The organism is Pseudomonas sp. PP3, assembly GCF_905336995.1.
In the GTDB taxonomy this organism is placed as follows: domain Bacteria; phylum Pseudomonadota; class Gammaproteobacteria; order Pseudomonadales; family Pseudomonadaceae; genus Aquipseudomonas; species Aquipseudomonas reinekei.
In genome coordinates this window covers 967501-1024944 of sequence record NZ_HG995459.1, presented here as the reverse complement: position 1 = coordinate 1024944, position 57444 = coordinate 967501, and the positions used below count along the sequence as shown (strand labels likewise).

General features: G+C 59.4%; 50 protein-coding genes, 2 tRNA genes, 2 rRNA genes and 1 pseudogene (2 of these 55 cut by a window edge). 33 read left to right on the top strand and 22 right to left on the bottom strand.

The annotated features are described in order from the left end of the window. Together upp and KHO07_RS04725 are read left to right on the top strand one after the other, a co-directional pair. Positions 1-604: the 3' portion of a uracil phosphoribosyltransferase gene (gene upp / locus KHO07_RS04730; RefSeq protein ID WP_150733896.1), read on the top strand. 35 nt of this gene lie to the left of the window's left edge; only the last 604 of its 639 coding nucleotides appear in the window; the start codon falls outside the window, past its left edge; its stop codon occupies positions 602-604. Positions 605-606: 2 nt separating this feature from the next. Then, positions 607-1881 carry a uracil-xanthine permease family protein gene (locus KHO07_RS04725; protein WP_034149573.1) on the top strand — a complete coding sequence of 425 codons (1275 nt, stop codon included), beginning with the start codon at positions 607-609 and terminating at the stop codon, positions 1879-1881. A gap of 135 nt (positions 1882-2016) precedes the next feature. Here the strand turns inward: KHO07_RS04725 and hemH are convergent, their stop codons facing one another. Further along, positions 2017-3042 (bottom strand): ferrochelatase, encoded by a 1026-nt coding sequence (gene hemH / locus KHO07_RS04720; RefSeq protein ID WP_212626581.1) that lies wholly within the window; start codon positions 3040-3042, stop codon positions 2017-2019. A 13-nt stretch (positions 3043-3055) separates the two neighbouring features. After that, entirely contained in the window at positions 3056-3958 is a 903-nt protein-coding gene (locus KHO07_RS04715) for a TIGR01777 family oxidoreductase (protein ID WP_150733898.1), read from the bottom strand. 197 nt (positions 3959-4155) lie between these two features. Between KHO07_RS04715 and KHO07_RS04710 the strand changes: the two genes are divergently transcribed. The 12 genes from KHO07_RS04710 (at position 4156) to KHO07_RS04655 (ending at position 14231) form a co-directional block, all read left to right on the top strand. Then, entirely contained in the window at positions 4156-5142 is a 987-nt protein-coding gene (locus tag KHO07_RS04710; RefSeq protein WP_150733899.1) for an NAD(P)/FAD-dependent oxidoreductase, read from the top strand. Then, entirely contained in the window at positions 5139-5354 is a 216-nt protein-coding gene (locus KHO07_RS04705) for a TIGR02450 family Trp-rich protein (protein ID WP_212626580.1), read from the top strand. Before KHO07_RS04710 ends, KHO07_RS04705 begins: the two co-directional genes overlap by 4 nt. A gap of 134 nt (positions 5355-5488) precedes the next feature. Beyond that, a complete protein-coding gene (locus KHO07_RS04700) occupies positions 5489-6448 on the top strand; it encodes a DUF523 and DUF1722 domain-containing protein (RefSeq protein ID WP_212626579.1) in 960 nt (319 codons plus the stop codon). Next, complete coding sequence (locus tag KHO07_RS04695; RefSeq protein ID WP_212626578.1) at positions 6448-7389, top strand: MerR family transcriptional regulator; 942 nt, start codon at positions 6448-6450, stop codon at positions 7387-7389. The genes KHO07_RS04700 and KHO07_RS04695 overlap by 1 nt, the downstream gene beginning before the upstream one ends. 34 nt (positions 7390-7423) lie before the next feature. Beyond that, positions 7424-8869, top strand: a complete 1446-nt coding sequence (gene phrB / locus KHO07_RS04690) for a deoxyribodipyrimidine photo-lyase (RefSeq protein WP_212626577.1) — start codon at positions 7424-7426, stop codon at positions 8867-8869. Continuing rightward, positions 8862-9284 (top strand): nuclear transport factor 2 family protein, encoded by a 423-nt coding sequence (locus tag KHO07_RS04685; RefSeq protein ID WP_150733904.1) that lies wholly within the window; start codon positions 8862-8864, stop codon positions 9282-9284. The genes phrB and KHO07_RS04685 overlap by 8 nt, the downstream gene beginning before the upstream one ends. Further along, complete coding sequence (locus KHO07_RS04680; protein ID WP_212626576.1) at positions 9281-10063, top strand: SDR family NAD(P)-dependent oxidoreductase; 783 nt, start codon at positions 9281-9283, stop codon at positions 10061-10063. Before KHO07_RS04685 ends, KHO07_RS04680 begins: the two co-directional genes overlap by 4 nt. Beyond that, positions 10060-11307: an FAD-dependent oxidoreductase gene (locus tag KHO07_RS04675; protein WP_212626575.1), complete on the top strand. Its 1248-nt coding sequence runs from the start codon at positions 10060-10062 to the stop codon at positions 11305-11307. The genes KHO07_RS04680 and KHO07_RS04675 overlap by 4 nt, the downstream gene beginning before the upstream one ends. After that, positions 11304-12119, top strand: a complete 816-nt coding sequence (locus KHO07_RS04670; RefSeq protein WP_150733907.1) for a DUF1365 domain-containing protein — start codon at positions 11304-11306, stop codon at positions 12117-12119. Before KHO07_RS04675 ends, KHO07_RS04670 begins: the two co-directional genes overlap by 4 nt. Beyond that, positions 12106-13377 carry a cyclopropane-fatty-acyl-phospholipid synthase family protein gene (locus KHO07_RS04665; RefSeq protein ID WP_212626574.1) on the top strand — a complete coding sequence of 424 codons (1272 nt, stop codon included), beginning with the start codon at positions 12106-12108 and terminating at the stop codon, positions 13375-13377. The genes KHO07_RS04670 and KHO07_RS04665 overlap by 14 nt, the downstream gene beginning before the upstream one ends. Then, positions 13370-13873: a DUF2878 domain-containing protein gene (locus KHO07_RS04660; protein ID WP_212626573.1), complete on the top strand. Its 504-nt coding sequence runs from the start codon at positions 13370-13372 to the stop codon at positions 13871-13873. The genes KHO07_RS04665 and KHO07_RS04660 overlap by 8 nt, the downstream gene beginning before the upstream one ends. Positions 13874-13925: 52 nt before the next feature. Continuing rightward, on the top strand, positions 13926-14231 hold the full coding sequence (locus KHO07_RS04655; protein ID WP_212626572.1) for a YkgJ family cysteine cluster protein: 306 nt from the start codon (positions 13926-13928) through the stop codon (positions 14229-14231). An 83-nt stretch (positions 14232-14314) separates the two neighbouring features. On the opposite strand, the gene KHO07_RS04650 is transcribed toward KHO07_RS04655, so the two are convergent. The 6 genes from KHO07_RS04650 to hemA form a co-directional block, all read right to left on the bottom strand. Continuing rightward, positions 14315-14833, bottom strand: a complete 519-nt coding sequence (locus KHO07_RS04650) for an acyloxyacyl hydrolase (protein WP_150733910.1) — start codon at positions 14831-14833, stop codon at positions 14315-14317. 119 nt (positions 14834-14952) lie between these two features. Further along, on the bottom strand, positions 14953-15744 hold the full coding sequence (murI, locus tag KHO07_RS04645; protein WP_150733911.1) for a glutamate racemase: 792 nt from the start codon (positions 15742-15744) through the stop codon (positions 14953-14955). After that, entirely contained in the window at positions 15737-16492 is a 756-nt protein-coding gene (locus tag KHO07_RS04640; protein ID WP_150733912.1) for a molybdopterin-synthase adenylyltransferase MoeB, read from the bottom strand. The genes murI and KHO07_RS04640 overlap by 8 nt, the downstream gene beginning before the upstream one ends. Next, entirely contained in the window at positions 16486-17316 is an 831-nt protein-coding gene (gene prmC, locus KHO07_RS04635) for a peptide chain release factor N(5)-glutamine methyltransferase (protein ID WP_212626571.1), read from the bottom strand. The genes KHO07_RS04640 and prmC overlap by 7 nt, the downstream gene beginning before the upstream one ends. Further along, positions 17317-18399, bottom strand: a complete 1083-nt coding sequence (gene prfA / locus KHO07_RS04630) for a peptide chain release factor 1 (RefSeq protein ID WP_047533169.1) — start codon at positions 18397-18399, stop codon at positions 17317-17319. Continuing rightward, positions 18396-19685, bottom strand: a complete 1290-nt coding sequence (gene hemA, locus KHO07_RS04625; RefSeq protein ID WP_075945695.1) for a glutamyl-tRNA reductase — start codon at positions 19683-19685, stop codon at positions 18396-18398. The genes prfA and hemA overlap by 4 nt, the downstream gene beginning before the upstream one ends. 346 nt (positions 19686-20031) lie before the next feature. Here hemA and KHO07_RS04620 point away from each other — a divergent pair, with 346 nt between their 5' ends. The 9 genes and pseudogenes from KHO07_RS04620 (at position 20032) to KHO07_RS04580 (ending at position 28308) form a co-directional block, all read left to right on the top strand. After that, the gene (locus KHO07_RS04620) at positions 20032-21756 is read left to right on the top strand and encodes a tetratricopeptide repeat protein (RefSeq protein ID WP_212626570.1); all 1725 of its coding nucleotides are present in this window, start codon (positions 20032-20034) and stop codon (positions 21754-21756) included. A gap of 4 nt (positions 21757-21760) precedes the next feature. After that, positions 21761-22378, top strand: a complete 618-nt coding sequence (lolB, locus tag KHO07_RS04615) for a lipoprotein insertase outer membrane protein LolB (protein ID WP_150733915.1) — start codon at positions 21761-21763, stop codon at positions 22376-22378. Between the two features lies 1 nt (position 22379). After that, complete coding sequence (gene ispE, locus KHO07_RS04610) at positions 22380-23231, top strand: 4-(cytidine 5'-diphospho)-2-C-methyl-D-erythritol kinase (RefSeq protein ID WP_150733916.1); 852 nt, start codon at positions 22380-22382, stop codon at positions 23229-23231. 36 nt (positions 23232-23267) lie between these two features. Continuing rightward, positions 23268-23342 (top strand) — tRNA-Gln (locus KHO07_RS04605). 45 nt (positions 23343-23387) lie between these two features. Then, a complete protein-coding gene (locus KHO07_RS04600) occupies positions 23388-24329 on the top strand; it encodes a ribose-phosphate pyrophosphokinase (protein ID WP_003171603.1) in 942 nt (313 codons plus the stop codon). A gap of 142 nt (positions 24330-24471) precedes the next feature. Beyond that, positions 24472-25074, top strand: coding sequence for a 50S ribosomal protein L25/general stress protein Ctc (locus KHO07_RS04595; protein WP_075945699.1), 603 nt, complete (start codon positions 24472-24474; stop codon positions 25072-25074). Between the two features lie 169 nt (positions 25075-25243). Continuing rightward, the gene (gene pth, locus KHO07_RS04590; RefSeq protein WP_008037207.1) at positions 25244-25828 is read left to right on the top strand and encodes an aminoacyl-tRNA hydrolase; all 585 of its coding nucleotides are present in this window, start codon (positions 25244-25246) and stop codon (positions 25826-25828) included. Between the two features lie 23 nt (positions 25829-25851). Continuing rightward, a complete protein-coding gene (gene ychF / locus KHO07_RS04585; protein ID WP_150733917.1) occupies positions 25852-26952 on the top strand; it encodes a redox-regulated ATPase YchF in 1101 nt (366 codons plus the stop codon). Between the two features lie 105 nt (positions 26953-27057). Next, positions 27058-28308, top strand: a pseudogene (locus KHO07_RS04580) (IS3 family transposase). A gap of 106 nt (positions 28309-28414) precedes the next feature. Here the strand turns inward: KHO07_RS04580 and KHO07_RS04575 are convergent. Next, on the bottom strand, positions 28415-29632 hold the full coding sequence (locus KHO07_RS04575) for an MFS transporter (RefSeq protein WP_212626569.1): 1218 nt from the start codon (positions 29630-29632) through the stop codon (positions 28415-28417). A gap of 334 nt (positions 29633-29966) precedes the next feature. Here KHO07_RS04575 and KHO07_RS04570 point away from each other — a divergent pair, with 334 nt between their 5' ends. Continuing rightward, positions 29967-32024: a methyl-accepting chemotaxis protein gene (locus KHO07_RS04570; protein WP_150733919.1), complete on the top strand. Its 2058-nt coding sequence runs from the start codon at positions 29967-29969 to the stop codon at positions 32022-32024. A gap of 116 nt (positions 32025-32140) precedes the next feature. Then, positions 32141-32217 (top strand) — tRNA-Met (locus KHO07_RS04565). Positions 32218-32284: 67 nt separating this feature from the next. Here KHO07_RS04565 and KHO07_RS04560 read toward each other — a convergent pair. Beyond that, positions 32285-33388, bottom strand: coding sequence for a DUF2817 domain-containing protein (locus KHO07_RS04560; RefSeq protein ID WP_212626568.1), 1104 nt, complete (start codon positions 33386-33388; stop codon positions 32285-32287). Positions 33389-33554: 166 nt separating this feature from the next. Between KHO07_RS04560 and ggt the strand changes: the two genes are divergently transcribed. After that, the gene (gene ggt, locus KHO07_RS04555; RefSeq protein WP_212626567.1) at positions 33555-35387 is read left to right on the top strand and encodes a gamma-glutamyltransferase; all 1833 of its coding nucleotides are present in this window, start codon (positions 33555-33557) and stop codon (positions 35385-35387) included. Between the two features lie 105 nt (positions 35388-35492). On the opposite strand, the gene ddlA is transcribed toward ggt, so the two are convergent. The 4 genes from ddlA to KHO07_RS04535 all read right to left on the bottom strand — a co-directional run bounded on the left by ddlA (position 35493) and on the right by KHO07_RS04535 (position 40144). Continuing rightward, the gene (gene ddlA, locus KHO07_RS04550) at positions 35493-36587 is read right to left on the bottom strand and encodes a D-alanine--D-alanine ligase (RefSeq protein ID WP_212626566.1); all 1095 of its coding nucleotides are present in this window, start codon (positions 36585-36587) and stop codon (positions 35493-35495) included. 120 nt (positions 36588-36707) lie between these two features. Then, positions 36708-37307: a flavin reductase family protein gene (locus KHO07_RS04545; RefSeq protein ID WP_212626565.1), complete on the bottom strand. Its 600-nt coding sequence runs from the start codon at positions 37305-37307 to the stop codon at positions 36708-36710. Between the two features lie 76 nt (positions 37308-37383). Beyond that, positions 37384-38700 (bottom strand): PAS domain-containing methyl-accepting chemotaxis protein, encoded by a 1317-nt coding sequence (locus KHO07_RS04540; protein WP_212626564.1) that lies wholly within the window; start codon positions 38698-38700, stop codon positions 37384-37386. A 130-nt stretch (positions 38701-38830) separates the two neighbouring features. Further along, positions 38831-40144, bottom strand: a complete 1314-nt coding sequence (locus KHO07_RS04535; RefSeq protein WP_212626563.1) for an MFS transporter — start codon at positions 40142-40144, stop codon at positions 38831-38833. Positions 40145-40342: 198 nt separating this feature from the next. Here KHO07_RS04535 and KHO07_RS04530 point away from each other — a divergent pair, with 198 nt between their 5' ends. The 3 genes from KHO07_RS04530 (at position 40343) to KHO07_RS04520 (ending at position 43665) form a co-directional block, all read left to right on the top strand. After that, positions 40343-41761 (top strand): TIGR00366 family protein, encoded by a 1419-nt coding sequence (locus tag KHO07_RS04530; protein WP_075945709.1) that lies wholly within the window; start codon positions 40343-40345, stop codon positions 41759-41761. Positions 41762-42022: 261 nt separating this feature from the next. Continuing rightward, a complete protein-coding gene (locus KHO07_RS04525; RefSeq protein ID WP_150733926.1) occupies positions 42023-42343 on the top strand; it encodes a hypothetical protein in 321 nt (106 codons plus the stop codon). Between the two features lie 149 nt (positions 42344-42492). After that, positions 42493-43665 carry a hypothetical protein gene (locus tag KHO07_RS04520; protein ID WP_212626562.1) on the top strand — a complete coding sequence of 391 codons (1173 nt, stop codon included), beginning with the start codon at positions 42493-42495 and terminating at the stop codon, positions 43663-43665. 77 nt (positions 43666-43742) lie between these two features. Here KHO07_RS04520 and can read toward each other — a convergent pair whose 3' ends face one another. Next, positions 43743-44387 (bottom strand): carbonate dehydratase, encoded by a 645-nt coding sequence (gene can / locus KHO07_RS04515; protein ID WP_150733928.1) that lies wholly within the window; start codon positions 44385-44387, stop codon positions 43743-43745. A gap of 169 nt (positions 44388-44556) precedes the next feature. Here can and KHO07_RS04510 point away from each other — a divergent pair, with 169 nt between their 5' ends. Continuing rightward, entirely contained in the window at positions 44557-44961 is a 405-nt protein-coding gene (locus tag KHO07_RS04510) for a serine kinase/phosphatase (protein WP_212626561.1), read from the top strand. A 43-nt stretch (positions 44962-45004) separates the two neighbouring features. On the opposite strand, the gene rimI is transcribed toward KHO07_RS04510, so the two are convergent. Together rimI and KHO07_RS04500 are read right to left on the bottom strand one after the other, a co-directional pair. Beyond that, positions 45005-45457 (bottom strand): ribosomal protein S18-alanine N-acetyltransferase, encoded by a 453-nt coding sequence (rimI, locus tag KHO07_RS04505; RefSeq protein ID WP_150733930.1) that lies wholly within the window; start codon positions 45455-45457, stop codon positions 45005-45007. Then, the gene (locus KHO07_RS04500) at positions 45450-46205 is read right to left on the bottom strand and encodes an energy transducer TonB (RefSeq protein ID WP_212627586.1); all 756 of its coding nucleotides are present in this window, start codon (positions 46203-46205) and stop codon (positions 45450-45452) included. Before KHO07_RS04500 ends, rimI begins: the two co-directional genes overlap by 8 nt. A gap of 220 nt (positions 46206-46425) precedes the next feature. Here KHO07_RS04500 and mksB point away from each other — a divergent pair, with 220 nt between their 5' ends. From mksB to mksF, 3 genes are read left to right on the top strand one after another with little or no spacing between them, the layout of a single operon-like run. Next, a complete protein-coding gene (gene mksB, locus KHO07_RS04495) occupies positions 46426-47706 on the top strand; it encodes an Mks condensin complex protein MksB (protein WP_212626560.1) in 1281 nt (426 codons plus the stop codon). Continuing rightward, entirely contained in the window at positions 47696-48397 is a 702-nt protein-coding gene (gene mksE / locus KHO07_RS04490) for an Mks condensin complex protein MksE (RefSeq protein ID WP_034149629.1), read from the top strand. The genes mksB and mksE overlap by 11 nt, the downstream gene beginning before the upstream one ends. Then, positions 48394-51234: an Mks condensin complex protein MksF gene (gene mksF, locus KHO07_RS04485; RefSeq protein WP_150733932.1), complete on the top strand. Its 2841-nt coding sequence runs from the start codon at positions 48394-48396 to the stop codon at positions 51232-51234. The genes mksE and mksF overlap by 4 nt, the downstream gene beginning before the upstream one ends. A 71-nt stretch (positions 51235-51305) precedes the next feature. Here mksF and KHO07_RS04480 read toward each other — a convergent pair whose 3' ends face one another. The 5 genes from KHO07_RS04480 to KHO07_RS04460 all read right to left on the bottom strand — a co-directional run. Continuing rightward, a complete protein-coding gene (locus KHO07_RS04480) occupies positions 51306-53609 on the bottom strand; it encodes an MlaD family protein (protein WP_212626559.1) in 2304 nt (767 codons plus the stop codon). Further along, positions 53602-54225 (bottom strand): paraquat-inducible protein A, encoded by a 624-nt coding sequence (locus tag KHO07_RS04475; protein WP_150736382.1) that lies wholly within the window; start codon positions 54223-54225, stop codon positions 53602-53604. The genes KHO07_RS04480 and KHO07_RS04475 overlap by 8 nt, the downstream gene beginning before the upstream one ends. Continuing rightward, complete coding sequence (locus tag KHO07_RS04470; protein WP_150736383.1) at positions 54212-54871, bottom strand: paraquat-inducible protein A; 660 nt, start codon at positions 54869-54871, stop codon at positions 54212-54214. Before KHO07_RS04470 ends, KHO07_RS04475 begins: the two co-directional genes overlap by 14 nt. A gap of 147 nt (positions 54872-55018) precedes the next feature. Next, a 5S ribosomal RNA gene (rrf, locus tag KHO07_RS04465) occupies positions 55019-55134 on the bottom strand. 154 nt (positions 55135-55288) lie between these two features. Next, positions 55289-57444: ribosomal RNA gene (locus KHO07_RS04460) — 23S ribosomal RNA — on the bottom strand (it continues 736 nt past the right edge of the window).

Below are 57444 nucleotides of genomic sequence, written 5' to 3'. Positions count from 1 at the left end.
TCATAAACTTGGCCTGATGCGCCGCGCAGACATCAGCACCAAGAATTTCCGTGAGCTCGCTCAGGAAGTCGGTGCCCTGCTGACCTATGAAGCCACCAAAGACCTGCCGCTGGAAACCTACGATATCGAAGGTTGGTGCGGCACTGTGTCGGTCGAGAAAATCGCCGGCAAGAAAATTACGGTAGTCCCGATCCTGCGCGCCGGCATCGGCATGCTCGAAGGCGTGCTGAGCCTGATCCCGGGCGCCAAAGTCAGCGCCGTGGGCGTGGCCCGCAACGAAGAAACCCTGCAAGCCCACACCTACCTGGAAAAACTAGTCCCGGAAATCAACGAACGCCTGGCGATGATCATCGACCCGATGCTCGCCACCGGCAGCTCCATGGTTGCCACCATCGATCTGCTGAAAAAGGCCGGCTGCCGCGACATCCGTGCCATGGTGCTGGTTGCTGCCCCCGAGGGTATCGCGGCGGTAGAGAAGGCTCACCCGGACGTGATCATCTACACCGCTTCCATTGATCAAAAACTGAACGAACACGGTTACATCATCCCTGGCCTGGGCGATGCTGGCGACAAGATCTTCGGCACCAAGCAGAAGGACGCGTGAGCATGCAGCAAGAGTTCAACGATCCGCTCTGGCGCACGGTGCTTTCCGGCGCGCAGATGCTGTTCGTAGCGTTCGGCGCCCTGGTGTTGATGCCGCTGATTACCGGCCTCGACCCGAACGTGGCGCTGTTTACCGCTGGCCTGGGGACGATCCTGTTCCAGATCGTCACCGGGCGTCAGGTGCCGGTGTTCCTGGCGTCGAGCTTTGCGTTTATCACCCCGATCATTCTCGCCAAGGGCCAATTCGGCCTCGCGGCGACCATGGGCGGCGTGATGGCGGCGGGCTTCGTCTATACCTTCCTCGGCCTGGCCGTGAAGATCAAAGGCACCGGTTTCATCGATCGCCTGCTGCCACCGGTGGTGATTGGCCCGGTAATCATCTCCATCGGCCTGGCCATGGCGCCGATTGCCGCCAACATGGCAATGGGCAAGGCTGGCGACGGTAGCGAGCTGATTCATTACCAGACCGCCATGCTGATCTCGATGCCGGCATTGCTGACCACCCTGATCGTCGCGGTGTTCGGCAAAGGCATTTTCCGCCTGGTACCGATCATTTCCGGCGTGCTGGTCGGTTTTGGCATGGCGTTCTACTTCGGCGTGGTCGACACGGCGAAGATTGCCGCTGCACCGTGGTTCGCCATCCCGAATTTCACCGCGCCGGAATTCAACTGGCAGGCGATTCTGTTCATTGTTCCGGTGGCCCTGGCCCCGGCCATTGAGCACATCGGCGGCGTGATTGCAGTGGGTAGCGTGACCGGTCGCGATTACCTGAAGAAACCCGGCCTGCACCGCACTCTGCTCGGTGACGGCATTGCCACCACCGCAGCCGGCCTGTTCGGCGGTCCACCCAACACCACGTACGCCGAAGTCACCGGCGCGGTGATGCTGACCAAGAACTACAACCCGAAAATCATGACCTGGGCGGCGATCTTCGCCATCAGCCTGGCGTTCATCGGCAAGTTCGGCGCATTGCTGCAAAGCATTCCGGTGCCGGTAATGGGCGGGATTCTGTGCCTGCTGTTCGGTTCGATTGCGGCGGTGGGCATGAACACGCTGATTCGCCACAAGATTGACTTGGGCGAAGCGCGCAATCTGGTGATTGTGTCGGTGACCCTGGTGTTCGGGATTGGCGGTGTGTTGGTGGGTACCGGCACTGGTCCGGATGACTTCGGCCTCAAAGGCATCGCGCTGTGCGCGGTGGTAGCGATTGCGCTGAACCTGATCCTGCCGGGCAATGACAGCTGGAAGCACAAGAAGGCGGATGAGCCGCTGCTGTAAAAGGTGATCCCCTGTGGCGAGGGAGCTTGCTCCCGCTGGGTCGCGAAGCGGCCCCAAAATTCTCGCAGTCAATGAAGATTTTGTGAGTGCTGCGCACTCAAGCGGGAGCGGGCTCCCTCGCCACGGGTTGTATGCCTACAGGGCCAGAGGCGCCCTTTCACACAATGTGTTCAACGCTTTCGCCCACTGCGGGTCATCATTGAGACACGGCACCAGCACCAACTCCTCCCCTCCTGCTTCGCGGAACTGCTCCTTGCCGCGATCACCAATCTCTTCCAGCGTCTCGATGCAATCGGCCACGAACGCCGGGCACATCACCAACAGCTTCTTCACACCCGACCTGGCCAACTCATCAAGACGCACTTCGGTGTAGGGTTCGATCCATTTGGCGCGCCCCAGGCGCGACTGGAACGACACCGACCACTTGCCGTCCGGCAGGCCCATGCGCTTGGCAAACTCGGATGCCGTGCGCAGGCATTGGGCCCGGTAGCAGGTCATCAATACTTCTGGCGAAGCGTTCTGGCAGCAATTCTCGCCTTTGAAGCAATGGTGTCCGGTAGGGTCGATCTTGGTCAGGTGCCGCTCCGGCAAACCATGGAAACTGAGCAACAAATGATCGTAATCCTGTTGCAGATAGGGTTTGGCCGTGGCCACCAGCGCGTCGAGATATTCCGGCTGATCGTAGAACGGCTGGAGCACTGACAGCTGCACATCAAGCTTTTTCTCGCGCACGACGCGCCGGGCTTCTTCGATCACTGTGGTGGTGGTGCTGTCGGCGAACTGTGGATAAAGCGGCGCGAGCGTGATCCGCTTTTGCCCTTGTGCCGCCAGACGCGTCAGCATCGACTCGATGGACGGCTGGCCGTAACGCATCGCCAGCTCGACCGGACCGTGGCGCCACTGGGACGTCATCGCCTGCTGCAAGCGGCGGCTGAGCACCACCAGCGGCGAGCCCTCTTCCCACCAGATCGAAGCGTAGGCATGGGCCGACTGCTCGGGGCGCTTGATCAGGATCAGTGACACCAGTAAACGCCGCACCGGCCATGGCAGGTCGATCACGTAAGGGTCCATCAGGAACTGATTGAGGTAACGGCGCACATCCGCCACCGAAGTGGAGGCCGGTGAGCCCAGATTGACCAGAAGCAACGCGTGATCGGTCATGCAACGTCCTATTTCAGAGGCGGCTGGAGAGATCTTCCAGGGCCGCGCGCAAATCAGTGAACTGGAATGTGAAACCCGCTTCGAGCAAACGCGCCGGTGTGGCCCGCTGGCCGCCCAGCAATATCAAAGACAACTCGCCCAGGCCGACCTTCAATGCAAAGGCCGGCATCGGCATGAACGCCGGGCGATGCAACACGCTGCCCAGGGTTTTGGCAAATTCGCGATTACGCACCGGCTTCGGTGCGCAGGCATTATATGGACCGTTGGCTTCATTGCGATGCAGAAGAAAATCAATCAAGGCGATTTGATCGTTGATATGAATCCATGGCATCCATTGCCGACCGTTGCCGATCGGCCCACCCAGCCCGAGTTTGAACGGCAGCAACAGGCGCGACAAAAAGCCGCCCTCGGCTGACAACACCAACCCGGTGCGAACGAGGATCACCCGAATCCCCAAGGCCTCTGCACGCTGCGCGGTTTCTTCCCAGGCGATGCACAGCTGACTGGCGAAGTCATCGATCACCGGCGGCGAGTCCTCGGTGAGCTCCCGCTCACCACCGTCGCCGTACCAACCGACCGCCGAGCCTGAAATCAGCACATCCGGCTTCTGCTCACGGCTTTCGAGCCAGCCCAGCAAAGTTTCCGTCAGGGTGATGCGGCTGCTCCATAACAAGGCTTTGCGTTTGTGGGTCCAGAGCCGATCGGCAATCGGCGCCCCGGCAAGATTGATAATTGCATCCACCGGTTCCTGCCCGATGTCCTCGAGTCGAGCGACACCACGAACCTGGGCACCGCATATTTTTGCGACTTTCGCAGGCGTCCGGCTCCAGACCGTCAGGCGATGGCCCTGACTCAACCAGTATCGACAAAGCTGACGTCCTATCAAACCAGTACCGCCGGTCAGCAATATGTGCATGACTTCTTCCTCGCGTGGCGTTTTACCGTGATGACTAGTCTATTTTTATAAGCAAGGGATCTTTGATATCGGGCAGGCTCTGTGTTTAACAATAGGCCAAGCTGTCAGAACGAGAACGCTAAAAGTTATACCAAAAAACAATATTGTACAGGTTTCAACCCCGGCGTAGTCTGTACAGAAAGGTAAACGAGGCCCTTATGACTGTACCTATCGCAATCATCGGCACCGGCATCGCCGGACTCTCAGCCGCCCAAGCCCTGACTGAGCTGGGCTATGTCGTGCAACTTTTTGATAAAAGCCGCGGCAGTGGTGGACGCATGTCGAGCAAGCGCAGTGATGCGGGTGCGCTGGACATGGGCGCGCAATATTTCACTGCCCGCGACCGCCGCTTCGTCACGGAAGTGCAGCGCTGGCAAGCCAATGGCTGGGTGGCCGAGTGGACGCCACAGCTGTACACCTTCCATGGCGGCCAGCTCAATCTGTCACCGGACGAGCAGACCCGCTGGGTCGGCACGCCCCGCATGAGCGCCATCACCCGGGCGTTGCTCGGCGACCTCGAAGTGCATTTCGCCTGCCGGATCACCGAGGTCTATCGCGGCGAAGAACACTGGCACTTGCAGGATGCCGAAGGTTTCACCCACGGCCCCTTCAGCCACGTAGTGATCGCCACGCCGGCACCGCAAGCGACGGCACTGCTGGCCTCCGCGCCGAAGCTCGCTGGTGCCGCCGCCGGGGTCAAAATGGACCCTACCTGGGCCATCGCCCTGGCGTTTGAAACACCGCTGGAAACGCCCATGGAAGGCTGTTTCGTACAGGACAGCCCGCTCGACTGGCTGGCCCGCAATCGCAGCAAACCCGGGCGCGACAACACGCTCGACACTTGGGTTTTACACGCCACCAGCACGTGGAGCCGTCAGCACATCGACTTGCCGAAAGAAGCAGTGATCGAGCAGTTGCACGGCGCGTTCGCTGAACTGCTGCACGACTCCATGCCCGCACCGACCTTCAGCCTGGCCCACCGCTGGCTCTACGCCCGCCCTGCCAGCAGCCACGAATGGGGCACGCTGGCCGATGCCGATCTGGGCTTGTATGCCTGTGGCGACTGGTGCCTGTCCGGACGCGTCGAAGGTGCCTGGCTCAGCGGCCAGGAAGCCGCCCGCCGCCTTCACGAGCACTTGCAATGAACCGCATCAACCCCAGCAAATTGCTGCTGTCGAAGTGGACAGCAGCCCACCCGCAAAATCGCGAAAAGCATTTTCTGGTGACCGAGCTGTTCCGAGACGATGAAGGAACGGTGCTGGAGATCGAGTTGCAAGCGGTGCTGACCCGACGCAGCGAGCGGTGCACGTGGCAGATTCTTTCCGATCAGGATCACTGGACGTTCGGCTGGCAATAGGCGCCAGAGGCTGCTTCTGCAGGGAACGCAAAAAACTTATACATAAAATTTGACTTGTACAGCTTCGAATCTATGATGAACCCATGTTGTACAGATAAAAATATCTGTACAGGTTTTTGATTCGAGGTATTCCGATGCCGCAGCCCTTCACCAAACCGAAAATCGCCATCAGTGCCTGCCTGATGGGTGCCGAGGTGCGCTTCAACGGCGGGCACAAGGAGTCGCGGCTGTGCAGCCGCACCCTCACTGATTACTTCGATTTCGTTGAGGTCTGCCCGGAAGTCGCGATCGGCATGGGCATTCCTCGCGAACCCATTCGGTTGGTGGGCGATCCGGTTCAGCCCCAGGCCGTCGGCTCGATCGACCGCGAGATCAACGTCACCCGGCCGCTGGCCGAGTACGGACGAAAAATGGCGGCGGAACTCGACGACATCTGCGGCTACATCTTCATGCAAAAATCCCCGTCCTGCGGCCTCGAGAGGGTAAAGGTCTATCACGCCAACGGTGCACCGGTCGACGGCGGTGGCCGGGGGATCTATGCCCAGTCTTTTTGCGCGCAGCATCCGGACTTGCCGGTGGAAGAAGACGGGCGACTCAACGATCCGGTTCTGCGCGAGAACTTCCTCACCCGCGTCTTCGCCTACAGCGCCTGGCAGCAACTGCTCAAAGAAGGCCTGAGTCGCCGTGGCTTGACGGAGTTTCACTCGCGCTACAAGTACCTGCTGATGGCCCACAACCCGGTGCAGTACAAAGCCTTGGGCAATCTGCTGGGCAACATGGGCCAGACCGATCCACAAGCACTCGGCCCGCAGTACTTCAGTGAATTGATGGCGGCGCTGAAGAAATGTGCGACCCGGCGCACCCACACCAACGTGCTGCAGCACCTCAGCGGCTACCTGAAGAAAACCCTCAGCGCCGATGACAAACAGGAAGTGCAGCATGTGATCGGCCAGTACCGGCACGGCATCGTGCCGCTGGTGGTGCCGCTGACACTGCTCAAGCATCACTTTCGCCAACACCCGGACCCGTACATCGCGCAACAGGTTTACCTGCAACCGCATCCGGAAAATCTCAGCCTGCGAAACGCAATCTAATGAAAGAATTACTCGACAGCAGCGCCAGCGAGGATTTGGGTGCCGACTTCAAAAAGGCCCTCGATGAAGGTTGGCTGCCGATTCGCGAAGTAGCCCGGCTGACCGGCGTCAACGCCGTGACATTACGCGCCTGGGAACGGCGCTATGGCCTGATCGTTCCGCAACGTACGCCCAAGGGGCATCGACTGTTTTCCAGCGATCACGTGCAGCGCATCCAGACGATCCTTACCTGGCTCAACCGCGGCGTAGCCGTCAGCCAGGTCAAGCAACTGCTCGATACCCCGCAGGCCTTCAGCCAACCGGTGGAAAATGACTGGCAGCGGCTGCGCCAGACCTTGCTGATCGCGGTCACCAAGCTGACCGAGCGCCCGCTGGACGACACTGTCAACCAGGCCATGGCGCTCTACCCGCCCCGAACCTTGTGCGAACAATTGTTGCTGCCGCTGCTGGCGGAACTGGAGCAACGCTGGCAAGGCCAGTTCGGCGCGCAGATGGAACGGGTATTTTTTTATTCGTGGTTGCGCAGCAAATTCGGTGCGCGCATCTACCATAACAATCGTCAGTTACACACCCCGCCCTTGCTGTTGATCAACCACTCGGACCGGCCACTGGAGCCTCACCTGTGGCTCACGGCCTGGCTGGTCAGCAGCGCCGATTGCCCGGTGGAGGTGTTCGACTGGCCGCTGCCTGTCGGTGAGCTCGCCGTCGCAGTGGATTACCTGCAACCCCGGGGCGTACTGCTGTATTCCAGCAAAGCCATAAACCTGTCGCAGTTGCCGAAACTTTTGAACAACGTCAATTGCCCAAAAATGATCGTCGGACCAACGGTGTGCATTCACCATGCCGAGTTGTCCGTAACCACTTCAGAAATTGCCGATTTGTACCTGGCCGAAGATCCATTGTTGGCACACCAGGCACTGGTTCAGTGCGGGCTCATTTAATGGCGCTTCTTTAATGATTTGTACGGACGACACCATGCAATTGATCTGGCTGCGCAGCGACTTGCGCCTACATGACAACACCGCCCTCTCTGCCGCCGCTGCGGTTGGCCCGTGCGTGGCGGTGTATCTGCTGAGCCCTGAGCAATGGCAGGAACACGACGATGCGCCGTGCAAAGTGGATTTCTGGTTACGTAATCTCAATGAGCTAAGCGTGGCGCTCGGTCAATTGAACATCCCCTTGCTGATCCGCACGGCTGCGCGCTGGGATGAAGCACCGCAGGTGCTGCTCGATCTTTGCCGGCAATTAAACATCCAGGCGGTGCACGTCAACGAGGAATACGGCATCCACGAAACCGACCGGGACACTGCCGTTGCCGAAGCACTGGCCGGTCAAGACATCGCATTCCACAGTTACCTGGATCAATTGCTGTTCAAACCGGGCAGTATCCTGACCAAAACCGGCACGTACTTTCAGGTGTTCAGTCAGTTCCGCAAGGTCTGCTACGAACGCCTGCACCGCGCCCTGCCGCGCCTGGTCAGCACGCCAATGGCACAGGCGCCGCTGGAAATCCCCAGCGATCCGATTCCCGCCAGCGTCAACGGGTTCGAGACACCGACCGCCAGCCTTCGGGCGCTGTGGCCCGCCGGCGAAACCGAGGCCCGGCGCCGGCTTGAGACCTTCGCCGACGCGCAGATCGACTATTACCAGAGCGAGCGCGATTTTCCGGCGAAACCCGGTACCAGCCAGCTCTCGGCTTATCTCGCTGCCGGCGTGATTTCACCGCGCCAATGTCTGCACACCGCACTGCAAAGCAATCAGGGCGAGTTCGAAAGCGGCAAGGTCGGGGCCGTCACCTGGATCAACGAGCTGCTGTGGCGCGAATTCTATAAACACATTCTGGTGGGCTACCCGAGGGTCTCCCGTCACCGTGCCTTCCGCCCGGAAACCGAAGCCCTGGCCTGGCGCCATGCGCCCGAAGAGCTCGCGGCCTGGCAGGAGGCCCGCACCGGAGTGCCAATCATTGATGCCGCCATGCGCCAACTGCTGGAAACCGGCTGGATGCACAACCGCCTGCGCATGGTGGTGGCGATGTTCCTGACCAAGAATCTGCTGATTGACTGGCGAGAGGGCGAGCGCTTTTTCATGCGTCACCTGATCGATGGCGACCTCGCCGCCAACAATGGCGGCTGGCAATGGAGTTCGTCCACGGGCACCGACTCCGCACCGTACTTCCGGATCTTCAACCCGCTGAGCCAGTCGGAAAAGTTCGACGCCGAAGGTGTGTTCATCAAGCACTGGCTGCCGGAACTGTCCGGGCTGAACAAAAAAGAGCTGCACAACCCGGCACACCTCGGTGGATTGTTCGGCGTGGCCAACTACCCGTCTCCGATTGTCGACCTGAACACGTCACGGGCACGCGCCCTGGCGGCGTTCAAGAACCTGCCGACACGGCAGAACGCCGGAGGCCTGCATGAGTAGTTTCCTGCAACAGTTCGCCCGGCAGTTTGCAGAGCTGGATAAAGACAACCTGTGTCGCCTCGATGACCTTTATACCCAGGACGTGCGATTTACCGATCCCTTGCACGAAGTCCAGGGCCTCGGGCAATTGCACAGTTACTTCGCCGAGCTTTATTCCAACGTCAGTGAGCTGCGTTTCGATTTTCATGGTTTCGACCAGATCGCCGAAGGTGAAGGTTATCTGCGCTGGGTCATGAGCTACCGCCATCCGCGCCTTGCCGGTGGCCAGATAATTCGCGTCGACGGCTGTTCACATTTGCGTTGGCGCGACAAAGTTTATTGCCACCGGGATTACTTCGATGCCGGCGCATTGCTTTATGAACATCTACCCGTGTTGGGTCGGGCCATTGCCTGGCTGAAAAGGAGAATGGGATGAGTCTTACAACGCCACGACGATACTGGCTGACCGGTGCCAGCAGCGGAATTGGTGCTGCGCTGGCCGAGGAGATTCTCAAGACCGGCGCGCACCTGGCTGTCAGCTCACGATCACTGGCGCCGCTGAAAGCCTTGTCCCAACGTTATCCGGGGCAAGTACTGGTAGTGGCAGGCGACCTGACCAACAGCCAGACCGTACGGGAAATCGGAGAACAGATTGCCGAGCAATGGGGTTCTCTGGATACGGTGATTCTCAACGCAGGCACCTGTGAGTACGTGGACTCCAAGCAGTTCGACGCCTCGATCGTCGAGCACGTGGTACGTACCAATCTGCTCGCCAGCAGCTATTGCATCGAAGCCGCCCTGCCACTGTTGCGCAAAGGCGTTGCCCCGCATCTGGTGGGTGTGGCCAGTTCGGTGACCTACCTGCCGCTGCCACGGGCGGAAGCCTACGGCGCTTCGAAAGCCGGTTTGCGGTACCTGTTCGAGTCCCTGCGCATCGACCTGTCGCCGGAAGGTATTGAAGTCACCGTGGTCAGCCCGGGGTTCGTCGATACGCCCTTGACGGCAAAAAACGACTTCCCCATGCCCCTGAGCTGGCCGGCGGACAAAGCCGCACGGCACATTTTCGCCAAGCTCAGGAATCGGCCGCTGGAGATCGCGTTTCCGGGGATGTTCATGGCGGCCATGTGGCCGATGTCGAAATTGCCCGCCCGCATGCAACTGGCGATCGGTAAACGTATGGTGCGCAGCAACCCGCCGATCAAGGATCAGCCGTGAAGATTGCCATTATCGGCGGCGGCATCTCAGGCCTGACCTGCGCCTATCTGCTCAATCGTAGACACGAAATCACCCTGTTCGAAGCCAGCGATCGTGTCGGCGGGCATACGCACACCGAAAACGTGACGGTCGATGGTCAGCGTTATGCGGTGGATACCGGTTTTATCGTTTTCAATGACTGGACCTACCCCAACTTCATTCGCCTGCTCGGCCAGCTGGGTGTGGGTTTCAAACCCACGGAAATGAGCTTTTCGGTCACCGACCCCGACAGCGGTCTCGAGTACAACGGCAACAACTTCAACAGCCTTTTCGCCCAGCGAAGCAATCTGCTGTCGCCGGGATTCTGGGGCATGCTGCGCGATATTCTGCGCTTCAACAAAGAAGCCCTGCGCGACCTCGAACAACAACGGATCAAACCCGACACCACCCTCAACGACTATCTACAGGCCGGCCGCTACGGCGAGCGTTTCATCCTGCATTACATCGTGCCCATGGGTTCCGCGATCTGGTCGATGCCGATGGCCGACATGCTGGCTTTCCCGTTGCAATTGTTTGTGCGGTTTTTCAAGAACCATGGCCTGCTGTCTGTCAGCAATCGCCCGCAATGGCAGGTGATCGAGGGTGGTTCAGAGGCCTACGTCGCGCCGATGACGGCTGGCTTTGGCAACAACATTCGCCTCGACTGCCCGGTAACGCGGGTCGAGCGCGACGCAGAGGGCGTCGTTATCCACAGCGCCGGCGTCAGCGAGCGTTTCGACAAGGTGGTGTTCGCCTGCCACAGCGACCAGGCCTTGAAACTGTTGGCCGCACCGAGCGCCGCCGAACAATCGATCCTCGGTGCCCTGCCCTACGCCGACAACGAAGTTGTGCTGCACACCGACACACGCCTGTTGCCTGAGCGAAAACTTGCATGGGCCAGCTGGAACTTCCGCCTGGCGGGCTCCGGCCATACACATGCCGCCGTGACCTACGACATGAACATCCTGCAAGGCATCCAGAGCGATACAACGTTCTGTGTCAGCCTCAACCAGAGCGCGGCCATCGATCCTGCCAAAGTGCTCGCCCGATTCACCTATGCCCACCCGCAATTCAGCTTGACGTCGGTGGCTGCCCAGGCGCGCTGGGAAGAGCTGAATGGTGCGCAACATACCTACTTCTGCGGCGCCTACTGGGCCAACGGGTTCCATGAGGACGGTGTTGTCAGCGCCTTGCGCGTGGCCGGCTCGTTTGGAGAAACCCTGTGAACAGCGCGCTTTATAGCGGCTGGATCGCCCATCGGCGTTTCAGTCCACGGGCTCACCAGTTCCGTTACCGCATCGGCCTGTTGTACCTGGACCTCGACGAACAGCAAGCGGTGTTCGGCCTGTCGCGCCTTTCAGGCTTGAACCGCTTCGCACCGTTTTCGTTTCGAGAAACCGATTACCTGAAGTCTTTCACCGGCCGAGGCATACGCCTGATCGACGCCGTGCGACAACAGGTAGGCGAGGCCATCGGGCATGTGCCGCAAGGCTCGATCTGCCTGCTGACCCAGCCCCGCAGCTGGGGCCTGTCGTTCAACCCGGTGAGTTTTTTCTATTGCCATGAGGCCGACGGCCAACTGGCGGCGATCGTCTGCGAAGTCAGCAACACCCCTTGGCGCGAGCGCTACCACTACGTGTTGCCCGCCAAGGCACCCGAAGATTTATCGGATTTCCATCAACACTTCTCTGTGCCCAAAGCCTTTCATGTCTCGCCGTTTTTACCGCGTGATATCCAGTACCGCATGAGCTTCAGCCCGGTCGCGAAACGGATCGGTGTGCACATGGCCGACTGGCAGGGCGAAGAAAAACTTTTCGATGCCACGCTCAGGCTCAAACGCGAACCCCTTGATCGCGCGAGCCTGCACCGGTACTTGCGGCGCTTCCCGTGGATGACCGCGAAAACCGCGCTGGCGATTTATTGGCAAGCCCTGCGCCTGTTACTCAAGCGCTTGCCGTTATTTTCTCATCAGGCTGCCGATGGCAGCTTTCAGACCGCCACCGTTGCCCCCAAGGACCGCCGCCATGAAATCCTCTAGCCTCACGCTCAAAGCCAGTCTGTTCGGCACCCATGGCTTGAGCGGATCGTTGCTGCGCCGAGGCGTGCTTCGGCAACTGGCGCAGCTCAAACACGGTCAATTGGTATTGATCGAAGACGGGGAACGGCATGCGTTCGGCAGCGCCGGCAGCCCGCTGGTGGGGGAAGTCCATATCCTCAACGCGGCCGTCTGGGGACTGGTGGCCAGCAAAGGTTCGATTGGCGCAGCCGAAGCGTTCATTCATGGGTACTGGAGCTCACCGGATTTGACCGCGGTGGTCCGGGTGTTCGTCAGCAACCTTGAAGTGCTCGATGCCCTTGAAGGTGGCCTGGCAAAACTGGGTCGGCCACTGATTCAGGGGCTGCACTGGCTGAATCGCAATACACGCAAGGGCTCACAGAAAAACATCGCCGCTCACTATGATCTGGGTAACGAGCTGTTCGAACAGTTTCTGGACCCGACCATGATGTATTCAGCCGCGCAATTCCTGCGTGCCGACGACAGCCTTGAGCAGGCTCAATTGAACAAACTGGAGCGCATTTGCCAGAAGCTCGCGCTTAAACCCACGGACCACCTGCTGGAAATCGGCACCGGCTGGGGCAGCATGGCCGTGTACGCCGCGCAGAAATACGGCTGCAAAGTCACCACCACCACGCTCTCCAAAGAGCAATACGCTTTCACCGCAAAACGCATTGAAACGCTGGGGCTGCAAGACCAGGTCACGTTGTTGCTCAAGGATTACCGCGATCTCACCGGTCAATACGACAAGCTGGTCTCGATCGAGATGATCGAAGCGGTCGGCCACCGCTTCCTGCCGACGTACTTCAAGCAGTGTGCGCACCTGCTCAAGAACAACGGCCTGATGCTGTTGCAGGCCATCACCATCCGCGAACAGCGCTACGAACAGGCCAAGGACAACGTCGACTTTATCCAGCGCTACATCTTCCCCGGCGGCGCTCTGCCCTGCGTACAGAAAATGCTCGAGATCGTCAGTCGCGACACCGATATGAACCTGCTGCACATGGAGGATTTCGGCTTGCACTACGCCCGGACCTTGCGCTTGTGGCACGAGAACTTTCGTAGTGCCCAGAGCCGCTTGAGAGAACTGGGCTACGACGATTACTTCCTGCGCCTGTGGGAATATTACCTGTGCTACTGCGAAGGTGGCTTCCTTGAGCGCACCATCGGTACCGCGCAATTGCTCCTGGCCAAGCCTTCAGCAATCACCGCGCCCCTGCTCGGCCGTTTCGATGCTTGAACGCCTGGCCAACGCATTGTTATTCCAGCTTGGCTGGTTTGCGTGCGTGATGGGTGGCAACAGCCTTTGGTTGCTGGTGGCGCTAGCGGCTCTGGTGATTCATCTGCTGTGGATAAGTAGTTGGGTGCGAGAAGGTCGACTGATACTCGGTGTGGTGGTGCTCGGCACCGCTGTGGACAGTTTTCTGCGCTGGCTGGGCGTGTTCGAATTCAAGGACCTTTCGCCCTTGATTCCATTGTGGCTGATGTTGCTCTGGGCATTGTTGGCAACCACGTTGCGCCACTGCCTGCGCTGGAGCGCCAGGCCGATGTGGCGGGCGAGCCTGCTGGGCGCGGTGGGTGGGCCGCTGTCGTATTACGCCGGCGGACAATTGGCAGGGGTGCAATTCCCCTTCGGCGTATTACCGACCCTGATCGGCCTCGGCCTGCTCTGGGCGCTGCTGTTTCCGCTGCTGCATGTGATGGCCGCCCGTCTCAAACCGGCTGTCGACGACTAGCGTCCGTCAGCACTTTCACACAGCACCGGGCCACTGCCTTACACTGCGCGCCATGAAAACCATCCCTCACACGCAAATCGCCACGCCCGCGGTGACCTGCTCGACCTGCGCCGCCTGCTGCTGCCAGCTCGAAGTCATGTTGATCACCGATACCGGCGTGCCCGAACGGTATATCGACACCGATGACTGGGGTGGGGAAGTCATGCTGCGCCTGGATGACGGCTGGTGCGCCGCGCTGGATCGCAACACGATGATGTGCACCATCTACGAAAATCGCCCGCTGATCTGCCGGGAGTTCGAGATGGGGGCACCGGAGTGCATTGAGGAACGCCAGGGAATTTCGACGGCGTATCGCTGAAGTTGAAGCCACCTTGTCCCCTGTGGGAGCGAGCAGCTCGCTCCCACAGGGGACAAGGTGGCAAAGGGTTGAAGCTGTGTTGCTTACAACGGCATTGTGTAATGCAAGGCGTAACTCTCTATACCATTGTTAGGACTGCTGATCCCGGCGTTGGAATAGTGCGTTGCCCGAACGCCGACTTCATGTCCACCGGCAAAGCGCAGGCCGACACCGAAACGGTCCTCGAACTGAAACGAACTACCGAGATCGTTGTTTTCGATTTCAGTGTCGGAGAACAACGCCACGCCAACCCCGAGTTCGACGTACGGCTTGACGTTCTCGCCGGCAAACTCGTAAACAAACACGGGAGAGAACGACAGGCTGTTATTGCTGGAGGTTTTGTCGCCTTCCCAATAGGTGTAGGCACCGCTCCAGTAACCGGTCAGTCGACCCACGTCGCTCTGCCACCAACTCTTGTCCCAGTCGAATTGCATGCCCAGGCGATAAGTCATGGTCGACTCGCCGGTCTGGCCGACCGCGAACTCCACGCCTGCAGCCTGTGCAGTGTAACTTTGCCCCATTAGTGCGGCCGCAATCGCGGCCAAGCAGAATAGTCGCTTCATAGAAACATCCTTTTCCGAACGATTTCGTTTGGTTTTTTTGTTGCTCGACGCACACAGCTATAGAAGTCGACGGTTAAACAGAAGTTCACCCCAATTGGAGGACTTACTCCAATTCCCGTTTACCCTTCAAAGCTTCGCACAACCCCAGCGGTATTCCACAGTATCGGCAGAATATTTGCGAAATGTTCTGTATTGGCGCTGGTCCAGAACTGTGCGGCGCGCGCTGGCCCGTCCGCCAGCAACTCACGTTCGGCCAGCAGACGCTGAAGTTGACGTGCGACGGCGGCACCGGTGTCGATCAGACTGATGTCATCCGGGATCATCTCCCTCAGCAGCGGCTTGAGAAACGGATAATGAGTGCATCCCAGAATGATGGTATCTGCGCCTTCGGCGAGCAGTGGCCGGACATAGCGTTCCAGCAGCAGGCGCAATGCGGGACTGTGGAGATCGCCGTTCTCGATCAACTCCACCAATCCCGGGCAAGGTTGGGTGATCACCCGAACATCGGTGGCGAAACGGTCGAGCAACGCGGCGAACTTGGCGCTCTGCAAGGTACCGGTCGTGGCCAGCACCCCGACCACGCCACTGCGGGTGGCGGCGGCAGCCGGCTTGACCGCCGGTTCCATGCCGACGATGGGCCACTGCGGATAATCGCGGCGCAGGTCGGCAACCCCGGCAACCGTTGCAGTGTTACAGGCCAGCACCAGGGCCTTGGCGCCCTGGCGTTGAAAGAACCCGGCCATGACGCTGCAGCGCTGGCGGATGAATTCCGGGGTCTTCTCACCGTAAGGGATATTCCCGCAATCGGCGACGTACAACAGCGTTTCGTCAGGCAGCAAACGCTGGATCTCGGCCAGCACCGAAAGCCCACCGACGCCGGAGTCGAACACGCCGATGGGCGCTTCACGCATGCTTTGGCCCACAAACGCTGCAGCCCGGATCGCGCTTGACCCGCAACTCACGGAAGCGTGAGCCCAAGGCATCAATCAACAACAGGCGCCCTACCAGCGGCTCACCGAAACCCGCCAGCAACTTCAGCGCTTCGAGGGCTTGCAGGCTGCCGACCAGGCCCACCAACGGGCCAACCACGCCGGCTTCGCTGCAGGTCAATTCGGCCTCGCTGCCGTGCCCGTATAAACAGTGGTAGCACGGACTTTCCGGGCGGCGCGGGTCGAACACCGACAACTGCCCTTCCAGTCGAATTGCCGCGCCGCTGACAAGGGGTTTGGCGCCAGCCACACAAGCGGCGTTGACCGCTTCACGGGTGGAGAAATTGTCGGAACAGTCCAGAACCAGATCCACACCGGCCACGGCTGCGGCCAGTGAGTCTTCGTCCAGCGCCGCGCGATGGGCGACCAGCTGAATCTCGGGGTTGATGGCCGTCAGGCGCTTGATCGCCGAATCGACCTTGCTCATGCCGACGCTGTCGGTGTCATGGATGATCTGGCGTTGCAGGTTGGTCAGGTCGACGGTGTCGAAGTCCGCCAGGTGCATTTCACCCACACCCGCTGCCGCCAGATACAGCGCCACCGGCGCACCGAGACCGCCTAGGCCGACGATCAATACGCGACTTTCCTTCAAGCGCAGCTGACCGTCGATATCGATGTGCTGCAACAGAATCTGCCGGCTGTAGCGCAGCAATTCCTGATCATTCAGCATGGCAGGCGTCCCAGACTGATGCGTTGATGACCGCCCAGGTCAGTGCGGCTATGGACTTCTTCAAAACCGCTGGTCAGCAGCAGATCACGCACCGCCTCGGCCTGATCGTAACCGTGTTCGAGCATCAGCCAGCCACCGGCCTCCAGATGATCTGGAGCCTGGGCGACGATCAAGCGCAAATCGTCGAGCCCATCGACGCCAGCGACCAGGGCACTGGCCGGCTCGAAACGTACATCGCCTTCCACCAGGTGCGGATCTGCGGCGGCGATGTAGGGCGGGTTACTGATGATCAACTGAAAACGATGGCCCGCCAGCGCACTGAACCAGTGGCTGCTGAGCACCGTAGCGTTGTTCAGGTGCAGGCGCTGGCGGTTGCGCTCGGCGAGGGCAACGGCTTCCAGCACGCGGTCCACGGCGGTGACATGCCACACCGGACGTTCGCTGGCCAGGGCCAGTGCGATCGCACCACTGCCGGTGCCCAAGTCGAGGACTTTGGCCGGTGTGGCGGGCAGCAGTTCAAGTGCGGCTTCCACCAGCAGCTCGGTATCCGGACGCGGAATCAACGTGTGCGGAGCGACTTCCAGATCAAGCTTCCAGAAACCTTGCTGCCCCAGAATGTAGGCCACCGGCTCACCACCACGACGGCGCTGCAAATACTCGGCGAAGGTCAGTGCCGCTTCGCTCGGCACGATGCGTTCCGGCCAGGTGTGCAAAAAACTGCGGGACTTGCCCAACGCCGCTGCCAGCAACAATTCGGCATCCAGACGCGCCGTTGGCGAGTCGGGCAAATCGGCGGCGCGCAACAAGCTGGCAATGATCGTCATTTACTCACCTATCGCCGCGAGTTGATCAGCCTGGTACTCGGCCAGCAACGGCTCGATCACCGCATCGACGCCACCGGCGAGGATTTCGTCGAGGGAATACAGCGTCAGGTTGACCCGATGGTCGGTGACCCGGCCCTGGGCAAAGTTGTAGGTGCGGATGCGTTCGGAGCGATCACCGGAACCGACCAGCAATTTGCGCTCGCTGGCGATGGCATTCGCGGCGGCGCTGGTCTGCTGGTCGTTGAGTTTGGCCGACAACCAGGACATCGCACGGGCACGGTTCTTGTGCTGCGAACGCTCTTCCTGGCACTCCACGACGATGCCGGACGGCAAGTGGGTAATGCGAATCGCCGAATCGGTTTTGTTGACGTGTTGACCACCGGCACCGGAGGAACGGTACGTGTCGATCCGCAAATCCGCCGGATTGATCTCGATCGCTTCCTGCTCGTCCGGCTCGGGCAACACCGCCACGGTACAGGCCGAAGTGTGGATGCGGCCCTGGGATTCGGTCGCCGGAACCCGTTGCACGCGGTGCGCGCCGGATTCGAACTTCAGCTTGCCGTAGACATTGTCGCCTTCAACCCGGGCGATGACTTCCTTATAGCCGCCGTGTTCACCCTCGTTTTCCGAGAGGATCTCCACCCGCCAGCCGCGACGCTCGGCGTAACGCGAATACATGCGGAACAGGTCGCCGGAGAAAATCGCCGCCTCGTCGCCGCCGGTGCCGGCACGGATTTCGAGAAACACGTTGCGCCCGTCGTTCGGGTCCTTGGGCAACAGCATGCGTTGCAGGCTGGCTTCCAGCTCGACCAAGCGCTCCTTGGCTTCGCGGACTTCTTCCACGGCCATTTCACGCATGTCCGGGTCGCTGTCCTTGAGCAGTGCCTGCGCACCTTCGAGGTCGCCTTGCACTTTGAGCAACTGTTTATAGGTTTCGACGATCGGCTCGACTTCCGCGTATTCCTTGGAATAGGTGCGGAATTTGTTCTGATCGGAAATGACCTCGCCGTCGCCAAGCAGGGCGGTCAATTCCTCGAAACGGTCCTGGAGGATGTCCAGCTTATTGAGCAGTGACGCTTTCATTGCGGTTTCTTATCCGAAAAGCTTTCCGATGAGCCCTCATTGAGGGCAAAGAGTTCCTGGGCCATCGCCAGCGCATCGAGGCGACCTTCGGCAGAGAGCTTTTTCAACTGCACGCTGGGTGCATGCAAGAGTTTGTTGGTCAGGCCACGTGCCAGTTGCACCAGCACTTCTTCGGCGCTGCCACCGTTGGCCAGCAGGCGCTGGGCTTTTTGCAATTCTTCGTCGCGCAGGCGTTCGCTCTGTTGACGATAGGCCTTGAGCACATCGACCGCCGCTAATTCGCGCAGGCGGACCATGAAATCTTCGGCACCGACCGAGACCATCTCTTCCGCGGCCTGGGCTGCACCCTGACGGCTCTTGAGGTTCTCGGCGACGACTTCGTGGAGATCATCGACGCTATAGAGGTACACGTCGTCCAACTCGCCGACTTCTGGCTCGATATCCCGCGGAACGGCGATGTCCACCATGAAAATCGGTTTGTGCTTGCGCAGCTTCAGGGCGCTTTCCACGGCGCCCTTGCCGAGAATCGGCAACTGGCTGGCAGTGGAACTGATGACGATGTCGCTGCGCACCAGCTCTGCCGGGATGTCCGACAGCAATACCGCGTGAGCGCCGAACTGCTCGGCCAGAATGCTCGCACGCTCGAGGGTGCGGTTGGCGACCACGATGCGCTTGACCCCCAGGTCATGCAAATGGCGGGCGACCAGGGTGATGGTCTCGCCGGCGCCGATCAACAGGGCCTGGCTGCGTTGCAAGTCGCTGAAAATCTGCTTCGCCAGGCTGACCGCGGCAAACGCCACGGACACCGGGTTTTCACCGATGGCAGTGTCGGTGCGCACTTGCTTGGCCGCATTGAACGTGGCCTGGAACAAGCGCCCGAGCAGCGGCCCGATGGTGCCGGCCTCGCGCGCCACGGCATAGGCCGATTTCATCTGCCCGAGAATCTGTGGTTCGCCCAACACCAGCGAGTCGAGCCCGGACGCCACGCGCATCATGTGACGAACTGCCGCATCATCTTCGTGCACATAACTGCTCGCACGCAGCTCATCGAGGCTCAAATGATGATAATCGGCCAACCAGCGCAGCACGATATCCGCCGACAGGTGATCCTGTTCTATATAGAGTTCACTGCGATTGCAGGTGGAGAGGATCGCAGCTTCGCGGCTGTCGGTGAGTCGGCAGAGCTGCTGCAAGGCCTCAACCAGCTGCTCAGGGGTAAAGGCCACGCGCTCGCGGACGTCTACTGAAGCAGTCTTGTGGTTAATACCGAGTGCAAGGAAGGCCATTCAAAGTCGCTGATGGTGACGTGAAGCCGGCAATTGTCCTACTTCGACAGATTGAGAACAACTACTCGATATCTATCATCGTGGTAGATGACGTCCGGACTTGCGAGCGTTTCTCGTTTACACAAGTATCGATCCGTACACCGCACTTGAAGGAGCCGGCTCGCTGGCGATGGTCGTGAACGATGACGTATTTATTCTGGAACGGACGCGGCGCCTGCAAGTCCATCGTCAGCAAGCCGGCTCCTACAGAGGGAAGGTGCGCATGCGAATATATCGGGCCGGTTATGTTTGGCCCAAGGCTTGTGTCATGATGATCCGACCGCAGGTTAGTCGTCCTTCTTCCTATATGAATAGATCTTCCGCGTTGCTCCTCGCTTTTGTCTTCCTTAGCGGCTGCCAGGCCTTGGCCCCCGTGTCGCCGGACCGTACGTCTGCGGTCGAAGAAAGCACTCCGGCACCTGAAAAGCCCAAGGTTTACAGCTCATTCAGCGAAGACACGGTCTTTAGCCTGCTGAGCGCCGAACTGGCCGGCCAGCGCAATCGCTTCGATATTGCGCTGGACAACTATGTGACCCAGGCCATCAACACTCAGGATCCGGGTATTTCCGAACGGGCATTTCGCATCGCCGAGTACCTGGGCGCCGATCAGGCCGCCCTGGATTCCGCGCTGATCTGGGCGAAAAACGCCCCGGACGACCTTGAAGCGCAACGCGCCGCGGCCGTACAACTGGCTCGCGCCGGGCGTTACGACGACTCCATGGTCTATATGGAGAAAGTCCTGCAGGGTAAGGGCGACACTCATTTCGACTTCCTCGCATTGTCAGCGGCCGATACCGACCAGGACACCCGCAACGGTCTGATGCAGAGTTTCGACCGTTTGCTGCAACGCCACCCGAACAACGGCCAGCTGATTTTCGGCAAGGCCCTGCTGATGCAACAGGACGGCGACTCCAAAGGCGCGCTGGCCCTGCTGGAAGACAACCCGCCGGACGACGGCGAAATTGCCCCGATTCTGCTGCGCGCGCGTCTGCTGCAAAGCCTCGACCGCGGCGATGAAGCATTGCCACTGCTGCAAAAAAGCATCAAGAAGTACCCGGACGACAAGCGCCTGCGCCTGACGTATGCACGCATGCTGGTTGAACAGGACCGCATGGACGATGCGAAGGCAGAGTTTTCGAGCCTGGTCCAGCAATACCCGGATGACGACGAACTGCGTTACTCGCTGGCACTGGTTTGTCTCGAAGCCAAGGCCTGGGACGAAGCGAAAGGCTACCTGGAAGACCTGATCGCACGGGACAGCCACGTCGACTCGGCGCATTTGAACCTGGGCCGCATCGCCGAAGAACGCAATGATCCGCAAGGCGCGCTGATCGAATACGGCAAGGTTGGGCCGGGCAACGACTACCTGCCGGCACAGTTACGCCAGACCGACATCCTGATCAACAACGGCAAGACCGCCGAAGCCCAGCGCAAGCTCGCCGCCGAACGCGATGAGCAACCGGACTACGCGATCCAGCTGTACCTGATCGAAGCCGAAACCCTGTCCGCCAACAACCAGCCCGACAAAGCCTGGGCCGCACTGCAACAAGCGCTGCAAAAATACCCGGACGACCTCAACCTGCTTTACACCCGGGCCATGCAGGCAGAAAAACGCAATGACCTGGCGCAGATGGAAAAAGACCTGCGCCTGATCATCAAGCGCGACCCGGACAACGCCATGGCGTTGAACGCCCTCGGTTATACCCTGTCCGATCGCACGACACGCTACGTCGAAGCCAAGGCCTTGATCGAGCAGGCACACCAGATCAACCCGGAAGACCCGGCGGTTCTCGACAGCCTTGGCTGGGTGAATTTCCGCATGGGCAACCTCGACGAAGCCGAGCGTTTGCTGCGTCAGGCCCTGGAACGCTTTCCGGACCAGGAAGTCGCCGCACATTTGGGCGAAGTCCTGTGGGCCAATGGCAAGCAACGCGAAGCCAGGCAGATCTGGAGCAAATTCCTCAAGGAACAACCCGACAGCCCTATCCTGCGCAGCACCATCAAGCGCCTGACCGGATCAGAGACTCTTTAAGATTATGTTTTTGCGCCACATCATTGTTTTCAGCTTCATCGCCCTGCTCGCCGGTTGCGCGGGTTTCGGCGCCCGCGAATCGGTTGAGGGTCACGGCAACCCCGCGCAATGGCGCGAGCACAAACAGCAGTTGTCCGCCCTCGACGGCTGGCAGATCGACGGCAAGATCGGCATTCGCGCACCCAAGGATTCGGGCAGCGGCACACTGTTCTGGTTGCAGCGCCAGGAGTACTACGACATCCGCCTTTCCGGCCCACTGGGTCGCGGCGCGGCTCGCCTGACCGGACGCCCGGGCAAGGTGTCCCTGGAAGTCGCCAATCAGGGACGCTACGAAGCCCCCTCTCCGGATGCATTGCTTGAAGAGCAACTGGGCTGGAAATTACCGGTCGCCAACCTCGCATGGTGGGTCCGCGGACTTCCGGCTCCGGACACTAAAAGCCGGCTGACGCTGGATGGCGACAGCCGCCTGGCCAATCTCGAACAGGACGGCTGGCAGGTGGAGTACACCGCCTATACCGAACAAAATGGCTACTGGCTGCCCGAGCGAATCAAACTTCATGGCACCGACCTGGATGTCACGCTGGTGATCAAGGCCTGGCAACCACGCAAGCTGGGGCAATGACATGCCGGCCAATCGCCTGACTTTGCCCTCGCCTGCCAAACTCAATTTGATGCTGCACATTCTCGGTCGCCGCGAAGACGGTTATCACGAATTGCAGACGATGTTCCAGTTCCTCGACTACGGCGACGAAATCACCTTCGCCGTTCGCGATGACGGTGTCATTTGCCTGCACACCGAGTTCGAGGGCGTTCCCCACGACAGTAACCTGATCGTCAAGGCCGCGAAAAAACTGCAAGAGCAATCCGGCTGCAAGCTGGGCATCGATATCTGGATCGACAAGATTTTGCCCATGGGCGGTGGAATTGGCGGCGGCAGTTCGAATGCCGCGACCACCCTGCTCGGTCTGAACCATCTCTGGCAACTGGGCTGGGATGAAGACCGCCTGGCCGCGCTGGGCCTGACGCTGGGGGCCGACGTCCCGGTTTTCGTGCGCGGGCACGCGGCTTTCGCCGAGGGTGTGGGGGAGAAACTGACCCCTGTCGACCCGGAAGAACCGTGGTATGTCGTGCTCGTTCCGCAAGTCTCTGTTAGTACGGCAGAAATTTTTTCCGATCCGTTGTTGACACGTAACACGCCGCCCATTAAAGTGCGCCCCGTTCCCAAGGGAAACAGTCGTAATGACTGCTTACCGGTGGTAACAAGGCGTTATCCAGAGGTACGTAACGCTTTGAATTTGTTAGGTAAATTTACCGAAGCAAAACTCACCGGAACTGGAAGTTGTGTGTTTGGGGGCTTCCCAAGCAAAGCTGAAGCTGATAAAGTCTCGGCCCTTCTTACAGAGACCCTTACAGGGTTTGTAGCAAAAGGAAGCAACGTTTCGATGTTGCATCGCAAGCTGCAAAGTCTGCTCTAAAGGAACCGAGTACTGGGTACTCGTTGCAACAGATACAGGGGCGTCGCCAAGCGGTAAGGCAGCAGGTTTTGATCCTGCCATGCGTTGGTTCGAATCCAGCCGCCCCTGCCATTTTCTATACTCATCCAGGTTACCCTCAGCCTCTAGGTACTGCGCGTGTCCAAGATGATGGTCTTTACGGGGAATGCTAACCCCGATCTGGCTCGGCGTGTCGTACGTCAGCTGCATATCCCTCTCGGTGACATCTCTGTCGGTAAATTCTCCGACGGCGAAATTACAGCCGAGATCAATGAAAACGTTCGCGGTAAAGACGTTTTCATTATTCAGCCGACTTGCGCTCCGACCAACGATAACCTGATGGAACTGGTAGTGATGGCTGATGCCTTCCGCCGCTCCTCGGCTACTCGTATCACTGCTGTTATTCCTTACTTTGGTTATGCTCGTCAGGATCGCCGTCCGCGTTCCGCACGTGTGGCTATCAGCGCGAAAGTCGTTGCTGACATGCTTACCGTAGTCGGCATCGACCGTGTTCTCACGGTTGATCTGCATGCTGACCAAATCCAGGGTTTCTTCGATATTCCGGTAGATAACATCTACGGCTCCCCGGTTCTGGTGGATGACATTGAAGATCAGCGCTTCGAAAACCTGATGATCGTGTCCCCGGACATTGGTGGCGTCGTGCGTGCACGTGCCGTTGCCAAATCCCTGGGCGTGGATCTCGGGATCATCGACAAACGCCGTGAGAAAGCCAATCACTCTGAAGTGATGCATATCATCGGTGATGTCGAAGGGCGTACCTGTATTCTGGTCGATGACATGGTCGATACCGCCGGCACCCTGTGCCACGCGGCCAAGGCCTTGAAAGAGCATGGCGCAGCCAAGGTTTTCGCCTACTGCACGCACCCTGTGCTGTCGGGTCGGGCAATCGAAAACATTGAAAATTCCGTGCTGGACGAGCTGGTGGTGACTAACACCATCCCGCTGTCCGCTGCAGCACAAGCCTGTGCGCGTATCCGTCAACTGGATATCGCACCGGTAGTTGCCGAGGCGGTCCGCCGCATCAGCAATGAAGAATCGATCAGCGCGATGTTCCGCTAAGGGCCCTGCCCTTCTCGAAATGTCTCGTTGACGAAAAGCGCCCCGCCCCGGCATTCCTGTCGGGGCGGGGCTTTTTTGCCCATATCGCCTTTAGCGCTGGTCGCAAACGCTGGGGCGAATGTGGTTATTTTGGAGATACAACATGAACGATTTTACTCTGAATGCTGAAGTGCGTTCCGACCTGGGGAAAGGTGCGAGCCGCCGCCTGCGTCGTCTCGCAAGCCTGGTTCCAGCTGTAGTTTACGGTGGCGACAAAGCCCCTGAATCCATCAGCATGCTGGCCAAAGAAGTTGCCAAACTGCTCGAAAACGAAGCGGCTTACAGCCACATCATCGAGCTGAACGTTGGTGGCACCAAGCAGAACGTCGTGATCAAAGCCCTGCAGCGTCACCCGGCCAAAGGCCACGTGATGCACGCTGACTTCGTACGCGTAGTAGCTGGCCAGAAACTGACCGCTATCGTTCCAGTGCACTTCATCAACGAAGAAGCACCGATCAAGAAAGGCGGCGAAATCTCGCACGTTACTTCGGAAATCGAAGTTTCCTGCCTGCCGAAAGACCTGCCTGAATTCATCGAAGTCGACCTGGCTAACGCCGAAATCGGTTCGATCATTCACCTGTCGGACCTCAAAGCCCCTAAAGGCGTTGAGTTCGTAGCTCTGGCACACGGCGATGACAAGGCTGTTGCCAACGTCCACGCTCCACGTGTTGCTCCAGAAGCTACCGAAGAAGGCGCAGCAGAGTAATTTCACTCTGTTCGCCGGAGTGACCGGAAACATCGCGGACTAGAACGTAGCGAGAAAGCGGGCGAGAACGCGGAGTTTACATCATGGTAAATGAGCAATTTTCGTCCACTTTCGCCGCTCTCCCTGATTGCGGCGATGTTATCCACCACTCCAAGGAAGGGCCCCTATCGTGACTGCCATCAAACTGATCGTTGGCCTGGGAAATCCAGGCGCTGAATACGAACAGACCCGGCATAACGCAGGGGCCCTTTTTGTTGAGCGCATCGCGAACGCACAAGGCGTAAACCTTGTGGCGGACCGCAAATATTTCGGCCTGACCGGGCGCTATTCGCATCAGGGTCAGGATGTTCGTCTGCTGATTCCCACCACGTACATGAACCGCAGCGGCCAGGCCGTCGCGGCCCTTGCCGGTTTCTTCCGCATCAAGCCTGAAGAAATCCTCGTGGCGCATGACGAACTCGACCTGCCTCCGGGCGTCGCCAAGCTCAAACAGGGTGGCGGCCATGGCGGTCATAACGGGTTGCGCGACATCATTGCGCAATTGGGCAATCAGAATACCTTTTACCGTTTGCGGCTTGGCATTGGCCACCCAGGCGTTGCCAGTATGGTTTCAAATTTCGTCCTGGGTCGTGCGCCACGCGCCGAACAGGAAAAACTCGATGCCAGCATCGACTTTGCCCTCGGCGTGCTGCCGGATATCCTCGCCGGTGAATGGAACCGCGCGATGAAAAACCTGCACAGCCAGAAGGCCTGACTCAACTCCTCGGGGAAAACACCATGGGATTCAATTGCGGCATCGTCGGCCTGCCTAACGTCGGCAAGTCCACCCTGTTCAACGCCCTGACCAAATCCGGTATCGCGGCCGAGAACTTCCCCTTCTGCACCATCGAGCCCAACAGCGGTATCGTGCCGATGCCGGACCCGCGCCTGGAAGCCTTGGCAGCCATCGTCAATCCCAAGCGCATCCTGCCGACCACCATGGAATTCGTCGACATCGCGGGCCTGGTTGCCGGCGCGTCGAAAGGTGAAGGCCTGGGTAACAAGTTCCTGGCCAACATCCGTGAAACCGATGCTATCGCTCACGTGGTGCGCTGCTTCGAAGACGAGAACGTGATTCACGTTTCCAACAGCGTCGACCCGAAACGCGACATCGAAATCATCGACCTGGAACTGATCTTCGCCGACCTCGACAGCTGCGAGAAGCAACTGCAGAAAGTCGCGCGTAACGCCAAGGGTGGTGACAAGGACGCCGTGGTCCAGAAAGGCCTGCTGGAGCAACTGATCGCTCACTTCACCGAAGGCAAGCCTGCGCGCAGCCTGATGAAGAACATGAGCACCGACGAGAAAGCGGTGATCAAGGGCTTCCACCTGCTGACCACCAAGCCGGTGATGTACATCGCCAACGTCGCTGAAGATGGTTTCGAGAACAACCCGCACCTGGACGTGGTCAAGGCCATTGCCGAAGAAGAAGGCGCCATGGTCGTTCCGGTCTGCAACAAGATCGAAGCGGAAATCGCCGAGCTCGACGACGGTGAAGAGAAAGACATGTTCCTCGAAGCCCTGGGCCTCGAAGAGCCTGGCCTGAACCGCGTGATCCGCGCCGGCTACGAAATGCTGCACCTGCAGACCTACTTCACTGCTGGCGTCGAAGAAGTCCGCGCCTGGACCGTCCGCGTCGGTGCCACCGCGCCGCAAGCCGCAGGCGTGATCCACACCGACTTCGAAAAAGGCTTCATCCGCGCCGAAGTGATCGCCTACAACGACTTCATCCAGTACAAGGGCGAAGCCGGCACCAAGGAAGCCGGGAAGTGGCGTCTGGAAGGCAAGGACTACATCGTTAAAGACGGCGACGTGATGCACTTCCGCTTCAACGTCTAAGCCTTACGCTCAACAAAAAGCCGCGTTTGATACGCGGCTTTTTTGTGCGCGATGTCCCGTCCTGAATAAGGTTTACACCTTCTGACTTCTTTTCAGGAAGGTGCAATGGATACGGGCACAAAGCGCAGTCAGCGTGATTACACACTGGCTTTTAAATTATCGGTTGTCGACCAGGTCGAAAAAGGCGAGTTGAGTTATAAAGAGGCTCAGCGGCGCTACGGGATTCAGGGTCGGTCGACGGTGTTGGTTTGGTTACGCAAACATGGTCGCCAGGACTGGAGCCAAGGCGCCTCCATTCGCTCCCAGAGGATCAGACCTATGGACGAGCCAACCTTGCCCCTGACTCCCGAGCAAAGAATCAAAGAACTCGAGGAACAACTGGCGCTGGCAACTCAGAAAGCCCAATTCTTTGAAGCCGTAGTCGATGTTCTGAAAAATGACTACGGCGTATCTGTCGTAAAAAAGCGACCCGGCAAGTCGTTGCGCAAACCCAAACCCTGAGTGTCAGCAGGGCTTGCCAATTTATGGGAATAAGCCGTCAGGCCTATTACAAACGCAACCGGGTCTACAGAGCTCGGGCCGACCAGGATCAGCAGCTCATAACGTTTGTAGAGAAGATCCGTGCTCGCCAACCGTGCATCGGCACTCGGAAGCTGCATTCGATGATGCATGAGCAGCGTGAGCAACAGGAGCTCCATGTTGGCCGGGATCGTTTGTTCGCGGTTTTGCGGGAAAGCCGCCAATTGGTCCGCAGAAAACGGGCGTACCACAAGACGACCGACAGCCATCATCGCTTCCGCCGACACCCCAATCTGCTCAAACCAAGCCCGGAACAAATAGTCGCTACCGGCCCAGAACAGGTCTGGGTTGCCGATATCACGTACCTGCCTACCCGTGATGGCGTTGCCTATTTGAGTTTAGTGACGGATGTCTTTTCGAGAAAAATAGTCGGTTATCACGTGCATGAAAGTCTGCACACCAACTCCGTGGTGCAAGCCTTTCGAATGGCTTTGAAGCGACGTCGAAGCGTTCAGAAACTCGTCCATCACTCGGATCGAGGCGCCCAGTACTGCTCGGCCCTTTATCAAGAAGTGCACGCAAAGCATGGCATCATTTGCTCGATGACCGACGGCTACGACTGCTACCAAAACGCCTTGGCAGAGCGGGTCAACGGTATCTTGAAAACAGAGTTCTTGATCCACCGACCTGCGGATTTTGCGCAGGCCACACAGATGGTGCGAGAGGCCGTCACGATCTACAACCAGGAGCGGCCGCACCTCTCTTTAAAATACAAAACGCCCGATGCGGTGCATCGGGCGTTAGGGTGAAACAGGTGTAAACCTATTTCAGGACTAGACACGATATTCCTGTAGGAGCCGGCTTGCTGGCGATCCAGACGACGCGGTGCATCAGGTGTACCGTGTTATCGTTCATCGCCAGCAAGCCGGCTCCTACAGGTGGGTCAGACTTTTTTCGTCCTGGGCAAGAAGATCGCCAACACACCCAGCAACGGCAAAAACGAACACAGGAAGTACACGTACTCGATCCCGTGAATATCCGCCAAATGCCCCAGCAACGCTGCGCCAATCCCGCCGAAACCGAACATCAAACCGAAGAACACCCCGGCGATCATCCCGACATTGCCTGGCACCAACTCCTGGGCATACACCACGATGGCCGAGAACGCCGAGGCCAGAATGAAGCCGATAACCACGCTGAGAACAGTGGTCCAGAACAGGTCGACATGCGGCAACAGCAGCGTGAACGGCGCCACGCCGAGGATCGAGAACCAGATCACAGCCTTACGCCCGATCTTGTCGCCAATCGGCCCACCAAAGAAGGTCCCCGCCGCCACCGCGCCGAGAAACAGGAACAGATGCAGCTGCGAACTGGCCACTGACAGGTCGAATTTCTCGATCAGGTAGAAGGTGAAGTAACTGGTGAGGCTGGACATGTAGAAGTACTTGGAGAACACCAGCAACCCAAGCACCACCAGCGCACTGATCACTCGCCCCTTGGACAGCCCGTGAGTCGCGGCCTGGCCTTGCTTGAGCTTGAACAGGTTCAGGTGATTGGCGTACCAGCGACTGATCCGGTACAGCACGAACAACGCAAACACTGCGAAAAGGCCGAACCAGGCCACGTTGCCTTGTCCGTAAGGAATGATGATCGCCGCCGCCAGCAACGGCCCGAACGCCGACCCCGCATTGCCGCCCACCTGAAAGGTCGATTGCGCCAGTCCGAAGCGCCCGCCCGAAGCCAGTCGCGCCACACGAGAAGCTTCAGGGTGGAAGGTCGAGGAGCCAATGCCGATCAGCCCCGCCGCCAATAGGATCATCGCGAAGCTGCTGACCACCGACATCATCACAATCCCGACCAGCGTGCAGACAGTGCCCGCTGGCAACAACCATGGTTTGGGATGGCGGTCGGTGTGATAACCGACCCACGGCTGCAACAGCGACGCCGTCAGCTGAAACGTCAGGGTGATCAAGCCGACCTGGGTAAACGTCAGGCCATAGTTAGCCTTGAGCATCGGGTAAATCGACGGCAGTACCGACTGAATCAGGTCGTTGATCAAATGCGCCAGCGCCACCGCGCCAATGATGCGCATGACCAGCGGGCTGCTTTGCGGAGGAGCGGATGCCGGCACGGAACCGGTCTGGGCATTGCTGATTGCCATGGGAGTTTCCAAACAACGAAGGAGGTGCACACGAGCCAGTGCGCCAATGTGCCATTTTTCGGTGCAAGAGCGCCATCCCCTTAGCCTGCTAACGACTTCGATTTTCATCGGTGAGAAGGTGATAGCGCTGTGCCATGGTCTGAATCTTGCCTTCATTCTCCGCTTCAACGCGGCCTCCTTACAAAGGGGGCCGAGAATGGGAAGTTTCGCCACAGAGTCGGCCTACAGAGCTGGCAATGGTGAACTTTCGAGGCCTTTTAAAAGGGCACCGGTCGTGGTCGCACAGACCTCGTCGCACACCAATGGTGCGGGGTGTCCAAAGGAGTCATGGGGCATGCAGGCTTTTTTATCACCGGGGATCGGACTGCTGGGGCGTTTCGGGTTCGCACGTAAATTCCAGCTGTTGTTTCTGCTGTTTATCCTGCCGCTGGCTGGCAGCCTGTGGATGATCGGTCAGGACTACCGCGACAAACTGAGTTTGATCTCTGGCGAACGTGCCGGGGTTCGTCAACTTCTCGCCCTTGATGCACTGGACAACCTGCTTTCCGCCCAGCGTGACCGTGCGGCCCGGTGGCGCGCAACGGAAACCAATCGCCAACCGACACCTGCAACGCTTGCCGCCATGGCTGCCTTCGATGCCGTCCAGCCCGCTGTTGCCCAAGCCGCTTCGGATCTGGGCAACGCGCTGCAAAAAGACGAAGCCAAGGACGAAACCCTGGCCCGCTATCAAGCCCTGCAAACCGCTTTGAACGGCCTCGACTCGAAAAGCTTGAGCAGCGTCGGCTGGTGGCCCGATGGTTACGATCGCTTCACCAACGCCTTGAGTGCCTTGCAAGCGTTGCGCGAGCAGATCGCCATGGACAACCGCCTGACACTGGCACCCTGGCTGGAAACGTACCTGCTGACGCAGATTTCCACCCAGCACGCGCCGGACCTGATCGAACGCGTCGGCCGCCTCGCAGCGGTAGGCCAGGCGTCCGTGGTGTCCGGGCAGTTCACCTTGCAAAGTCGTCTGCAATTGCGTGATCTGCGCAGCCGCATTGGTGATGCCAGGGAGCAGCTGGTAAAAACTGCAGGCCTGCTCGAAGCACGTTTACCCAGCGCCCTGCAAACCTGGGCGGGCCAATACCATGACAGCCTCAAACACCTCGACTCGAGTCTGAAAGTCCTGGATGACGGGGTGTTCGGCGGCAGCATTAACCTCAAGCCCGAAGACTTCGAGCGCAGCCTGGACGCGCTGCTGTCCAACCTCGCCGCGTTGCGCCAGCAATCGCTGGAGTCGCTGGATCAGCGCCTGAATTATTACCATGACTTGGCGATCCGTCAGCTCATCGTCGTGGCGAGCGTGTTCGGCTGCCTGCTGCTGGCGGCGTTGTACCTGTTTATTTGTTTGCAGGCGTCGATCCGTCGTAGCGCCAGTGGCATCACCCTGCTCGCCGAAGCCTTGCGCGATGGCAACCTGAGCCTGCAAGCGCCGGTTCAAGGCCGGGACGAATTGGCAGCCATCAGCACCGCGCTGAATGTGGCCGTGGTGCAATTACGCACCAGTTTGCTCGGCGTGGATCACGAAACCCTGCAATTGAGCAACGCAGTGCAAACCCTCAATCACCACTCCAGCGATGCGTTGGGAGAAGTCGAAGCCCAACAGCTGCAGATCAGTCAGATTGCCGCCGCGGCCACGCAGTTGGCGGCGACCTCTCAAGGGGTGGCCCAGAGCTGCGAGCAGGCCTCAGGCAGCGCTCAGCAGACTCAGCGCATTGCCGCCGACAGCAGTCGCGACAGCCAGCGCACGACGGCCAGTATTCAGCAGCTCAATCAGCGTCTGAATGACACCGCTGCAGCGCTCGGCCGGGTCAGTGAGCAAGGGCAACAGATCCAATTGGTGGTCGACACCATTCGCGGCGTCGCCGAGCAGACCAACCTGCTGGCGCTCAACGCCGCCATCGAGGCCGCCCGGGCCGGCGAGCAAGGTCGCGGTTTTGCGGTGGTGGCCGACGAAGTGCGCAGCCTGTCACAACGCACGCAATCCTCGACCGCGCAAATCGCCGGGACCGTCGACAGCCTGCGCAGCACTGTGAACGAAGCCGTCAGCCTGATGGAAGCCGCCTGTGGTCAGGCGCAATCCGATGCCCTGGCCGTCACCGGTCTGGGCGAGCGCCTGGGGGAAATTGCCAGCGCGGTACAAGGCGTCACCGACACCCTGGCGCAGATCGCGACGGCGGTTGAGGAACAGGCCAGTACCGCCGACGAGGTCAGCGGCAATATCCAGCAAGTCGATCAGGCCGCGGTCCGTTTACTCGAAGGCGCCCGTGCGGTGAACCAGGCTGCCGACACCTTGAGCCATGGCAGCAAGGCCTTGAGCGCCAATACCGGCAGATTTCAGCTCAATTGATGTCCTCCCCTGAGGCGTTTTTTCGGCCCAGGAGGATAAGCGGTTGAAAGCGTAGAGAAATATTTTAGATTTGTGCTTGACGCATCCCCGTTACCGGTGAATAATGCGCGCCACTTGGCTACATAGCTCAGTTGGTTAGAGCATAGCATTCATAATGCTGGGGTCCGGGGTTCAAGTCCCTGTGTAGCCACCAAGTACTAAAAACGGCTTACCGAAAGGTAAGCCGTTTTTTTATGCCTGCTGTAGAAGCGAGCTCGCTTCTACACTGTCGGCAATGCCGAGAGCGCCCGCTCCCAGATCTGCCACGTCCGTAACCAGACCATCGCTTGCCAATCGTTGTCGGCAGGATAGAACTGCTCCAGCAGGTTCTGCTTGATCTCGCGCCCTGCCGCATCACTTGGATTGCCGTGCAGGTGCAACCAATGGTCATCACGCAAATGGCGATGCACCTGCGGCCCCGGGTAAGTCCCGCACTCAATGACAAACGGCATTAGTCGCACGTGCGGCAGCGCATCGAGCAACGCCTGCGAGGTATAGCCGGTGGCCGTCGCCGCCACGCCGGTTTCGCTCACGGTGTCGGCGCCGGTTTGCAAACTGTAGAGCCACGGCCCGTAAATCGCCTGCGCTTGCGCCAGCGCCGGATAGGCAGACTCGGTGATGGTCAACAACATCGGATGCCCGTACTCGCCAGCGCCGGTGTGCAGATCGAAACACATGGCGACGTCGGCATGGCTCATATGGTTCTGCATGATCTGGTGCAGGGTGCGATTCGACCAGCTCGGCGCCAGCCCGCCATAAAACAGGCCATCGGGGTGAGCATGCTGGCCGCCTTCGACAATCGACATCACCGCTGGCCAGCCGTGTTGCTGGATCTGCTCATCGAGCAAGGCATCGACCCGCTCCCGCTCGGGACCTTGCAACTGCGTGCAGACATAGATTTCATGCAGCGCGTTGTAGGCTTGATTGTTCGGCAGCGCTTGCTGGTAGTTCAGGTGATTGCGGTTCAGATCGATGTTGTCTTCGTTGACTCGACGCAGCCACGCCATGCCCCAAGGGTTGATCCCATGGATCATTACCACGGCCACCTGCGCTGGCAATGAACGCTTGCCCAGCTCTTGCAGCCACTTGATCTGGCAACCCGAGCCGTAGAAGCCCTCCACGCCATGGGTGCCGCTCAGGGCCACCAACAAGCGCTTGGCGCCCGGATCACCCAGCACCGCCACGTCAGTCGCCAACGGCTCACCGAACGGCCCTCTGAGGGGATGAGCGTACTCGCTCAGCGTCGCGCCCGCTGCGGCGGCGGCCGCCAGGAACTGTTCGCGCTGGGAAACGTAGCTTGGCTGCGCTGGAAACTCGGTCTGCATGTCTACCTCTTATTAGTCTTCTGGCCTGCCTGCTGGCAACGACCCTACAGAAAATCCGCCCGCTGTTGAAGGGCAACACCGCCTTTGCCGTGGGACGCGGTTTGCGTCGCCGTCAGACGGCCGATACAGTCCCCGATACATTTATTTCACGGATGGAGTGCCCTGCGTGTTCTCAACCTTCCACTTGAGCCGCCGTCGCGTGTCAGCCATCGCGCTGATCGCCGCCGCGATAATCCTCGGCGCCTGCAACAACGCTTCGGTGCCGACACTGCCGCCCGCACCGGAAAGCGCTTCCGGTTTTCGCACCGATCTACAGACCCGCCACGCCACCCGACACATGGCCGCTGCCGCCAACCCGCTGGCCGCCGAGGCCGGCCGGGAGATGTTGCGACGTGGCGGCTCGGCCATCGACGCGGCGATTGCGATGCAAGCGGTGTTGACGCTGGTTGAACCGCAATCGTCAGGCATTGGCGGTGGAGCGCTGATTGTGCTGTGGGATGGTAAACAGGTACGCACTTACGATGGCCGCGAAACGGCACCGGCTGGCGCCACCGAGAAGCTTTTCCTGCAAGCCGATGGCCAACCGATGCCTTTCACTGAGGCCCAGATTGGCGGTCGCTCGGTCGGCACGCCAGGGGTGCTACGAGCGCTGGAACTGGCCCATCGCAAACATGGGCGCCTGCCATGGGCGCAACTGTTCGAACCGGCGATCAAACTGGCCGAGCAAGGCTTTGCCATTTCGCCACGGTTGCACGGGTTGATCGCCTGGGATTCGGCCATGGCTCGTTCACCGGAGATGAAGGCTTACTTTCTCAATCCCGATGGCAGCCCGAAAGCCAGTGGCACCCTGCTGAAAAATCCACCCCTGGCGGCGTTGTTCCAACGCATCGCCAAGGAAGGTCCGGACGCGTTGTACAAAGGCCCGGTCGCGCAGGAAATCGTGGCCAAGGTCCAAGGCCACGCCAACCCCGGGAGCCTGTCGCTCAACGACCTCGCCAACTACAGCGCCAAGGAACGCGCCCCCCTGTGCAGCGACTACAAACGCTGGCAGGTGTGCGGCATGCCGCCGCCATCATCGGGCGGGATCGCCGTGGCGCAGATCCTCGGTACGCTGCAAGCCCTGGAGACCCGCGACAAACGCTTTGCCCTCGCCCCGATGAAACCGGTGAAGACCAGCGCCCCTGCCGGCATCGAACCCAGCCCTAAAGCCGTGCACCTGATCTCCGAAGCCGAGCGCCTGGCCTACGCCGACCGCGCGCAATACGTGGCCGACACCGACTTTGTGCCGGTGCCCGTCAAAGGCCTGATTGACCCCGCGTACCTGGCCAGCCGCGCCGCCATGATCGGCGATCGCAGCATGGGTACTGCCAAACCTGGCACCCCGCCGGGCATTCAGGTCGCCTATGCGCCAGACCGTTCGCCCTTGCGCATCTCCACCTCACAAGTCGTTGCCGTCGATGATGAGGGCGGCGCCGTATCGATGACCACCACCATCGAATCAGCCTTTGGCTCGCATGTGATGGTTCAGGGCTTTCTGCTCAACAACGAGATGACCGACTTCTCGTTCATCCCCGAAGAGAATGGCCAGAAAATCGCCAACCGCGTCGAACCGGGTAAACGCCCGCGTTCCTCCATGGCCCCGACGCTGATCTTCGATCGCCAGAGCGGCGAATTCCTCGCCAGCATCGGCTCCCCCGGCGGCTCGCAGATCATCGAGTACGTCGCCAAATCCACCATCGGCTTGCTCGACTGGAACCTCGACCCGCAAACCGCCATCAACCTGCCCAACTTCGGCAGCCGCAACGGCCCGACCGAACTGGAACGCGGACAATTCAGCCCCATGCTGATCCAGGCGCTGAAGGACAAAGGTCACAGCGTGAACGAGATCGACATGACCAGCGGCACCCAGGCGATTGTTCGGGTCAAGGATGCGCAAGGCAACGCATCACTGGCAGGCGGTGCCGACCCTCGGCGGGAGGGGCAAGCGTTGGGGGATTGACGGGTACGACGTAGAAACGGAAAAGGGCTTACCTTCGGGTAAGCCCTTTTTTTCCGGACGCAAAGCCACTCGACGACCTCGCCTGATCATCCACATCGCACCCACTCAACGACTGATTTTCAGCGCCCGTCGAGCCTGGTGTTTTTCCATCGCCAGTTCGATCAGCCGCGTGACCAGTTCACGGTAGGTCATGCCTGCGGCCTGCCAGAGTTTCGGGTACATGCTGATACGGGTGAAACCGGGCAGCGAGTTGATTTCGTTGATCAGCACTTCGCCACTGTCGGTCAGGAACACGTCGACCCGCGCCAGCCCGGAACAGCCCAGCACATGAAAAGCCTCGACCGCCATGCCCCGAATGCGCTCGCTGGCCTCGACACTGATATCCGCCGGGACCACCACTTGCGCGGCCGTGTCGTCGATGTACTTGCTGTCGTAGGAATAAAAACCGCTGCGCACCACGATCTCGCCGCAACCACTGGCAATCGCCTGTTCGTTGCCGAGTACCGCGCATTCGATTTCGCGACCGCTGACCGCCGATTCGATCAGCACCTTCTCATCAAAGCCCAAGGCCAGCTCGACCGCCGCCACATACTCGGCTTCGCTGGTCACTTTGCTCACGCCTACGGAAGAACCCTGGTTCGCCGGTTTGACGAACAGCGGCAGACCGAGTTTTGCCGATACTTGCGCGAATCCGCTGCGTGCGGCGGTCGTACGCGTCAGGGTCACGAACGGCGTGACCGCCAGCCCGGCATCACGCAGCAGGCGCTTGCTGATGTCCTTGTCCATGCACACCGCCGAACCCAGCACATCGGAACCCACAAACGGCAAATCAGCCATGCGCAACAGACCTTGCAGGCAACCATCTTCACCGAGGGTGCCGTGGACGATCGGGAAGATCACATCGACATGCCCCAGCAGCTCCTGACTGGAAGTTTCCACCAGTTGCTGGCTGGCCTTGCCTGGCACAACCGCCAGTTCGCGATTGGACTGATTGAGCGCAATCAGCGCCGGATTCTCCTGGTTCAGCAGAAAATCCGACGGATCGTTGAGGTGCCAGTGCCCTTGCTTGTCGATGCCGATCAGCACCGGTTCGAAGCGCGAACGGTCCAGCGCATCGACGATGTTTTTCGCCGATTGCAGCGACACTTCATGTTCGGCCGAACGCCCGCCGAAAATAATCCCTACACGCAGCTTGCTCATTCCTATCACCTCAACGATTGGTCACCAGGTGCGCACCGAACAACAGATTGAAACGCCCCGCAAAACGGCCCAGCCTTTGCGGGAACGGAAAAAGTGCAGGGCATCGGTCCAGGTGTCACCTTACGGTTGCAAGGTCTTACCGTCCACCGGATCGCCGATGGTCAAAAAGTGCCCGCCGGCAACGTGGTGCAGCGTGCGCAACGCATCATGGGCTTCAAAGTGCCAACGTCCATCACTGAACACGCGCTCGTCAGCCTGGGCGGCAATCACTTCGGCCAGGAACAGGTCGTATTGTTGATGGTTGTCGGGCTCCGGCATCAAGCGGCACTCCAGCCAGGCGACACAGCCTTCGAGCATCGGCGCATCGATCAGCTCGGCAGCGAAGGTCGACAAGCCGTAGGTCTGGAACTTGTCACGCCCCTGCTCCCGGGTCAGCGCCAGGCCGGAGGTCGAGCCGACGGTTTGCACGATATCGGCCTGCGCCGCGCAAGGAACGTTGAGGACGAAGGTGCCCGAGGCTTCGAGCAGTTGGCGGGTCCAGGTGGACTTGTCGAGGACCACGGCAATTTTCGGCGGTTCGAAATCCAGTGGCATGGCCCAGGCCGCCGCCATGATGTTGCGCTGCCCGCCATGGGCGGCGCTGACCAGCACGGTCGGCCCGTGGTTGAGCAAACGATAAGCTTTGGGCAACGGGACCGGACGGCGGTGGGAGACGCTCATGGACATCTGCTCCTTGAGGGGAAAGAGCCGATTGTAGCGATATCCCGCGGGACGAGAATCTTTTAACGGCCAGGCATCACGTCGACAACTGATTGGCAAACTGCCCCACTGCGTTGACGACCTTCTGCGCACCGTCCTGGATCTCGACAATCACCGTGCCCGCTTCCGCCGCCAGTGCCAGGCCTTGCTCTGCCTGGAGCTTGCCGTCGGTCATCAGGGCCACGGCGTTGCGCGCCATGTCCTGGTTCTGACGCACCACCAGCACGATCTCATCGGTGGCCTGGCTGGTGCGTGAAGCCAATTGCCGTACCTCGTCTGCCACCACGGCAAAACCTCGGCCCTGCTCACCGGCACGGGCTGCTTCGATGGCGGCGTTGAGCGCCAGCAGGTTGGTCTGCTCGGCAATGCCGCTGATGGTCTTGACAATGGTGCCGATCACCAGTGACTGCTCGTTCAGGGCTTCGATGCCATCGCCGGCGGTTTGCATGTGCCTGGCGAGCTCGCGCATCACGTCCACCGCCTGCGTCACCACGGCCGTACCGCGCTGCGCGCTCTGGTCGGTTTGCTGCGACGTGCTGTAGGCAATGTTCGCCGCTTCGGCGACGGCTTGTTCCTGGTTGACCTGATCGGTAATTACCGTGGCGAACTTCACCACTTTGTAGAGCTTGTTGTTGGCATCAACCACCGGGTTGTAGGACGCCTCCAGCCAGACCGTACGACCCTGGCTGTCGACACGCCTGAAACGCTCGGCCACGTACTCGCCCGCATTCAGGCGACGCCAGAAGTTCTGGTATTCGGCGCTGTTGTACTCTTCCGGCTGGCAGAACATACGGTGATGTTTGCCCTTGATCTGCGCCAGGCTGTAACCCATCCCCGAGAGAAAACGATCGTTAGCGTTGAGCACGTTGCCATTGAGGTCGAATTCAATTACCGCCGTCGAGCGCACCAAGGCACCGATCAGGTTTTCATGTTCGCGGGAGGCCTCGATGGTGCGGGTCAGGTCGCTGGAGAAAATCGAGAAGTGCATGATCCGCCCGTCCGCCGAGCGAACCGGTTGCAGGATCGAACGCAACCACGCTTCCTGACCGGTCCCGCGCAACAAACGCACAGTGCCGGCAAAGTGTTCGCCGCGATTGAGGGCGTTACTGAAACGGCGCTGGAACTCGTCATTCTTCACATGATCCGGGGCGATATCGTCAATGTGCCGGCCGATCAGCTCGTTGCTCTTGTAGTGCATCTCGCTCAGAAAATTCTGGTTCACCGACTGAACCCGGCCATCCGTATCAAGGGTCAGCACCAGCATCTCGCTTTCCAGGCTTTCCTTCACTTGCCGAAGGCTGGAGAGTTCTTCACGAAGAGCCGACAGCTCCTGCTTCAAGCGTTTATTGAACATGGGATGCACCGATGGTCTGGGAGGAAAGCGATATGCAGCCTAACCATCGGCCATGCGGATTTTTTCTGAAGAGCCCCTCAGCTTCGTCCTACAAAAAAAACCCTGTAGGCGCCGTGGCGGCGACTTCTGTTCAGGCAACGCCGGCGGCCGAACAACCAGAATATTTCGGCATGCGTGTACCGAAGTACGCCGCGCTGCACACGCCCACGGCGCCCATCACCGCACAGAAAATCACGCAGATCCATGGGCTCCACGGCATCAGCCCGATCAACAACAGCGGTGTGATACTCGCCCAGGCGGCGTAGGCAATGTTGTAGGTGAAGGAAATGCCCGAGACACGAACCCGCGCCGGAAACAGGCTGACCATGACCGACGGCACCGCGCCGACCACCCCGCACCCAAGGCCGGCCACGGCGTAGGCCAGACCGATCCAGTCACCGCCGCTGATCAGGCAGCCGTACAGCACGCCGATGCCCAGCGGCAGCAGCAGGCTGTACAACATCACCGTACGCCAGGCCCCCATGCGGTCGACCAGCCACCCGGCGAGCACGCAGCCGATGTTCAGGAAGACGATGCCCAATGCACTCAAGGCGAAGGTATGACTGGCGGTCATGCCGAAGGTTTTCTGCATCATGGTCGGGGTGATAACCACGAACACCACCACTGCCGAGGTCAGCACGCAGGTGAGGATCATCGCCGGCAGCATCGCCAGCCGATGTTCGCGCAGGACAGCCCGCAGCGGCAGCTCGACGGTCTCTTCGCGCTGCGCCTGCATGGCCATGAACACCGGGGTTTCGCTAAGCCAGCGACGCAACCAGACACCGATCACGCCGAACACGCCCCCTAGCAGGAACGGGTAACGCCAGGCGTAATCGAGGATTTCTGCCGGGGTAAACGCCTGTGCCAAAAACGTCGCCGTCAAAGCGCCAAGCAGATAGCCAAAGGTCAGCCCCGCCTGCAAAAAGCCCAAGGCATAGCCGCGATGGCCGACCGGCGCGTGCTCTGCGACGAACACCCAGGCGCTCGGCACCTCGCCGCCCACCGCCGCGCCCTGGAGAACTCGCAAAGCCAACAGCAGCAGCGGTGCGAAGTAACCGATTTGCGCGTAGGTCGGCATGATCCCGATTAGCAGGCACGGCAGCGCCATCATCAGGATGCTCAGGCTGAAGACTTTTTTGCGCCCGAGCCGATCGGCGAAATGCGCCATCAGGATTCCGCCCAGAGGCCGCGCCAGGTAACCGGTGACGAAGATCCCGAAGCTTTGCAGCAGGCGCAGCCACTCGGGCATTTCCGGTGGGAAGAACAGCTGGCTCAAGGTCAGCGCGAAAAATACGAAAATGATGAAATCGTAGATTTCCAGCGCCCCGCCGAGGGCCGCGAGCCCCAGGGTCTTGTAGTCCGAGCGGCTGAACGGCGCCGGGCGTGAATCGGTGTTGGCAGTCATAAAGAACTCTGGCACAGGCAAAAACCAAGGCGCCCATGGTCTACGCAAACGCACCGGCGGACAACCCGTTAGACCAAAGTCCCATTGCCGCAAAACATCCCCGCAAAAAACCTTCGGTTGAATTAATGTTGGCGTCTGTCCAGACGGGCTCCTGTCGCCCCGAAGACCACAACAAACATAAAAATTCGAGGTATTCCCGTGGCCGCTGATATCGAAGATACCCGCTCCGCCCGCTTTGCCCTGCGCTGCTCAAGTTTTGCCGAACGCTGGTTCCCCGACTCCTGGGTGTTCGCCGCCCTGGCGGTAATTATTGTGGCCCTGGCCACTATGGCCATGGGCGCCAAGCCCACCGACGCCGCCATGGCCTTCGGTGACGGCTTCTGGAGCCTGATCCCGTTTACCATGCAGATGGCTTTCGTGGTGATCGGTGGTTACGTCGTCGCCAGCTCACCACCCGCCGTGAAGTTGATCGACCGCTTGGCGAAACTGCCTAAAAACGGCCGCTCCGCCGTGGCATGGGTTGCGCTAATCTCCATGGTCGCCTCGCTGCTCAACTGGGGTTTGTCGCTGGTTTTCGGCGGTTTGCTGGTGCGCGCCCTCGCCCGTCGTACCGATCTGAAAATGGACTATCGCGCTGCGGGTGCAGCCGCGTATCTGGGACTCGGCGCGGTTTGGGCGCTGGGTCTGTCGTCGTCGGCGGCACAATTGCAAGCCAACCCGGCCAGCCTGCCGCCGTCGATTCTGTCGATCACCGGGGTGATTCCGTTCACCCAGACGATCTTTCTCTGGCAGTCGGGTGTGATGTTGCTGGCCCTGATCGTCATTTCGCTGATCATTGCCTACGCCACCGCCCCCGGCCCGAACACCGCCCGCGATGCCAAGGCCTGCGGCGTTGACCCGAGTTTCAATCTGCCGCCCCTGCAGCCACGCACCCGTCCCGGCGAATGGCTGGAGCACAGCCCGCTGCTGACCATTCTGCTGGTGCTGCTGGCCGCCGGATGGCTGTTCCATGAGTTCTCGACCAAACCGGCGATCAGTGCGATTTCCGGACTGAACACCTACAACTTCCTGTTCATCATGCTCGGTGCCCTGCTGCACTGGCGGCCGCGCAGCTTCCTTGACGCCGTATCCCGTGCGGTGCCGACCACCACGGGCGTGCTGATCCAGTTCCCGCTGTACGGTTCGATTGCCGCGCTGATGACCACGGTCAAAGGTGCCGATGCGCAGACCCTGGCCCACCACATCTCGACGTTCTTCGTCAGCATCGCTTCCCACGACACCTATGCGCTGTTGATGGGTGTGTATTCGGCGATTCTCGGCTTCTTCATTCCATCCGGCGGCGGCAAGTGGATCATCGAAGCGCCGTACGTGATGCAAGTGGCCAACGACCTCAATTACCACCTGGGCTGGGCCGTGCAGATCTACAACGCCGCCGAAGCCCTGCCGAACCTGATCAACCCGTTCTATATGCTGCCGCTGCTGGGCGTGCTCGGGTTGAAGGCGCGAGACCTGATCGGTTTCTCGTTCGTGCAATTGCTGGTGCATACGCCACTGGTGCTGTTGCTGCTCTGGGCACTGGGAACGACGCTGGCGTATACACCGCCAGTGATGCCGTAACTGTAGGAGCCCGCTTGCTGGCGATCGATGCGCCGCGGTTAACCAGACCACCCGCGTCATCGTTAACGACCACCGCCCGCAAGCAGGCTCCCACAGAAGTACGTGATCCAGTCGAACAAAGCCGACAATCTCGAAGACCCCTTCTTACAAAACGCGTGGCGTTGTCCCACTCAATACGGGTGCAAGTCCTGACTCTTGCCGCCCGCCGTGTTGAATTAACCTGTCCCGGAGAATCAATCATCAAACCCCAAGGAAGATCCGATGACACCCATATCCAAAACACTGGAAGAGTTGATCAATGAAATTTACCAGGACGGCAACGTCTCGGTAGTCGAGTACCGGACACTGCGAGACGATGCCGACCGCCGCATGGACGCGGTGGTTCGCGAGTTTGGCCAGCACAACAATGTGACGGCCTTTCAGAAAGCGATGGATGTCGCCATGCAGCTTTTGCAAACCGCCGTGATCGATGCCAAAAAAGCCGGCCTGACCGACACCGGTGAGGCGATCGTCAAGGACGCGGTCACCGCACAAGTCGAATACCTGCGGGCCGGCAGCCAATTGGCGCTGCGTCTGCTGTGATTGACTGATCTTGAACCAGCCCGCAATTCACACGTTGCGGGCTGGATTGCATTTCTCCGAAAAAATGCCAGAGGCCTACTTTTCTGCTTCATTGTGTTGATCCAGTATGGCTGTATCCGTAACGGGACCCCGCTGAAAAGGATCTGAGCATGCTAAAACTTGCAGGACTTACCCTCGCGGCCCTCACTCTGAGTGCCACAGCCCATGCCGATATCAACCTGAAGCTGGGCAGCACCGAACGCGTTACCCGCCTTTTTGCCTACCCCAACAACTGCAACGTGATCTGCTTTCGCAACTGGACGCTTGAGCAAACCGTTGAGCATTACCTGACCCAAAGCGTGCAACGCGACGGCTATAGCGACGCGAAGGTGCTGGTCAAAACCGACAACCATCAGCTCTATGCCGAAATCACCGGCGTACCCAAACGTTATGAAAAGCCCTTGGCAGCGCTGCTCGACGCCGGGGACCTGGCCTACAACGGCGCCAGCAAACTGAACGCCGACGGCAAGTGGGCCTACAGCTGGTACTTGTTCCTGCCACTGGGCATGGCACTGGAAAATCGCAGAAGCGTCGAACTGCTGCACTTTCCGCCAGACTATTCGCTGACCCAGGCTCAGGATTACCTGCGGTCTGCCACCACCGATCGCTGGGCCACGCTGCTGACGGTCAACGGCGTCCCTGCCGAACAAACGCCGGGCTACCAGACCATCATCGATATTGCTCCGATTGCCGCACCGTCCAACGCCGGCAAGGACCTTGAGGGTGTCTATAGCTACTTCAAGGAGTACCAGACCACGATGGTCAAGCAGGTCAGCCTGAACGCCAGCGGCGATGCCCTGCCGATGGTTGCCTTCGGCACACCGGTGCGTAACTGGATCAAGGAGCAATACGGGCCGACGGTGAATGTGTTGAGCCTGGTCTACATCAGCCCGAACGAGGGGGTGAAAGTCCCCGTGCTGGGAGCCAACCATCCGAGCTACATTTGGTACGCCGCTGATCCGGCGAATTACACGGGCACCGATGCCAAGGCCAAGGCCGATACGGCGGGCCTGAAAGTCATGGGGCAGGATTTGAGTGCCGCGTGCTGGCAGGCCGCGATGGGGCGCGAATCCGACACCAATCCTGACGTTGAGCTGAAAAGCTGCACGCAAACCTGGCAAGTGGCGCAGAAGGATAAAACCTGTGAGCTTTTCTACACCTCGATCCGCAACCTGACGCCCGCACAAGCCGTGGGCAAATGCGCGTCGGCAACGATCCAGGCCCAGCTCAAACAGCTCAAGGCACCCGCGCCAGCGACGGCACTTCCCGCGCCAGCGCTATAAATCGATGCCAGCCCACGGCCAGCGCCGACGACCAGATGCTTGCAACACTGGCGTCGGCAATGGCCCCGCTGAAGGACTTACAGCGGTTCGAACGGACGCAGGCGATACTGCGGCGGCAACTGTTCGAATCCACTGATGGTGGTGTTCAGGCTTTTCCAGCGACCGTCCTTGATGCCATAGATGCAGCCGTGAATCGACAGGCTCTGCCCGCGATGCCAGGCATTTTGCACAATGCTGGTGTGCCCGACGTTGGCCACTTGCTGGATCACATTCAGTTCGCAGAGACGGTCGACCCGCTCTTCCTCAGTCGGCAACACAGCCAGTTCTTCGCGCTTTTCGTAATACAAATCACGAATCGAACGCAGCCAGCCGTCGATCAGGCCGAACTGACGATCCTGCATCGAGGCGCGCACGCCACCGCAGCCATAGTGGCCAGTGACCAGGATGTGTTTGACCTTGAGCACGTCCACCGCGTACTGAATCACCGACAGGCAGTTGAGGTCGGTGTGCAGCACCACGTTGGCCACGTTGCGGTGGACGAACAGATCACCCGGCAGCATGCCGACAATCTCGTTGGCCGGCACCCGTGCGTCGGAGCAGCCAATCCACAGGAACTCTGGAGTCTGTTGGCGCGCCAGCTTGGCGAAGAAGTCAGGATCTTCTTTGGTGATCGCGTCGGCCCAGCGCTCGTTGTTATCAATCAGATCTTGTAATTCGTTCATGCTTTGAAGCCTCAAGAATGGTGCGCAGCTTTGACTGACAACCGTCCGTCGGGGTCACGCGCGAAATGCCGTTGCTTTCCTCATACCTGGACGCAGGGCTCCATGCCGGTTGAATTCTCGGTAACCCAATGGGTCCACCCTAGTAAGGCCCACAGTATGAGGAATTGCCATGACTGAATCACGACGTCCTTACGATGCGGTGCAACCGGAACCCATCGATGACAACGAAGACCGCATGGGTTCGATGAATGAGCTGGATTTCGACGAGGACGAACCCAGCGCAAAAATCGGTGACGAGTTGCCCGACAACGAGCGCGAACAGCTGATGCCACGCCAGCGCGTCCGCGAAGCCGGCATGACCGGCGCCTCGACGGATGACCACGAACCCACCGACGACGACATGAGCCCGGAAACCCTGATCCGCGAAGACGGCGCTCGGGATGCTCGCGAAGCCGGCACAGGGGATCAGGCCGATTGGGACCTGAGCATTGTCGATGAAGACGACATTGGCGGCGGCAACGGGCCGGATGAGGCGGAAATGGCGCGGCGCGATCCTCTGGACCGCAAGCGCTGATTTTTTTGTGGTGAGGGAGCAAGCTCCCTCGCCACAATATGACTCAGTCCACCAACGTGCAGGCCATCACTACCGCGTCTTCGCGCCCACCTACCGCCGGGTAGTAATCCCGTCGACGGCCAATCTCATTGAAGCCATAGCGCTCGTACAGCTTGAACGCGGCAGTATTGCTGTCGCGAACCTCCAGGAAACATTCTCGAGCTTCAGCCTTGTAGGCAATCGACATCAGATGTTCCAGCAGCGTCAAACCCAGGCCACGGCCCTGGTTTTCCGGTTTGACCGTAATGTTCAGCAGATGCGCCTCGTCGAGGATGATCTGCACCACACCGTGGCCAACCTGTTGCTGCCCTTCAAACATCAGCCAGATCTGGTACTTGCCCAGGCCATCCAGAAAAATCCCGCGGGTCCAGGGATGGCTGTAGGCCGCGTATTCAATCTTCAGAACGGTTTCCAGGTCCGCCTCGGTCATCGGGCGGAACGATACAGCGTCACTCATTCGATTCTTTCCAACGCGCCATCAGCCGACGCATGGCTTGCCAGACATCAGCCTTACGCTGTGGCTCTTCCATTAATAATTCCAGGCCAGGCACCGCCCAGGCCGAGCCCAGGCCTTCGACCTGCAGTTCCCGATTGAAGGACTCGGCATCCGCCTCACCGGCAAAACGCACCGCAGGCAGGCCGATCAGCCACACGCAGACGCACGGCGCGTCTTCGAGCCTGGCCGAGAGGAAACCCTGAACGAAATCGCGGGCCGCTTCCGGGCCCTGGTCCATCGTGCCGCGCACCAGCAATGGCCAGCGCACCGGCTCACCGACGATCTGCGGGCTGTCCGGCAGACCGGCGGCGCGCAGCATGTCCTTGAGCAACAGATAAGCGGGATCGCGAGCCTGAAACGCCTCGCCTGTGGGTAACTCGACCAGCAGCAGGCAGCGCCCGGCCCGCAGCAACTGCAGGGCGAAACGCGGTGGCGGCACGATCGGTGCCTTGACCACGACCGGCGCCTCTACCGCCTCGTCCACCGGGATGGCTCCGGTGCGTGTGCTCGCCAGCGATGGCCGTGGCACCTCGATCTTTGTCCGTTCCGCCGGTTTGACTACCGGCGTCACGGGCGCCACAGGCGCTTCAGCCACGGCAGCCGGGGCCACAGGCGCGACGCCAAGCAGCTCGGGCATCTCCAGCAGCTCGGGCCGCGACGGAGCGGCGAAAGGCAATTCGGTGCGCGGCAGCCAGTTGACCACCTGCATGGCGTTCAAATAAGCGCGACGACGGGACTCAATAAGCAAAGGTCGGCCACTTGTGGATAACTAAAGTGCGCTGATTCTACCGCCGTTCGCTCAAGATCGCCTGCTGTTGATCGATTGACTTTACCCATAGAAAAAACGACAGCCTGTCCCGAGAGTGAATCGCATTGCCTCCGATGCAGTACAATCGCCGCTTTTAATCGCCAACCAGCCGGCCATTCCGATGATCGAACCCAAGCGCGTCTTGCGCGCCCTCGCTGAACACTGGGCACTTCTGGAGCCACTGTGCGAGCACTTCGACCAGGGCACACTGAGCCTCAACGAACTGCGTTCACAGTTGGCCACCCAGCAACTCGACAGTACGCCGCAGGACATCACCAGCCTGCTGGACGTGTGGATTCGCCTCGACATTCTGGTTCCCGTGGCGAAAAGCCCGAACCGTTTCGAGCTCAATGCGCAAATTCACGACTTCCTCGCCTATCTGCGCCGCGAACACCGTCTGGGCTTGTGCCTGGAGATCGAAGCCTATCTGCGCCACCTCGAGCGTCTGGCCGGTTATATCCAGGACGCGTTCGATATCCGCGACGGTCATGACCTGGCTCGTCAACTGCGTCTGCTCGACATGCGCGTGCGTGACGTGCTGAAAAAACTCGATAACGACGAACAGGCACTGGTGGCCGTCGCCGAACGGGCGAAAACCAGCGACCGGCAGATACCGCTGCGTCAGCGTTACGCGGAAGTGCTGGCGACCTGGGACGAATACGTCGAGCCGATGATTGATCTGGTGAACGCCGACGGCGCCTTCGAACAAGGCGTGCGCAAGGTCGAAACCGTGCTGCTGAAGATGCTCAGCGAACAGCAACGCCTCGGCCACCTGGTCGACGACGACATGCTGTTGCGTACCCACGCGCGCATCCTCGAAATGCAAACCAGCGCCCAGTTGACCCTGCGTCACGCCCGCGAACTGCTGCTGCCGCTACGTGAAGAAGCGCGCCGGCACAACGCGGTGACCCGTGGGGCGGCGTTGGCCCTTTCGATGATCCGACGCAAGGGCATCGACGCCGTGCCGCAAGCGGCCATGCCGATGTTCACCCGTCCGCAGAGCACCTTTCTCGGCAGCGCCAGTCAGGTCGAGGCCTACGTGTACGCCTTGGCCCGTTTCGAGCCAAAACCCGCGCGCTTCCCCAAGGCACACAAGACCCACAAGGGCGGCGATGCCCCACGCGCGCCACGCACGGTCCGGGAAATGCTCGACCGCTGCGAAGACGCCCTGCCGATGCCGGACCTGATGACCTGGCTGCTGGAGCAGGAACCGGACGGCGCCACGGACGAATTGCTGTACTGGTTCTCGCGCCTGTCCCGGGAAAAGCGCTTCAAGCGTGAGCGCCTGGAACGTCGCGACTACTTCACACACGAGCACCAGGTCAGCCTGCGCTCCTTCGCCCTGCTCTCGGCCGGCGACACCGCCGCCGAGGATTCTGCGAGCACTCCTTATGCATCTTGATCTATCCGAACTGTCCCATCTGGCGCCGATCTTTCGCGAGCTGTTCAAGGGTTACCACGTCAGCCGCCGCGATCCGGAGCTGTACGCGCAGTTGTCTAACTTTCAGGACCAGTACCGCACGCTGTTCAAGGCCTTGGGCTTTGAACTGGTCTGCGACACCCGTGGCTTCTACTACTTCGTGCCGGATCTCGCGGCGGCGGCGGTGAACAAGACAGCCCAGCGTCTGGCGCTGTTCACCTTCATCCTCGTCGAGCACCTGGCCGATCAGGGCCGCGACCCGATCGCCGTGCTCGATGGCGGCAGCCTCGGTCGCGATGAACTGCCGTCGCTGCTGGAAAAGTACCGCGACCTGTTCATCCAGGCCGAAGTGCAGACCCAGGACGAGCTCGAAGAAAAAATCATGCGTCGCATGACCCAACTCGGTTTCGCCAGCGAAGAAAACGGCGTCTACCGTTTCCTCCCGCCGATGCACCGATTCCTCGACGTCTGCCTGTCTGTTCAACAAGACCGCGATCTGGCCGCCAGCCTGCACAGCGTATTGCCACTGCCCGTGCCGGTGCTGATCGACGAAGACAGCGACGAAAAACTGCTGCAGACCGACGACCCACTGGACCTCAGTGAGTTCGAAGGCGAAAGCGAAGAAGACGCCCTGGCCCGCGCCATTGCCGAAGAACAGGAGCTCGACGCATGAGCAAGGAACGTTACGGCATCCGCCGCTTTGCCCTTTTGAACACCGCCGGCTACAGCCTCGGCCTGTTCCCGCTGGAAGAGCCGCTGTCGGTCTACGGCGCGAACAACCTCGGTAAATCCGCTTCGATCAACGCCTTGCAGTTCCCGATTCTGGCGCGCATGTCGGACATGAGTTTCGGCAAGTACAGCCTGGAGCAATCCCGGCGTTTCTACTTCGCCTCGGACACCAGCTACATCCTCGTAGAAGTCTCGCTGCCCCACGGCCCACACGTCATCGGCGTGGTCGGGCGCGGCCCGGGCGGTGGTTTCGGTCACCAGTTCTTTGCCTACGCCGGCAAGCTGGATCTGGCTCATTACCAGAAGAACGACACCTGCCTGCGCCAGAAAGAACTGTTCACCAACCTTGAGCGTGAAGGCCTGAAAGCCTATGAACTCAAGCCTGACGAACTGCGTCGCCTGCTGGTCGGCGGCCACACGTCGATTCCGCTGGACCTGACCCTGATCCCGCTGCGCTCCACCAGCGAACAGAGCCTGAAGACCTTCCGCGCACTGTTCATCAACCTGCTGCACATGCGTGAAATCACCGCGGCCAAGCTCAAGCAATTGTTCCTCGACGCCTTCGAACACAGCCTGCGTTCCGGTAGCGTCGATTACATTGCCGCGTGCGAAGAAGCCTTCCGCGATGTACGACGGATGGAACAGGATTACAACTCGCTGGTCGCCGCCGGTCCACTCGTCGAAGCCCTGGCCAATGGCGTGAAACAACGCGACATCCTGCGCGGCAAGCTGCACCGGATTTCGCCACTGCTCGATTCCCTGCTGGGCACCTGGTCGGACTACGCCAGTGCGCGCAAGGAAGAGCTGACCATCCAGGCCGAGCACTACCGCAACGAACAGGACGCCCTGCAAAACGATCAGCGCGGCGGCACTCAGGAACTGATGCGCCTGGAGCGGGAAATCACCGGCATCCAGCGCTGGCTCGGCGAACTGGCGGTGCTCAAGCATCGGTTTGCCCTGGTCGATGACGTCAAGGTGCTGGAGCAACAACTGCTCGCGGCCAAGGACGCTCACGATGAACTGGCCGGTGCGCTGGCACAGTCCCGTCAGTTCAGCGCCGAAGACCTGGAAGAACGCCTGCGGGATCTGGAAAAACGCCTGAAGTCGGTCAAGCAGCAACTCGATCACGCCGACAACAACAGCTATGCGCGCCTGCGCGAAGAGTTCTCGCAACAAGACGTCGAACGCCTGATGCGCCTGTTCAACAGCGCGCTGTTCAGCCTGCCGCTGGGCGAGCACGGCATCACCCTTGACGAGAACGGCGACTGGGTGAAATCCGTGGAGCTGATCCTCGACGGTTTCAAGGGCGAGCGTTTCGAAGTGCCGGGGCTGTCCATCGACATCTCGCACATCGAGCCGCCAGCTCTGCAAGCGCTGGCCGACCGTGCGGCGTTGCGCGATCAGAAAGAGCGTCTGGAAAAAGAACTCAAGCAACTGAAAACCCAGCAAGCCGTGGCCGCCGACCGCGCCGCGAGCAAGACCCAGACCGAAGCGCTGTACCAGCAAGTGCTAGACGCGCAAAAAGCCCTGGAAGATTTCCGTCGCGCGCAAACCCTGAGTGCCGAGGAAGGTGACAAGCTGGAACAACTGGCGCAGATGGAAGCCGCGCAGGACGAATTGAAGCGCTCCAGCGATGCGTTCACCGAGCGTGTCCAGCAACTGTCGGCCAAGCTGCAACTGGTCGGCCGCCAGATCGGCGACATGGAAGCCAAGCAACGCACCCTCGACGACGCCCTGCGCCGTCGCCAGTTGCTACCGGCGGACCTGCCATTCGGCACGCCGTTCATGGACCCGATCGACGACTCCATGGACAACCTGCTGCCGTTGCTCAACGACTATCAGGACAGCTGGCAGGGCCTGTTGCGCGCCGATGGACAGATCGAGGCGTTGTACGCGCAGGTACGCCTCAAGGGCGTGGCCAAGTTCGACAGCGAAGACGACATGGAGCGCCGCCTGTCACTGCTGATCAACGCTTACGCGCACCGCACCGACGAGGCGCTGACGCTGGGCAAGGCCCGTCGTGCCGCTGTGACCGACATCGCCCGGACCTTGCGCAACATTCGCAGCGACTATGACAGCCTCGAGCATCAACTCGCGCTGTTCAACCGCGAGATCAACAAGCGTCAGGTGTCCAACCTGCAGAGTTTCCGCATCGTGCTCGCGCCGAACAAGGAAGCGCTCAAACACATCGACCAGATCATCCACAGCGCGGGTCAGTACGAAGAAGGCGAAACCCTGTCGGTGTTCGACCTCAGCCAGAGTGCGGAACAGGACAACAAGAACGAAGAAGCCAAGGAGTACCTTGCTCGGTTGGTGGCAGCGAACCACAACCAGCTCGGTCTGAAAGACTTGTTCGAACTGGCGTTCGAGATCACCAAGGTCAATGGTCAACCGGTGATCCACACCGACATCGACGGCGCCGCCTCCAACGGCACCACCATGACCATCAAGGCGCTGACCAACATGTACTTGTTGCTGCACTTGATGGACCGCGACCTGGCCGGGCGTGTGCGCTTGCCGTACTACCTCGACGAGGCCGCGGACATCGACGAGAAAAACCAGGCTGCCTTGCTGGAAACCAGCCTGCAACTGGGCTTCGTGCCGATCCTGGCGAGTGTGAAGCCGCAGGTCTGCGCCAGTGTCGCCATCGACCTGGAAGGCGGCAGCGGCCCGGCCGGCATCTACATCGACGAGGCGGACTGGAAGTACATCCGTCGTCACGATCAGGTAAAGGCGACGCTCAACGAGCAGGCGGATGAACCGGAGATGGACGCGGTTTGATCCGGCTCTGTTGATGGCAATAAAAAGGCCGCGATCCAATGGATCGCGGCCTTTTTCTTTTCTGCTTAAGCTTACTTGCCGAGGGAAATCTTCGGTGCCCAGGTCAGCCATTCCTCTTCGAACTTGTCGAACAACGGGAACGTCTGCTCAGGTCGCGCCACACTGCCCATCCGCTCACCGTCCGGTGTGGCAAACGCGACGCCACCCTGAATCATGGTTTCCAGCGACTCGGTTCTCACCGTCGCGCCTTTGAAAAGGCCGACATCAAAATCAAACCCGCTGGTGTTCCAGAATCGCGTACCGCTACGCACTAACGGCGCGTATTTAGGTTCGATCAGGATGTGGATCAGCACGCGATCCGCCGTCTGCCCCAGCTCATACCCAGTCACCTTGCCGACCGTGATTTCGCGATACGTCACCGGCACACCCGCTTTCAGCGAACCTCGGCGGGCAGCACTCAGCACCAGGCTCAACCCGGCTTCGGCCTTGGCGGTTTCAGGCGGGGTGGGCAGGGCCACGAAGTTCTTCTGCGGGCCGAGGTTCTTCGCGGCCGGCTGCACTTCGATGTACTGCCCGGTGACCAATGTCTCAAGGTTCGATGTCTTGATCAGTCCCAACTCAGGCTTGACCACCCAGAACTCACTGCCAACCCGCGCAATGCGCTCGGGCACTTCTGTGATACGCGCCGTCAACAGTACCGATTGCAGATCGTCACTAAGATCAACATTCTCGATCTTGCCGACATCCAGCCCCTTGAAGCGAACAGGCGTACCTGCACGCAAACCATCAGCGCGATCAACCTTGATCGTGATCACCGCGCCTTTCTGATTGGCGTCCTCGTGACTGGCGAACAAGCGGAAACGCGGGATCCGCTTCTGCAGTGGCGCCTTCGCTTCCGGTGTTTCAAAGGCAATGCCGCCAGCCATCAGGCTTTGCAGCGACTCACTCTTGACCTGAATCCCGCCGGTCAAACCGCCAGTCAGCGTGATACCGCTGGCATTCCAGAACCGCGTCGAGGCATTGACCAGGTTTTCGTATTCCTTCTCGATGTGGACGCCGATCACCAACTGGTTTCTTTTGCGCGAGAACTGGTAGCTCTGCACCGACCCCACTTTCACCTGTTTGTAGAGAACCGGACTGCCGACTTCCAGCGAACCAAGGTTCTCGGTGAACAACACCAGGTGCAGGCCTGGCGAGCGCAGGTCCAGCGGCGGTGCCTTGGGCCGCGCGATGAATTCACGTTGTGGCGCAGCGCCCTTGTCACCGGGGCGCACAGCAATGTAGTTACCTTTGACCAATGCCTCCAGGCCCGTGATACCCGCCAGAGAAATGGACGGCTTGACCACCCAGAACTGCGTACCGTCGACCAGATAATCCTCGGCCAACGGGTCCAGGGTCAATTCGGCGCTCGCACCGGACAGATCCGGATCGACCTTCAACGCCTTGAGCGTGCCGACCTGGATTCCTTTGTACATGACCGGCGTGCGGCCAGCCTGCAGCCCTTCGAAGTCACTGAGCTTGACCTTGACCTTGATACCCGCCGCCGCCGCATCAAAGTCTTCATAGAGACGGAACGGCAAGCTCGGATCGGTGGGCGGACTGTCCTTGCGATTTTCCGGCGTGGCAAACGCAATCCCCCCGGCAACGATACTGGCCAGGGACTCACTGCGTACTTTCACGCCCGACAGATTGGCATCGATGCTGATGCCGCTGGCGTTCCAGAAACGCGTGTGTTTGCGCACCAGTTTGGCGTAAGTCGGCTCAATGAACACCTTGAGCTCAACGGTACTCTGGTCTTCGGAGAGCACGTAACTCTTGATCTGCCCCACTTTGATCTGTTTGTAGAACACCGGACTGCCGCGGTTCAAAGAACCCAGGCGATCAGCCTTGATCGTGAGGTGCAAGCCAGGCTGAGCATCGGAAAGCGGCGGCTCTTCGGCGAGCGCCTTGAACTTGCGAGTGGGTTCCCCTTCACCGGGGCTGATCGCAACATAGTTACCCGAAACCAGCGTTTCCAGGCCCGTGATACCGGCCAGAGTCACACTCGGTTTAACCAGCCAGAAACGTGTGCTCGTCCGAAGATATTGCTCGACGTCTTTGTTCATCTCGACGGTGGCGATCACGCCTTTTGAGTTGCCTTCATCATCGAGTTTGAGTGTCTTCACCTTACCAACCGGCATGCCTTTGTAGACGACTTCGGTCTTGTTGGCCTGGATGCCTTCACCGCTTTCGAAACGTACCTGAATCTCGAGGCCGGTTTCGTTGTAGGCACGCCAGCCCAGCCAGCCGCCGATGATCAAGGCGATCAGGGGCAACACCCAAATGGCAGACCAGTTCGAGGCCGGTCGGGTTTTCGCTACAGGCAAATCAGTCATGGTCGTCGTCCGACTCCGTGTTATCCCAAATCAGTCGGGGATCGAAAGTTACTGCGGCAATCATCGTCAGAATCACCACACTGGCAAAAGCGACGGCGCCAAGATTGGCTTCGATGCTGGCAAGCCGCCCGAAGTTCACAACCGCCACCAGGATTGCGATCACAAAGATATCGAGCATCGACCATCGCCCGATGAATTCAATAAAGCGGTACATCCAGATTCTCTGGCGGGCAGACAGTGGTTGGCGGCGCTGCACCGAAAACAGCAGCAGCCCGATCCCTACCAGCTTGAATGTGGGCACCAGGATACTGGCGATAAACACCACGGCTGCAATGGGGAACATTCCGTAGTGAACCAGTTCGATCACACCGGCCATGATCGTGCTGGGCGCGCCTTTACCCAGTGAGTTGACGGTCATGATCGGCAACATGTTGGCCGGAATGTAAAGAATGGCGGCCGTAATCAGCAAGGCCCAGGTCCGCACCAGGCTATTGGGCCGACGGGCATGCACCAACGCTCCGCAACGAGTACAGACTTGCTCATCGGTGTCAGCTTCCTGCCTGTTCAACTCATGACATTCCGCACAAACCAGAATGCCTGCATCAATCGCCCGCATGGGCATCCTCTCCTGATAACGCCTGCCAGATCTGGTGAGGCGACATGACCACTTCCAACCAGACCTGAACCAGTAACAAAGCAATAAAGCACGCCAAACCGAAACCTACGGTGATTGCTGCCATATCTGCCAGCTTAACAATCGCCACCAGTACGCCCATGAGGTAAACCTCAAGCATTCCCCAATCGCGCAAGTGGTGATAAATGCGATAGAGCAGCAAACCGTAACTGCGCCCGATATTGAAACGGATACTCAACAATACGAGCAGCTGGCACAGCAGTTTGAGCAACGGAATCGCCATGCTGCACAGGAACACAACAACTGAGACGCTTTGCATGCCTGAGTCAAAAAGCGCGACAACACCGCTCCAGACAGTGTCTTGCGACGATTGCCCGAGTAGATTGAGCTGCATGATGGGTAAAAAGTTCGCCGGGACAAACAACAGCAGGGCCGCTATGACCAAGGCAAGACTACGTTGCACGACATTGTGACGATGGGCATACAGTTCGTAGCCACATCGCGGACACAGGGCTTTCTCGCCATGAGCGAGCTTGGGCTTGCGCATCAGCAAGTCGCACTCATGACACGCAACCAGATTTTCTAGTGGCAATTCTGACAGCCCTTGGGCGTCAACCGGGTCTGGCATAAGCGCTCTGACTCTGAAAAAGGTGGACCTATTCTAGTGTCCTGGACGGAAAATAACTGTGCAAATTTGTGTTGTAGCTGATCGGCACTTTTTCTACGCCCAAAACAAAACCCCAACTGCTTTCGCAATTGGGGTTTCGGAATTTAATCTTGACGATGACCTACTCTCACATGGGGAAACCCCACACTACCATCGGCGATGCATCGTTTCACTGCTGAGTTCGGGATGGGATCAGGTGGTTCCAATGCTCTATGGTCGTCAAGAAATTCGGTGTGCCGACTCGTCTTTCGACGCTTCAGCAAATTGGGTATGCGATAGATTTTGCGGTTTTGTGAACGGTACGAACTTTCGGTTCATTGCGTCTTCACACACCGCAATCTGATGCTCTTTCGAGTAATCAAATTGCTTGGGTGTTATATGGTCAAGCCTCACGGGCAATTAGTATTGGTTAGCTCAACGCCTCACAGCGCTTACACACCCAACCTATCAACGTCGTAGTCTTCGACGGCCCTTCAGGGGACTCAAGGTCCCAGTGAGATCTCATCTTGAGGCTAGTTTCCCGCTTAGATGCTTTCAGCGGTTATCTATTCCGAACATAGCTACCCGGCAATGCCACTGGCGTGACAACCGGAACACCAGAGGTTCGTCCACTCCGGTCCTCTCGTACTAGGAGCAGCCCCTCTCAAATCTCAAACGTCCACGGCAGATAGGGACCGAACTGTCTCACGACGTTCTAAACCCAGCTCGCGTACCACTTTAAATGGCGAACAGCCATACCCTTGGGACCGGCTTCAGCCCCAGGATGTGATGAGCCGACATCGAGGTGCCAAACACCGCCGTCGATATGAACTCTTGGGCGGTATCAGCCTGTTATCCCCGGAGTACCTTTTATCCGTTGAGCGATGGCCCTTCCATACAGAACCACCGGATCACTAAGACCTACTTTCGTACCTGCTCGACGTGTCTGTCTCGCAGTCAAGCGCGCTTTTGCCTTTATACTCTACGACCGATTTCCGACCGGTCTGAGCGCACCTTCGTACTCCTCCGTTACTCTTTAGGAGGAGACCGCCCCAGTCAAACTACCCACCATACACTGTCCTCGATCCGGATAACGGACCTGAGTTAGAACCTCAAAGTTGCCAGGGTGGTATTTCAAGGATGGCTCCACGCGAACTGGCGTCCACGCTTCAAAGCCTCCCACCTATCCTACACAAGCAAATTCAAAGTCCAGTGCAAAGCTATAGTAAAGGTTCACGGGGTCTTTCCGTCTAGCCGCGGATACACTGCATCTTCACAGCGATTTCAATTTCACTGAGTCTCGGGTGGAGACAGCGCCGCCATCGTTACGCCATTCGTGCAGGTCGGAACTTACCCGACAAGGAATTTCGCTACCTTAGGACCGTTATAGTTACGGCCGCCGTTTACCGGGGCTTCGATCAAGAGCTTCGCGTTAGCTAACCCCATCAATTAACCTTCCGGCACCGGGCAGGCGTCACACCCTATACGTCCACTTTCGTGTTTGCAGAGTGCTGTGTTTTTAATAAACAGTCGCAGCGGCCTGGTATCTTCGACCGGCGTGGGCTTACGGAGCAAGTCCTTCACCCTCACCGGCGCACCTTCTCCCGAAGTTACGGTGCCATTTTGCCTAGTTCCTTCACCCGAGTTCTCTCAAGCGCCTTGGTATTCTCTACCCAACCACCTGTGTCGGTTTGGGGTACGGTTCCTGGTTACCTGAAGCTTAGAAGCTTTTCTTGGAAGCATGGCATCAACCACTTCGTGTTCTAAAAGAACACTCGTCATCAGCTCTCGGCCTTAGAATCCCGGATTTACCTAAGATTCCAGCCTACCACCTTAAACTTGGACAACCAACGCCAAGCTGGCCTAGCCTTCTCCGTCCCTCCATCGCAATAACCAGAAGTACAGGAATATTAACCTGTTTTCCATCGACTACGCTTTTCAGCCTCGCCTTAGGGACCGACTAACCCTGCGTCGATTAACGTTGCGCAGGAAACCTTGGTCTTTCGGCGTGGGTGTTTTTCACACCCATTGTCGTTACTCATGTCAGCATTCGCACTTCTGATACCTCCAGCAAGCTTCTCAACTCACCTTCACAGGCTTACAGAACGCTCCTCTACCGCATCACCTAAGTGATACCCGTAGCTTCGGTGTATGGTTTGAGCCCCGTTACATCTTCCGCGCAGGCCGACTCGACTAGTGAGCTATTACGCTTTCTTTAAAGGGTGGCTGCTTCTAAGCCAACCTCCTAGCTGTCTAAGCCTTCCCACATCGTTTCCCACTTAACCATAACTTTGGGACCTTAGCTGACGGTCTGGGTTGTTTCCCTTTTCACGACGGACGTTAGCACCCGCCGTGTGTCTCCCATGCTCGGCACTTGTAGGTATTCGGAGTTTGCATCGGTTTGGTAAGTCGGGATGACCCCCTAGCCGAAACAGTGCTCTACCCCCTACAGTGATACATGAGGCGCTACCTAAATAGCTTTCGAGGAGAACCAGCTATCTCCGAGCTTGATTAGCCTTTCACTCCGATCCACAGGTCATCCGCTAACTTTTCAA

What these genes read in the sequence shown, in the direction of transcription:
- KHO07_RS04595 (WP_075945699.1), top strand. Translation starts at nt 24,472, where the DNA reads ATGAACGATTTTACTCTGAATGCTGAAGTGCGTTCCGACCTGGGGAAA.
- KHO07_RS04715 (WP_150733898.1), bottom strand. Translation starts at nt 3,958, where the DNA reads ATGCACATATTGCTGACCGGCGGTACTGGTTTGATAGGACGTCAGCTT.
- murI (WP_150733911.1), bottom strand. Translation starts at nt 15,744, where the DNA reads ATGCGTGAAGCGCCCATCGGCGTGTTCGACTCCGGCGTCGGTGGGCTT.
- KHO07_RS04650 (WP_150733910.1), bottom strand. Translation starts at nt 14,833, where the DNA reads ATGAAGCGACTATTCTGCTTGGCCGCGATTGCGGCCGCACTAATGGGG.
- KHO07_RS04700 (WP_212626579.1), top strand. Translation starts at nt 5,489, where the DNA reads ATGCCGCAGCCCTTCACCAAACCGAAAATCGCCATCAGTGCCTGCCTG.
- KHO07_RS04520 (WP_212626562.1), top strand. Translation starts at nt 42,493, where the DNA reads ATGCTAAAACTTGCAGGACTTACCCTCGCGGCCCTCACTCTGAGTGCC.
- KHO07_RS04475 (WP_150736382.1), bottom strand. Translation starts at nt 54,225, where the DNA reads ATGCGGGCGATTGATGCAGGCATTCTGGTTTGTGCGGAATGTCATGAG.
- KHO07_RS04685 (WP_150733904.1), top strand. Translation starts at nt 8,862, where the DNA reads ATGAGTAGTTTCCTGCAACAGTTCGCCCGGCAGTTTGCAGAGCTGGAT.
- KHO07_RS04545 (WP_212626565.1), bottom strand. Translation starts at nt 37,307, where the DNA reads ATGAGCGTCTCCCACCGCCGTCCGGTCCCGTTGCCCAAAGCTTATCGT.
- prfA (WP_047533169.1), bottom strand. Translation starts at nt 18,399, where the DNA reads ATGAAAGCGTCACTGCTCAATAAGCTGGACATCCTCCAGGACCGTTTC.
- mksB (WP_212626560.1), top strand. Translation starts at nt 46,426, where the DNA reads ATGATCGAACCCAAGCGCGTCTTGCGCGCCCTCGCTGAACACTGGGCA.
- mksE (WP_034149629.1), top strand. Translation starts at nt 47,696, where the DNA reads ATGCATCTTGATCTATCCGAACTGTCCCATCTGGCGCCGATCTTTCGC.
- KHO07_RS04725 (WP_034149573.1), top strand. Translation starts at nt 607, where the DNA reads ATGCAGCAAGAGTTCAACGATCCGCTCTGGCGCACGGTGCTTTCCGGC.
- phrB (WP_212626577.1), top strand. Translation starts at nt 7,424, where the DNA reads ATGCAATTGATCTGGCTGCGCAGCGACTTGCGCCTACATGACAACACC.
- KHO07_RS04510 (WP_212626561.1), top strand. Translation starts at nt 44,557, where the DNA reads ATGACTGAATCACGACGTCCTTACGATGCGGTGCAACCGGAACCCATC.
- KHO07_RS04655 (WP_212626572.1), top strand. Translation starts at nt 13,926, where the DNA reads ATGAAAACCATCCCTCACACGCAAATCGCCACGCCCGCGGTGACCTGC.
- KHO07_RS04660 (WP_212626573.1), top strand. Translation starts at nt 13,370, where the DNA reads ATGCTTGAACGCCTGGCCAACGCATTGTTATTCCAGCTTGGCTGGTTT.
- KHO07_RS04560 (WP_212626568.1), bottom strand. Translation starts at nt 33,388, where the DNA reads ATGCAGACCGAGTTTCCAGCGCAGCCAAGCTACGTTTCCCAGCGCGAA.
- rimI (WP_150733930.1), bottom strand. Translation starts at nt 45,457, where the DNA reads ATGAGTGACGCTGTATCGTTCCGCCCGATGACCGAGGCGGACCTGGAA.
- KHO07_RS04480 (WP_212626559.1), bottom strand. Translation starts at nt 53,609, where the DNA reads ATGACTGATTTGCCTGTAGCGAAAACCCGACCGGCCTCGAACTGGTCT.
- hemA (WP_075945695.1), bottom strand. Translation starts at nt 19,685, where the DNA reads ATGGCCTTCCTTGCACTCGGTATTAACCACAAGACTGCTTCAGTAGAC.
- ispE (WP_150733916.1), top strand. Translation starts at nt 22,380, where the DNA reads ATGCCGGCCAATCGCCTGACTTTGCCCTCGCCTGCCAAACTCAATTTG.
- ychF (WP_150733917.1), top strand. Translation starts at nt 25,852, where the DNA reads ATGGGATTCAATTGCGGCATCGTCGGCCTGCCTAACGTCGGCAAGTCC.
- KHO07_RS04540 (WP_212626564.1), bottom strand. Translation starts at nt 38,700, where the DNA reads ATGTTCAATAAACGCTTGAAGCAGGAGCTGTCGGCTCTTCGTGAAGAA.
- can (WP_150733928.1), bottom strand. Translation starts at nt 44,387, where the DNA reads ATGAACGAATTACAAGATCTGATTGATAACAACGAGCGCTGGGCCGAC.
- KHO07_RS04680 (WP_212626576.1), top strand. Translation starts at nt 9,281, where the DNA reads ATGAGTCTTACAACGCCACGACGATACTGGCTGACCGGTGCCAGCAGC.
- KHO07_RS04640 (WP_150733912.1), bottom strand. Translation starts at nt 16,492, where the DNA reads ATGCTGAATGATCAGGAATTGCTGCGCTACAGCCGGCAGATTCTGTTG.
- KHO07_RS04570 (WP_150733919.1), top strand. Translation starts at nt 29,967, where the DNA reads ATGCAGGCTTTTTTATCACCGGGGATCGGACTGCTGGGGCGTTTCGGG.
- KHO07_RS04575 (WP_212626569.1), bottom strand. Translation starts at nt 29,632, where the DNA reads ATGGCAATCAGCAATGCCCAGACCGGTTCCGTGCCGGCATCCGCTCCT.
- KHO07_RS04705 (WP_212626580.1), top strand. Translation starts at nt 5,139, where the DNA reads ATGAACCGCATCAACCCCAGCAAATTGCTGCTGTCGAAGTGGACAGCA.
- KHO07_RS04665 (WP_212626574.1), top strand. Translation starts at nt 12,106, where the DNA reads ATGAAATCCTCTAGCCTCACGCTCAAAGCCAGTCTGTTCGGCACCCAT.
- ddlA (WP_212626566.1), bottom strand. Translation starts at nt 36,587, where the DNA reads ATGAGCAAGCTGCGTGTAGGGATTATTTTCGGCGGGCGTTCGGCCGAA.
- KHO07_RS04620 (WP_212626570.1), top strand. Translation starts at nt 20,032, where the DNA reads ATGAATAGATCTTCCGCGTTGCTCCTCGCTTTTGTCTTCCTTAGCGGC.
- lolB (WP_150733915.1), top strand. Translation starts at nt 21,761, where the DNA reads ATGTTTTTGCGCCACATCATTGTTTTCAGCTTCATCGCCCTGCTCGCC.
- KHO07_RS04535 (WP_212626563.1), bottom strand. Translation starts at nt 40,144, where the DNA reads ATGACTGCCAACACCGATTCACGCCCGGCGCCGTTCAGCCGCTCGGAC.
- KHO07_RS04470 (WP_150736383.1), bottom strand. Translation starts at nt 54,871, where the DNA reads ATGCCAGACCCGGTTGACGCCCAAGGGCTGTCAGAATTGCCACTAGAA.
- mksF (WP_150733932.1), top strand. Translation starts at nt 48,394, where the DNA reads ATGAGCAAGGAACGTTACGGCATCCGCCGCTTTGCCCTTTTGAACACC.
- prmC (WP_212626571.1), bottom strand. Translation starts at nt 17,316, where the DNA reads ATGACGATCATTGCCAGCTTGTTGCGCGCCGCCGATTTGCCCGACTCG.
- KHO07_RS04500 (WP_212627586.1), bottom strand. Translation starts at nt 46,205, where the DNA reads ATGCAGGTGGTCAACTGGCTGCCGCGCACCGAATTGCCTTTCGCCGCT.
- KHO07_RS04710 (WP_150733899.1), top strand. Translation starts at nt 4,156, where the DNA reads ATGACTGTACCTATCGCAATCATCGGCACCGGCATCGCCGGACTCTCA.
- KHO07_RS04525 (WP_150733926.1), top strand. Translation starts at nt 42,023, where the DNA reads ATGACACCCATATCCAAAACACTGGAAGAGTTGATCAATGAAATTTAC.
- hemH (WP_212626581.1), bottom strand. Translation starts at nt 3,042, where the DNA reads ATGACCGATCACGCGTTGCTTCTGGTCAATCTGGGCTCACCGGCCTCC.
- KHO07_RS04695 (WP_212626578.1), top strand. Translation starts at nt 6,448, where the DNA reads ATGAAAGAATTACTCGACAGCAGCGCCAGCGAGGATTTGGGTGCCGAC.